Origin of the sequence: Alcanivorax quisquiliarum, from assembly GCF_023051175.1 — a bacterium.
Lineage (GTDB): Bacteria > Pseudomonadota > Gammaproteobacteria > Pseudomonadales > Alcanivoracaceae > Isoalcanivorax > Isoalcanivorax quisquiliarum.
This window is the reverse complement of the sequence record NZ_JALKII010000007.1, coordinates 115,343-173,013: the sequence shown is the minus strand read 5'-3', so window position 1 is coordinate 173,013 and position 57,671 is coordinate 115,343. Positions and strand designations below refer to the sequence as shown.

Annotated in this window: 51 protein-coding genes (2 of these 51 running past the window's edge); 29 read left to right on the top strand and 22 right to left on the bottom strand. The window is 62.0% G+C overall.

The features are described from left to right. The 13 genes from MU846_RS11345 to MU846_RS11285 all read left to right on the top strand — a co-directional run. Positions 1-582, top strand: the 3' portion of a protein-coding gene (locus tag MU846_RS11345; RefSeq protein WP_246952804.1) for a DUF58 domain-containing protein. Its footprint begins 762 nt before the window's first position; only the last 582 of its 1,344 coding nucleotides appear in the window; the start codon falls outside the window, past its left edge; it ends in the stop codon at positions 580-582. 218 nt (positions 583-800) lie between these two features. Then, entirely contained in the window at positions 801-3,110 is a 2,310-nt protein-coding gene (locus tag MU846_RS11340; protein WP_246952802.1) for a putative monovalent cation/H+ antiporter subunit A, read from the top strand. Then, positions 3,107-3,529 (top strand): Na+/H+ antiporter subunit B, encoded by a 423-nt coding sequence (locus MU846_RS11335; RefSeq protein ID WP_246952800.1) that lies wholly within the window; start codon positions 3,107-3,109, stop codon positions 3,527-3,529. Before MU846_RS11340 ends, MU846_RS11335 begins: the two co-directional genes overlap by 4 nt. Then, positions 3,529-3,876, top strand: coding sequence for a Na+/H+ antiporter subunit C (locus tag MU846_RS11330; protein ID WP_246952798.1), 348 nt, complete (start codon positions 3,529-3,531; stop codon positions 3,874-3,876). Before MU846_RS11335 ends, MU846_RS11330 begins: the two co-directional genes overlap by 1 nt. An 8-nt stretch (positions 3,877-3,884) precedes the next feature. After that, positions 3,885-5,387: a Na+/H+ antiporter subunit D gene (locus MU846_RS11325; protein WP_246952880.1), complete on the top strand. Its 1,503-nt coding sequence runs from the start codon at positions 3,885-3,887 to the stop codon at positions 5,385-5,387. Next, the gene (locus MU846_RS11320; protein WP_246952796.1) at positions 5,384-5,857 is read left to right on the top strand and encodes a Na+/H+ antiporter subunit E; all 474 of its coding nucleotides are present in this window, start codon (positions 5,384-5,386) and stop codon (positions 5,855-5,857) included. Before MU846_RS11325 ends, MU846_RS11320 begins: the two co-directional genes overlap by 4 nt. 18 nt (positions 5,858-5,875) lie before the next feature. Beyond that, complete coding sequence (locus MU846_RS11315) at positions 5,876-6,151, top strand: cation:proton antiporter (RefSeq protein ID WP_246952794.1); 276 nt, start codon at positions 5,876-5,878, stop codon at positions 6,149-6,151. Then, positions 6,144-6,521 carry a monovalent cation/H(+) antiporter subunit G gene (gene mnhG, locus MU846_RS11310; RefSeq protein ID WP_371738916.1) on the top strand — a complete coding sequence of 126 codons (378 nt, stop codon included), beginning with the start codon at positions 6,144-6,146 and terminating at the stop codon, positions 6,519-6,521. The genes MU846_RS11315 and mnhG overlap by 8 nt, the downstream gene beginning before the upstream one ends. Positions 6,522-6,739: 218 nt before the next feature. Beyond that, on the top strand, positions 6,740-8,932 hold the full coding sequence (locus MU846_RS11305) for a TonB-dependent receptor domain-containing protein (protein WP_246952789.1): 2,193 nt from the start codon (positions 6,740-6,742) through the stop codon (positions 8,930-8,932). Positions 8,933-8,980: 48 nt separating this feature from the next. Beyond that, positions 8,981-9,598: a PepSY-associated TM helix domain-containing protein gene (locus tag MU846_RS11300; protein WP_246952787.1), complete on the top strand. Its 618-nt coding sequence runs from the start codon at positions 8,981-8,983 to the stop codon at positions 9,596-9,598. A gap of 10 nt (positions 9,599-9,608) precedes the next feature. After that, entirely contained in the window at positions 9,609-10,118 is a 510-nt protein-coding gene (locus MU846_RS11295; protein WP_246952786.1) for a DUF2271 domain-containing protein, read from the top strand. Between the two features lie 15 nt (positions 10,119-10,133). Further along, on the top strand, positions 10,134-10,958 hold the full coding sequence (locus tag MU846_RS11290) for a DUF4198 domain-containing protein (protein WP_246952783.1): 825 nt from the start codon (positions 10,134-10,136) through the stop codon (positions 10,956-10,958). Between the two features lie 202 nt (positions 10,959-11,160). Beyond that, entirely contained in the window at positions 11,161-12,705 is a 1,545-nt protein-coding gene (locus MU846_RS11285) for a sulfite reductase subunit alpha (protein ID WP_246952782.1), read from the top strand. 506 nt (positions 12,706-13,211) lie between these two features. Here MU846_RS11285 and MU846_RS11280 read toward each other — a convergent pair. Both MU846_RS11280 and MU846_RS11275 read right to left on the bottom strand, forming a co-directional pair. Further along, entirely contained in the window at positions 13,212-14,030 is an 819-nt protein-coding gene (locus MU846_RS11280) for a helix-turn-helix domain-containing protein (protein ID WP_246952779.1), read from the bottom strand. 52 nt (positions 14,031-14,082) lie between these two features. Beyond that, on the bottom strand, positions 14,083-15,096 hold the full coding sequence (locus tag MU846_RS11275; RefSeq protein WP_246952777.1) for an AraC family transcriptional regulator: 1,014 nt from the start codon (positions 15,094-15,096) through the stop codon (positions 14,083-14,085). Positions 15,097-15,340: 244 nt separating this feature from the next. Here MU846_RS11275 and MU846_RS11270 point away from each other — a divergent pair, with 244 nt between their 5' ends. Continuing rightward, complete coding sequence (locus tag MU846_RS11270; protein ID WP_246952776.1) at positions 15,341-15,772, top strand: SRPBCC family protein; 432 nt, start codon at positions 15,341-15,343, stop codon at positions 15,770-15,772. Between the two features lie 29 nt (positions 15,773-15,801). Then, a complete protein-coding gene (locus MU846_RS11265) occupies positions 15,802-18,393 on the top strand; it encodes an efflux RND transporter permease subunit (protein ID WP_246952774.1) in 2,592 nt (863 codons plus the stop codon). A 71-nt stretch (positions 18,394-18,464) separates the two neighbouring features. Here MU846_RS11265 and MU846_RS11260 read toward each other — a convergent pair whose 3' ends face one another. From MU846_RS11260 to MU846_RS11245, 4 genes are all read right to left on the bottom strand, one after another. Then, positions 18,465-18,608 carry a hypothetical protein gene (locus MU846_RS11260; RefSeq protein WP_246952772.1) on the bottom strand — a complete coding sequence of 48 codons (144 nt, stop codon included), beginning with the start codon at positions 18,606-18,608 and terminating at the stop codon, positions 18,465-18,467. Positions 18,609-19,218: 610 nt separating this feature from the next. Then, the gene (locus MU846_RS11255; protein ID WP_246952770.1) at positions 19,219-19,821 is read right to left on the bottom strand and encodes a peroxiredoxin; all 603 of its coding nucleotides are present in this window, start codon (positions 19,819-19,821) and stop codon (positions 19,219-19,221) included. 104 nt (positions 19,822-19,925) lie between these two features. Continuing rightward, the gene (gene grxD, locus MU846_RS11250) at positions 19,926-20,243 is read right to left on the bottom strand and encodes a Grx4 family monothiol glutaredoxin (protein ID WP_246952768.1); all 318 of its coding nucleotides are present in this window, start codon (positions 20,241-20,243) and stop codon (positions 19,926-19,928) included. Between the two features lie 148 nt (positions 20,244-20,391). Next, on the bottom strand, positions 20,392-21,939 hold the full coding sequence (locus MU846_RS11245) for a hydantoinase B/oxoprolinase family protein (RefSeq protein ID WP_246952766.1): 1,548 nt from the start codon (positions 21,937-21,939) through the stop codon (positions 20,392-20,394). 252 nt (positions 21,940-22,191) lie between these two features. Here MU846_RS11245 and MU846_RS11240 point away from each other — a divergent pair, with 252 nt between their 5' ends. The 3 genes from MU846_RS11240 (at position 22,192) to MU846_RS11230 (ending at position 25,456) form a co-directional block, all read left to right on the top strand. Continuing rightward, positions 22,192-23,379, top strand: coding sequence for an aspartate aminotransferase family protein (locus MU846_RS11240; protein WP_246952764.1), 1,188 nt, complete (start codon positions 22,192-22,194; stop codon positions 23,377-23,379). After that, positions 23,376-24,290: an ornithine carbamoyltransferase gene (argF, locus tag MU846_RS11235; RefSeq protein ID WP_246952762.1), complete on the top strand. Its 915-nt coding sequence runs from the start codon at positions 23,376-23,378 to the stop codon at positions 24,288-24,290. Before MU846_RS11240 ends, argF begins: the two co-directional genes overlap by 4 nt. Positions 24,291-24,400: 110 nt before the next feature. Further along, entirely contained in the window at positions 24,401-25,456 is a 1,056-nt protein-coding gene (locus MU846_RS11230; RefSeq protein ID WP_246952760.1) for an ABC transporter ATP-binding protein, read from the top strand. Positions 25,457-25,746: 290 nt separating this feature from the next. Here the strand turns inward: MU846_RS11230 and hmpA are convergent, their stop codons facing one another. Then, the gene (gene hmpA / locus MU846_RS11225; RefSeq protein ID WP_246952758.1) at positions 25,747-26,934 is read right to left on the bottom strand and encodes an NO-inducible flavohemoprotein; all 1,188 of its coding nucleotides are present in this window, start codon (positions 26,932-26,934) and stop codon (positions 25,747-25,749) included. A gap of 145 nt (positions 26,935-27,079) precedes the next feature. Between hmpA and norR the strand changes: the two genes are divergently transcribed. Next, entirely contained in the window at positions 27,080-28,663 is a 1,584-nt protein-coding gene (norR, locus tag MU846_RS11220; RefSeq protein ID WP_246952756.1) for a nitric oxide reductase transcriptional regulator NorR, read from the top strand. Between the two features lie 53 nt (positions 28,664-28,716). Here the strand turns inward: norR and MU846_RS11215 are convergent, their stop codons facing one another. The 5 genes from MU846_RS11215 to MU846_RS11195 form a co-directional block, all read right to left on the bottom strand. Beyond that, positions 28,717-29,895 carry a GGDEF domain-containing protein gene (locus MU846_RS11215; RefSeq protein ID WP_246952754.1) on the bottom strand — a complete coding sequence of 393 codons (1,179 nt, stop codon included), beginning with the start codon at positions 29,893-29,895 and terminating at the stop codon, positions 28,717-28,719. Further along, positions 29,892-31,025, bottom strand: coding sequence for a GGDEF domain-containing protein (locus MU846_RS11210; protein ID WP_246952751.1), 1,134 nt, complete (start codon positions 31,023-31,025; stop codon positions 29,892-29,894). Before MU846_RS11210 ends, MU846_RS11215 begins: the two co-directional genes overlap by 4 nt. Positions 31,026-31,268: 243 nt before the next feature. Then, entirely contained in the window at positions 31,269-32,753 is a 1,485-nt protein-coding gene (gene glpK / locus MU846_RS11205) for a glycerol kinase GlpK (RefSeq protein ID WP_246952749.1), read from the bottom strand. Positions 32,754-32,882: 129 nt separating this feature from the next. Then, positions 32,883-34,535 carry an ATP-binding protein gene (locus MU846_RS11200; RefSeq protein ID WP_246952747.1) on the bottom strand — a complete coding sequence of 551 codons (1,653 nt, stop codon included), beginning with the start codon at positions 34,533-34,535 and terminating at the stop codon, positions 32,883-32,885. Positions 34,536-34,617: 82 nt separating this feature from the next. Further along, positions 34,618-35,340, bottom strand: coding sequence for a response regulator (locus tag MU846_RS11195; protein ID WP_246952745.1), 723 nt, complete (start codon positions 35,338-35,340; stop codon positions 34,618-34,620). Positions 35,341-35,836: 496 nt separating this feature from the next. Between MU846_RS11195 and MU846_RS11190 the strand changes: the two genes are divergently transcribed. The 7 genes from MU846_RS11190 to MU846_RS11160 all read left to right on the top strand — a co-directional run bounded on the left by MU846_RS11190 (position 35,837) and on the right by MU846_RS11160 (position 45,786). Next, positions 35,837-35,977, top strand: coding sequence for a hypothetical protein (locus MU846_RS11190; protein WP_246952743.1), 141 nt, complete (start codon positions 35,837-35,839; stop codon positions 35,975-35,977). A 95-nt stretch (positions 35,978-36,072) separates the two neighbouring features. Beyond that, a complete protein-coding gene (locus MU846_RS11185; RefSeq protein ID WP_246952741.1) occupies positions 36,073-38,967 on the top strand; it encodes a ribonucleoside-diphosphate reductase subunit alpha in 2,895 nt (964 codons plus the stop codon). 92 nt (positions 38,968-39,059) lie between these two features. Further along, positions 39,060-40,343 carry a ribonucleotide-diphosphate reductase subunit beta gene (locus tag MU846_RS11180; protein ID WP_246952739.1) on the top strand — a complete coding sequence of 428 codons (1,284 nt, stop codon included), beginning with the start codon at positions 39,060-39,062 and terminating at the stop codon, positions 40,341-40,343. Between the two features lie 202 nt (positions 40,344-40,545). Then, positions 40,546-40,746, top strand: a complete 201-nt coding sequence (locus tag MU846_RS11175; protein WP_246952737.1) for a hypothetical protein — start codon at positions 40,546-40,548, stop codon at positions 40,744-40,746. Between the two features lie 500 nt (positions 40,747-41,246). Then, entirely contained in the window at positions 41,247-42,887 is a 1,641-nt protein-coding gene (locus tag MU846_RS11170; RefSeq protein WP_246952735.1) for an acetolactate synthase large subunit, read from the top strand. Between the two features lie 72 nt (positions 42,888-42,959). After that, positions 42,960-44,219: a calcium:cation antiporter gene (locus tag MU846_RS11165; RefSeq protein ID WP_246952733.1), complete on the top strand. Its 1,260-nt coding sequence runs from the start codon at positions 42,960-42,962 to the stop codon at positions 44,217-44,219. Positions 44,220-44,358: 139 nt separating this feature from the next. Beyond that, complete coding sequence (locus MU846_RS11160) at positions 44,359-45,786, top strand: aldehyde dehydrogenase family protein (protein ID WP_246952731.1); 1,428 nt, start codon at positions 44,359-44,361, stop codon at positions 45,784-45,786. Positions 45,787-45,920: 134 nt separating this feature from the next. On the opposite strand, the gene MU846_RS11155 is transcribed toward MU846_RS11160, so the two are convergent. Continuing rightward, complete coding sequence (locus MU846_RS11155) at positions 45,921-46,898, bottom strand: NAD(P)H-dependent flavin oxidoreductase (protein WP_246952729.1); 978 nt, start codon at positions 46,896-46,898, stop codon at positions 45,921-45,923. A 349-nt stretch (positions 46,899-47,247) separates the two neighbouring features. Here MU846_RS11155 and acnA point away from each other — a divergent pair, with 349 nt between their 5' ends. After that, entirely contained in the window at positions 47,248-49,989 is a 2,742-nt protein-coding gene (gene acnA / locus MU846_RS11150) for an aconitate hydratase AcnA (protein WP_246952727.1), read from the top strand. 96 nt (positions 49,990-50,085) lie between these two features. Here the strand turns inward: acnA and MU846_RS11145 are convergent, their stop codons facing one another. Continuing rightward, positions 50,086-50,478: a CBS domain-containing protein gene (locus MU846_RS11145; protein WP_246952725.1), complete on the bottom strand. Its 393-nt coding sequence runs from the start codon at positions 50,476-50,478 to the stop codon at positions 50,086-50,088. A gap of 153 nt (positions 50,479-50,631) precedes the next feature. Here MU846_RS11145 and MU846_RS11140 point away from each other — a divergent pair, with 153 nt between their 5' ends. Then, complete coding sequence (locus MU846_RS11140) at positions 50,632-50,940, top strand: hypothetical protein (RefSeq protein WP_246952723.1); 309 nt, start codon at positions 50,632-50,634, stop codon at positions 50,938-50,940. A gap of 23 nt (positions 50,941-50,963) precedes the next feature. After that, positions 50,964-51,512 (top strand): GNAT family N-acetyltransferase, encoded by a 549-nt coding sequence (locus MU846_RS11135; protein WP_246952721.1) that lies wholly within the window; start codon positions 50,964-50,966, stop codon positions 51,510-51,512. A 77-nt stretch (positions 51,513-51,589) separates the two neighbouring features. On the opposite strand, the gene MU846_RS11130 is transcribed toward MU846_RS11135, so the two are convergent. The 8 genes from MU846_RS11130 to MU846_RS11095 form a co-directional block, all read right to left on the bottom strand. After that, the gene (locus MU846_RS11130; protein WP_246952719.1) at positions 51,590-52,006 is read right to left on the bottom strand and encodes a helix-turn-helix domain-containing protein; all 417 of its coding nucleotides are present in this window, start codon (positions 52,004-52,006) and stop codon (positions 51,590-51,592) included. Position 52,007: 1 nt separating this feature from the next. Then, positions 52,008-52,319, bottom strand: a complete 312-nt coding sequence (locus tag MU846_RS11125) for a type II toxin-antitoxin system HigB family toxin (protein WP_246952717.1) — start codon at positions 52,317-52,319, stop codon at positions 52,008-52,010. A 123-nt stretch (positions 52,320-52,442) separates the two neighbouring features. Then, positions 52,443-53,732: a TRAP transporter large permease gene (locus tag MU846_RS11120; RefSeq protein ID WP_246952715.1), complete on the bottom strand. Its 1,290-nt coding sequence runs from the start codon at positions 53,730-53,732 to the stop codon at positions 52,443-52,445. Further along, positions 53,729-54,214, bottom strand: a complete 486-nt coding sequence (locus MU846_RS11115) for a TRAP transporter small permease (RefSeq protein ID WP_246952713.1) — start codon at positions 54,212-54,214, stop codon at positions 53,729-53,731. Before MU846_RS11115 ends, MU846_RS11120 begins: the two co-directional genes overlap by 4 nt. Before the next feature lie 2 nt (positions 54,215-54,216). Beyond that, on the bottom strand, positions 54,217-55,215 hold the full coding sequence (locus MU846_RS11110) for a TRAP transporter substrate-binding protein (protein WP_246952711.1): 999 nt from the start codon (positions 55,213-55,215) through the stop codon (positions 54,217-54,219). A 128-nt stretch (positions 55,216-55,343) separates the two neighbouring features. Beyond that, positions 55,344-56,183, bottom strand: a complete 840-nt coding sequence (locus tag MU846_RS11105) for a TRAP transporter TatT component family protein (RefSeq protein ID WP_246952710.1) — start codon at positions 56,181-56,183, stop codon at positions 55,344-55,346. Positions 56,184-56,349: 166 nt separating this feature from the next. Beyond that, positions 56,350-57,195, bottom strand: a complete 846-nt coding sequence (locus tag MU846_RS11100) for a rhomboid family intramembrane serine protease (protein WP_246952707.1) — start codon at positions 57,193-57,195, stop codon at positions 56,350-56,352. Continuing rightward, positions 57,192-57,671: the 3' end of an aminopeptidase gene (locus tag MU846_RS11095; RefSeq protein WP_246952706.1), read on the bottom strand. Its footprint extends 561 nt past the window's final position; 480 of the gene's 1,041 nt are visible here — the last part of the coding sequence; its start codon lies off the right edge, out of view; it ends in the stop codon at positions 57,192-57,194. The genes MU846_RS11100 and MU846_RS11095 overlap by 4 nt, the downstream gene beginning before the upstream one ends.

The following is a 57,671-nucleotide window of genomic DNA, read 5'->3' as shown; positions in this document are numbered from 1 at the left end:
CTGGCGCCGCTGATCGGCACCCGCAGTGTGTTCGATCACGCTCTGGATGCGGCATTGCTGATGGCCTCGACCGCGCTTGATCAGGGCGACCGGCCGGGCCTGCTGCTGTGCGCCGCCGAGCAGCCGTTGTGGGTGCCGCCACTGGCCAGCCGCACGGCATTGAGCCGCCTGCTGGGGCAGGTGTATCCGTTGCAGCCGGCAGATACCAACAGCGATTACAGCACTGCCGCCAGCGAGCTGATGCGGCGCTGGCGGCGGCAAGCGCTGGTGGTACTCATCACGCGCCTGCAACCGGATGATGAAGACGACTTGCTGCTGGCCGTGCGGCTGCTGGCGGGCCGTTACCGGCTGATGATCGGCGATATGCAATTGCCGGCACAACAGGCGCTGGCGCGGGCGCCGGTCAACGTTGCGGAGCATGCCTTGCAGATCGCCACCGATGCGGGTTATCAGCAGGCGCGGCAAGCCTTGTACGGGCGCCTGCGCCACGCGGGCGTGCAGGTGATCGATGGCACGCCGGACACCTTGCCCACGCGCCTCAACCAGTTGTATGTGAGCTTGCGGCAAGCCGGCCGACTGTGAGGAGCAGCCGCGTACTCCTTCCCGCTAAAACCTCCGATTTTCCTTGTACTTATATATAGATAGCGATCAGGGCGCGGTTTGCAGGCGGCTGCAAACGACCGTTAGAATCGAGCTGTTGTGCCCCTCATTTCAGTGCCGCCAGGCCCGTGCCGGCGCGGCCCGATGCCCGGCGAGCCACGAGGCCGGACATTCGGTGCGCGCCGGGAAAACGGAGACTTATGCTGCTAACTGTGCTCTCAGGTTTCTTTGTCGCCGCTCTGGCCCCGCTGGTACATCGCCATATCCCCCCCCGCCACAGCGGTTTACTGTTTGCGCTCTTCCCCGCTTGCCTGTTTTTCTATTTTGCACAGCAACTACCCGCCATCAGCGCCGGGGCGATGCTCCTTGAAAGCCAGCCCTGGGTTGCCGGGCTGGATATCCGGCTGAGCTTCATGCTCGATGGCCTGTCGTTGCTGTTTGCCCTGCTGATTACCGGTATCGGTACTTTCATTCTGATATATACCGGCCGCTACCTGGGCGATCATCCGGCACTTGGCCGGCTGTACGCGCTGCTGCTGTGCTTCATGGCGTCGATGTTGGGCCTTGTGCTTTCCGACAACCTGATCGGCCTGTTTGTGTTCTGGGAGCTGACCAGCATCACCTCCTACCTGCTGATCGGCTTCAATCACGAAGATGCGAAGACGCGCGCGGCGGCACTACAGGGGTTCTTCATCACCGCTGGCGGCGGGCTGGCACTGATGACTGGCCTGATTCTCCTCGGGCTGGCCGGGGGGAGTTTCGAGCTGTCACAGTTGCTCAGCGAGCGCGAGGCGCTGCAAGCCCACCCGCTGTTCTTGCCCATGTTGTTACTGATTCTTGTCGGCGCTTTCACCAAATCGGCTCAATACCCGTTTCACTTCTGGCTGCCCAACGCCATGGCGGCGCCTACGCCCGTTTCGGCCTACCTGCACTCGGCCACCATGGTGAAAGCAGGCGTTTATCTGCTGGCCCGGCTGCAGCCGGCGCTGGGCGGCAACGACGCTTGGCTGTGGCTGCTCGGCCTGACCGGCGCCATCACTATGCTGATGGGGGTTTATCTCGCATCACGGACGACCGGCATCAAGCAGATGTTGGCCTACTCCACCGTGATGGCACTGGGCACGCTGACAATGCTGATCGGTATCGGCACCGAGCAGGCGTTGATCGCAGCGATGGCGTTTTTGCTGGCCCATGCGCTCTACAAAGGGGCACTGTTCATGATCGCGGGCGTCATTGATTTCAGTACCGGCGCGAAGGATTTTCTGCAAACGGGCGGCCTCGCGCGGCAGCTGCCGATCACCGCCGCTGCCGCCGTTGGTACCGCGTTGTCGCTGGCCGGCCTGGCACCGATGTTCGGCTTTATCGCCAAGGAAACGATGCTTGAATCCGTCATGGGGGCGCCGGCGCTCGCTGTGGTGTTCTCTGTAGCTGCCTTTCTGAGCGCCACGTTAGGCATCACCATCGCGCTGGTGGTCGGCATCTGGCCGTGGTTCATCCGCCGGGACATGCCGGAGCTGCCCACTGCTTTCCGCTCGCCCGGGCCTGCGCTGCTCGCCGGGCCGGTGGTGCTGGCGCTGCTGGGCCTCGGCTTCGGCCTGTTGCCGGCATTACCGGAGCAAGCACTCAGCGCTGCCGCGTCGGCAGCGGCCGGCCATGCTGTCGTGGCGGAGCTTGCGCTATGGCACGGCGTCAACACGGCCCTGGTAATGAGTATCGCAGCGCTGCTGCTGGGTACGCTTCTGTTTTGCAACTGGGGCCGCTGGCGCAGCATGACTGACGCTGGCGAGCGGTTCGCCCGGCGGCTCGGCCCGGAACGGCTGTACGCCATGGGCATGGAGGCGCTGGTACGTTTTTCGGCCTGGCAGACCCGTGTGCTGCAAAACGGTTATCTGCGTTACTACCTGATGACTACGCTGGGCACCATGGTGGTGCTGGTCATGGCGGCGCTGAGCATGAACCTGTCTGGCATTCGTATCGCCATGGATTTCAGCGGTGTCGCGTTCTACGAGTATGTGATCGCAGCCGTTCTTGCTGCCTCCAGTATTGCTGCGGTGCTCACCAATGAGCGCCTGGGCGCGGTTGCCGCGCTGGGCGCACTCGGCTTCACTGTTGCACTGACTTACGTGATGTTCAGCGCCCCGGATCTGGCCATCACTCAGGTGCTGGTGGAAACCCTGACAGTTATTCTGCTGGTGCTGGTGCTGTTTCGGCTGCCGGGCTTTCTGAAGCTGTCCTCGCGCCCGCTGCGTCTGTTGGACGCACTGACCGCTGTGATCGTCGGCGGCACCTTTACCGTGTTGATCCTCGCGGTAACCGCCACGCGCTACTTCCCGAGCATCTCGCAGTATTTTGTCGAGCACGCTGTGTCTGATGGCTTTGGGCGAAATATTGTCAATGTCATCCTGGTGGATTTCCGCGGCCTGGATACACTCGGTGAGATTGCCGTGCTGTCGCTGGCCGCGATCGGCATCTTTGCCATGCTCAAGCTTCGCTCGGGAGGCCAGGAATGAATCAGCAATCGCTCATTCTGCGCACTACCGGGCGCTTCCTGCTGCCGCTGTTGTTGCTGTTTTCTCTTTTCCTGCTGCTGCGCGGCCACAACGAACCCGGCGGCGGTTTCATCGGCGGGCTGGTGGCTGCGGCCGCTGTGTCGCTGCATCTTTTTGTAATGGGCACCAATGCGGCACGGCGGGTGCTGCGGCTCACACCGCGTGATCTGATCGGCTGGGGGCTGACTACCGGTGTGCTTTCTGCGGTGCCCTCCACACTGCTCGGTGAAGCATTTTTCACCGCTCTCTGGTTCGAAATCACATTGCCACTGTTGGGTGAACTGAAACTCGGCACACCGCTGTTCTTCGACCTCGGCGTCTATATGGTGGTGGTCGGCTCGGTGCTCACTATTGTGCTCAACCTGGCGGAGGAAAGCTGATGGAAACCCTGATGGCGTTTGTCATCGGCGTGCTCTACGCCACCGCGACGTACATGATGTTGCGCCGCTCGATCGTGAAGCTGGTGATCGGTCTGGTTCTGCTTTCCAACGCCGCCAACCTGTTGTTATTCACCACCGCCGGCATGATGCGCGGCGCGCCCCCTCTGGTACCGGAGGGGGCGCTACAACCAGAAGGCCCGGTCGCCGACCCGCTGGCGCAGGCGCTGATTCTGACAGCCATTGTAATCGGTTTCGGCGTACTGGCCTTTGCCGTGGTGCTGATTCGCCGGGCCTATGACGTCGTGCGCGCGGATGACATAAACCGGATGAAGGGTACGGATACTTGAGCTTCCCGCTGACGCTTGCAATCGCCCTGCCAATACTGATCCCGCTGTTCAGCGGCGCACTGTCCGTCACCGGGTGGCGCTCGCGCAGAGTCCAGCGGGCGCTGGCGGTCATCGGTACCGGGCTGCTGCTACTGGCTTCCATCCTGCTGCTGCATGCTGTCTGGCAGGATGGTTTTGTGGTCATGGAGATGGGCAGCTGGCCGGCCCCGTTCGGCATCGTGCTGGTGGCCGATCTGCTCGCCGCCATCATGGTGCTGCTCGCTGCAATAACGGGTTTCGCCACCGCGATCTATTCGTTGAGCACGATCAGCGAAAGGCATGAACGCTTCGGCTATTACCCGCTACTGCATCTGTTGCTGGCTGGGGTCAACGGCGCGTTCCTGACCGGGGATATCTTCAATCTATATGTCTGGTTCGAGGTGATGCTGGTGGCCTCGTTTGCGTTGCTCATCCTGGGCGGCGAACGTGCGCAAATGGAAGGTGCCATCAAGTATGTGACGCTGAATCTGGTGTCCTCCGCGATCTTCCTGTCCGCCATCGGCTTGTTATATGGGCTGGTAGGCACGTTGAACATGGCCGATATCGCCGCCAAGCTCGCGACCGTCGACGACACCGGGCTGGTGAACGTCGTGGCAATGCTCTTTTTCGTGGCGTTCGGCATCAAGGCGGCCGCATTCCCGTTTTTCTTCTGGTTACCTGCCTCCTATCACACGCCGCAAGTGGCCGTCTCGGCACTGTTCGCCGGCTTGCTGACAAAGGTCGGAGTGTATGCGCTATTCCGTGTCTTCACGCTGATATTCAATATCAGCGACAGCCTCACTCATGCGATGCTGGTCTGGATGGCCGGCCTGACCATGCTGACCGGGGTGCTCGGCGCGGCCGCTCAGTTCGAATTCCGGCGTATTCTTTCGTTCCACATTATCAGCCAGATCGGCTACATGATCATGGGCCTGGCGTTGGCGCCATTATCCCCGCTCGCGCTGACGGGCGGCATCTTTTATATCGTGCATCATATTATTGTGAAGGCTAACCTGTTCCTCATCAGCGGTCTGGTCTATTGCTTGCGAGGCAGTTATGAGCTGAAACATCTTGGCGGGCTCTATCGCGACAAGCCATGGCTGGGCATCCTGTTTCTGGTCTCGGCATTCTCGCTGGCGGGCATGCCGCCGCTATCAGGATTCTTTGCCAAGTTTATCGTCATCCGTGCCGGCATCGAAGCGAACGCCTGGTGGCTGGTGGCCACTGCGCTCGTTGTCGGCCTGCTGACACTTTATTCGATGACCAAGATCTGGGCCGAAGTGTTTTGGAAAGCGGCACCCACGGAGGATAACGCCACCCGGCCCGCCAGCGGCGACCTGCGAGCGCTTTACGCCACTATCGCGGCCTTGGCACTGATGACACTGTGCATCGGCCTCGGCGCGCAACCGGTATTCGAACTTGCGCAGCGCTCTGCCGAGCAACTGCTAGACCCGTCGCGCTACATTGAGGCCGTACTGGGAGAGCGCCTATGAACGCCCTGACCTGGAATATCATCCTGGCGCTGATCTGGGTCGGTATCACTGGCGATTTCAATCTGGCCAACCTGCTGATCGGCCTGCTGCTGGGCTATGCCATTCTCGGCTTCGCCCTGCGCGATCAACCCCAGTTCGCCCGCTACGTCGGCAAATTACCAAAACTGGTGTGGTTTACCGGATTTTTCCTGCGTGAGCTGTTCACCTCGAACCTCCGTGTCGCCTACGACGTATTGACACCGACCCACCACATGCGCCCGGCGGTGATCGCCGTACCGTTGATCGCTCAGACCGACGTGGAAATTACCGTGCTCGCTAATCTGATCTCTCTGACGCCAGGCACACTCGGCCTGGATGTTTCCAGCGACCGCAAGGTGCTCTACCTCCACGTCATGTATCTGGATGATGAGCAAGACGTGCGCGACAGCATCCGCCGCCTGGAGCAGCGGGTACTGGACCTGCTACGTTGAACCAAGGAGGACGCTAAAATGCCTGCTACCGTCATCTGGGCCAGTTATGCACTACTCAGCCTCGCGTTGATCATGGCTTTTATCCGCCTGGTGCTCGGCCCGACGTTGCCGGATCGTGTCGTTGCGCTGGAGTTGATGGCATCCCTCACGGTGGGGTTCATCGGCATCTATGCGCTGACCACAGACCAGCCCGCGTTTCTGGACGTGGGCATGGTGCTGGCGCTGACCGCCTTTCTGGCGGCGGTCGGTTTCGCCCGTTATCTGGAACGTGGAGCCCATCGCGATGATCACTGACCTGATCGCTGGCTTGTTCATGATCGCCGGCACTTTCCTGATGTTCCTGGCCGGCCTCGGGCTGCTGCGAATGCCCGATCTGCTCATGCGCATGCATGCCACCACCAAGGCCGGCGCCATGGGTATCGGCCTGGTGATGATCGGTGTTGCCCTGCATTTTCTTGAGGCCGGGGTCACCGCCAGGGTGCTCATTATTGTGCTGTTCGTGATGCTGACGGCGCCGGTGGCGGCGCACACCATCGGCCGCGCCGGCTATTTTGTCGGCGTGCCGCTCTGGGAAGGAATGCTCAAGGACGAACTCAAGGGCCGCTACGACGCCGAAACACATACGCTGGCCTCGCCGCCGGAACACCAGAACAAGGAGCCGTAGCTCCGCCCGAACAGACCGCTGCCAGCGCACAAATCACCCGAAATCGGGCGACGCTTACACTCTTTACACTTTGGCAAAGCCGCTCCCTATGCAAAACAATCACTTATGATAACCATCTACGATTGAGAACGGTTATCGTTTGCTATAATATTCGCACTCATTGCTTGCCGACATTCGCGCAAATACCACTTACCTGTGAAATTCTTGAGGAGCACTTGATGCACGCCTACAGGCCCCGTCTGACTCGCTGCCTGCTGTCTCTTGCCGTGGCTACCGCTTCGCTGGGCGCTGCTGCGCAACAGGACCCGGTGCAATTGGACACTGTTCGTGTGGTATCCACCGCGGCGGGCTATGAACAGGACATCAAGGATGCGCCGGCCAGCATCAGCGTGGTGAGCCGCGACGATTTGCAGACCAAACAATATCGCGACCTGGCCGAAGCGCTGGCCGACGTGGAAGGCGTGGATGTGCGTGGCAGCACCGGCAAGACCGGCGGTCTGGATATCAGCATCCGTGGCATGCCCAGCGACTATACGCTGATCCTGATCGACGGCCGCCGCCAGAACGTGGCCGGCGATGTGACGCCGAACGGCTTTGGCGCGGCGCTGACCAGCTTTATGCCACCACTCTCTGCCATTGAGCGGATCGAGGTGGTGCGGGGGCCGATGTCCACTCTTTACGGCTCCGACGCCATGGGCGGCGTGGTCAATATCATCACCCGCAAGGTGGCCCAGGAATGGGGCGGCGCGGTGCGCCTGGAAGCCGGCCTGCCGCAAGACAACGACTGGGGCACCGAGCAAAAAACCGACATTTATGTGAACGGCCCGCTGATCGATGGCGTGCTCGGCCTGGCGGTGCGCGGCGGCACCTATCACCGAGAGGCGACCGACTACATCGTTGCGCCCGGCGCCACGCCCTCGGGCCGCAACCCTGCGCCAGCGGAGAGCCGCCAATACAATATCGGCGCGCGGCTGACCTACACCCCCGACAGCGATCACGAATTGTGGCTGGATCTGGAACGTGGTCTGACCTGGTACAACAACGATGACGGGCGGCTGGGCAGCCGGGATGCGGACGCAGTGGCGCCGACAGATGACCTGCCTGGTTACAAGGATTATATGCGCCTGAACCGCGATCAGATTGCCGTCGGCCACAGCAGTCGTGTGGGTATTGGCCAACTGGAATCCAGCGTGAGCTACGCCACAACCGAAACTCTGGGGCGCACCATTCCCGGTGAACTCGGCGATATCGGCACGCCCTTCTCCGGTTTCCCCAATATCATCATCGGCGACGATCGCGAACTGGAAACCACCAATACCGTATTCGATACCAAATATGTTGCGCCACTTGGTGACGCACATACGGTGACCGTGGGCGGCCAGTGGTGGAAAGCGGAGCTGGAAGATGGATTGCTGCCGGAGAAACACGACCAAACGTTGGCGGCGGTCTTTATCGAGGACGAGTGGCGTTTCACCGATAGTCTGGCGGCAACGTTCGGTGGCCGTTATGACGATCATGATGCTTTTGGCGGGCACTTCAGCCCGCGTGCGTATCTGGTGTGGAATACCACTGACCAGGTGACTGTCAAAGGTGGCGTGAGCCAGGGCTTCCGCGCACCACGACTGAATCAGTTGATCGACGGTATCAGCGGCATCAGTGGCCAAGGTACCAATATCAATATCGGCAACCCGAATCTGGAACCTGAAACCAGCACCAACACCGAACTGGCATTGCTGTTCGACAACTACGAAGGACTGGCCGGTTCGGTGACGCTGTTCCATAACGAAATTGAAGACCGTATTACCGGCGGCGAAGGGGATTGTGCTGTGAACCCGATCTCCAGCTGCGCCGCCAACCCCACCGCCACCTACGCGGTGAATATCGATGAAGCGAAAACCTGGGGCGCCGAGCTGAGTGGCCGGCTGCCACTGGCCGACGACTGGTCGCTGCAACTGAGCTATACCTGGACCGACAGCGAAGTGACCGAATCTGGCCAGGACAACGGCAAGCTCAGCAACACGCCCAAGCATCGCGGCAACGCAACATTGCGCTGGACGGCCAGCGAACGCCTGAACCTGTGGCTGCGCGGCGAATACCGTGGCGAGGCCAAGCGTTTCAGCGGCCGCACCGCGGACCTGACCGGCAACAATGCGCTGATCTACCAGGCGGTGGGTGATCTGAAAGCCTACTCACTGTTCCACCTTGGCGGTGCTTATCAGGTATCCGAGCGCGTGACGCTGAACGCCAATGTGTTCAACCTGCTGGACAAGGAATTCCGCAAATACACTACCTATACGGACACCGCCAGCAACCTTGCCTGGGCCAGTGAATACTTCCAGACAGGCCGCAGCGTGGATGGCGGTGTGCACCCGGGCCGCACTTTCTGGTTGTCGGTGAATATGGAGTTCTGATGGCCGTGTAGTCAGCATCGCTGACTCAACCAAGGAAGCGACCGCACCGTGTCCCATTCCCCTGTGTCAGGCCATCGAAATTTCTGGTTGCGTCATCTGCACCAGTGGCACTGGATCAGCTCTGCCCTGTGCCTGGTGGGCATGTTGCTGTTCGCCGTTACCGGCATCACGCTCAACCATGCGGCGCGCATTGAAGCGCGCCCGACCATCACCGAGCGCGAGGCCGTGGTGCCGGATGCACTGCTGCCGCCGCCTTCGCAACAGGCCGGCGCCCTGCCCACCGGCTTGCGGGCCTGGCTTTCAGATCAGCTGGGCATTGCGACCGGCGCGCATGAAGCCGAGTGGAGCACGGATGAAATCTACCTTGGCCTGCCGCGCCCCGGCGGCGATGCCTGGCTGAGCATTGATCGCGCCACCGGCGAACTGTTTTACGAGCGCACTGACCGGGGCTGGGTGGCCTGGCTCAACGATCTGCACAAGGGCCGCAACACCGGCACGGCGTGGCGCTGGTTTCTGGATATTTTTGCGGTGGCCTGCCTGGTGTTCTGTATCACCGGTTTGTTCCTGCTGCACCTGCACGGTCGCCAGCGGCCCGCCACCTGGCCGTTGGTCGGCCTGGGGCTGGTGGCGCCGCTGCTGCTGATCATTTTGTTTATTCACTCGTGAGGTTCTCTTGATGCGCTCGTTGATCGCACCCGCCCTGCTCGTGGCGCTGGTACTACCGGCCAGCGCCGCAGAACTGACCATCAGCGTGGAAATTCCACGCCTGAACGTGGCCGAATATCACCGCCCTTATGTGGCCTTCTGGCTGGAGCAGCAAGGCGGCAGCACTACCACGCTGGCCGTGTGGTACGACACCAAGCTCAAGGATCGTGAGGGCGAAAAGTGGCTCAAGGATATGCGCCAGTGGTGGCGCCGCAGCGGCCGCAGCCTGGAGATGCCGGTGGATGGCGTGTCCGGCGCCACGCGCCCGGTGGGCGCACACAGCTTCACCCTGCGCACCGGCCAGGCGCCATTGGCCGAGCTGGCGCCCGGCGATTACACCTTGCAGGTGGAAGCCGCCCGCGAAGTGGGTGGCCGTGAAGTAGTGAGCATTCCATTCAGCTGGCCGCTTGATGGCGCCTTCAGCAACAGCGCTGCCGGCAGCCAGGAGCTGGGCACCGTCCGCCTTGATATTACCCCCTGAATCTGGAGCACTGTCATGATTTCAGTACGCTTGCCGCGCCGCCTGACGCCTGCCCTGATGCTGGCTGCCGCTTTCAGCCTGCCACTGGCCGCCGAAGCTCACCGCGCCTGGATATTACCGGCCGCCACCAGTCTCTCCAGCGATGATGCCTGGGTGACGTTTGACGCGGCGATTTCCAACGATATCTTCCACCCCGATTACCACGCCATGTCGGCGGCGGGCATCACCGCCACAGCGCCGGACGGCAGTGAGGCGCCACTGGAAAATATTCATACCGGCAAACATCGCAGCAATTTCGACCTGAACCTGACCCAGCGCGGCACTTATCGCATCAGTTCTGCCGGCAAGTTTGTCATCGCTTCCTGGGAAGAAAACGGCGAACGCAAACGCTGGCGCGGCGACGCCAGCCAATGGCGTGCCGCAGTGCCGGCCGATGCGGCGGATCTGCGCATCACCGAATCCGCACGCCGGCTGGAAACCTATGTCACCGCAGGCGCGCCCACCGAGACGGTCTTCAAACCGGGGAACAACGGGTTGGAGCTGGTGCCCGTAACCCACCCGAACGATCTTTTCGCTGGTGAAGAGGCCACTTTCCAGTTGTTGATTGATGGCAAGCCTGCGGCGGCGCTGACAGTGGAAGTGATCGCCGGCGGTATGCGCTATCGCAACCAGCAGGACGAAATGACCACCACCACTGATCAGCAGGGGCGTTTCAGTGTTACCTGGCCCGCAGCAGGCATGTATTGGCTCAATGCCGAGCTGGAAGACGATCAGGCGTCGATTCCGAATGCCACCCGGCGCGCCAGCTTTACCGGCACTTTTGAAGTGCTGCCCCAATAATCATTGAACGGCGACGGAGCGGGCCGGCTCTTGCTGGCCCGGCTGATATGCCCATGCACCACGCCGTCTTCCCGCCGACGATAGCCCACCCGCTGCTCCACGGTGCGCGCTGGCGCGCTGCGTTCTGCGCCCCCCTGCGCGAGGGACGCTGCTGATGTGCCAACACGGAAGCAACATTGCCACAAAAGGCGTCCATGACATCATGAAAAGCCCACTGCTGTGGTGGGCTATCATCGCTGTATCCTTTGCAGCGCTGGCGCTGGGCGACTCCACCACGGGTGCTTTTTTGCGCCAGCCCGCGATAGCTGCGCCGGCCACCCTGCTGCTGTATTTACTCGCTTGCGGATATTGGCTCTGGTACCAGCCGGGCGCTCGAAAGAGGGCCTTGCAGCGACGAAAGAACAGCTTTCAGACACCGGGCATGCTGATCGCTTACGCAAGCCAGAGCGGCACCGCCGAACAACTGGCCTGGCAGACCGCCGAGCACCTGAGCGCCGCCGGCACAGACGCAGAGGTGGTACCGTTCAATCAGGTAAGCTCGCAGCGGCTGGCGAGCGTTGCGCAGGTGTTGGCCATTGCCAGCACTTACGGCGAGGGTGATGCGCCGGACAATGCCGCCGTGTTTGCCCGGCAAGTGATGCCGCAAACACCGGATCTGGCCCACCTGCGCTACGCAGTGCTGGCGCTGGGTGATCGGCATTACGATGCTTTCTGTGCCTTCGGCCGCCAGCTTGATGACTGGCTGCAACGGTGCCGTGCGCGCCCGTTGTTTCCCTTGCTCACGGCAGACCGTTGTGACGCACAAAGTCTGGGAGCCTGGCAGCAACAGCTGCGCCACCTGGGTGTCGCACGGAGCGCGGCAGAAAGCGCCGGAGACAGAGCTGCCGAGAGCGATGGAGTTAGCGACGAAGAGGGCACAGAAGAGACAGCCGCAGAGATTACCCTGAGCACGACGCCTTGGCGGGCAGCGCGGCTGGTGAGCCGGCGGTGTCTCAATATCGGCAGCCCCGGCGCGCCCGTGTTTCATGTGCTGTTGCGTGCCGACGTGGCTTTGACCTGGCAGGCAGGCGATATTCTGGAGATACAGCCCGGGCCGGCGCACAACGAGGTACGCGCCTATTCGATTGCGGCCATTGCGGCACAAAGCACCCGCGCCAATGCAGCCACAGGCTCAGACGCAAATGCACCATGCTGCATGCTGGAACTGCTGGTGCGGCAAGTACCGCTGGATGATGGCCGCCTGGGTCTCGGTTCCGGCTGGCTCACTCACGCTGCTGCGGCCGGCGACCTTACGCCGGTGCGCATCCGCCGAAACCCTGCTTTTCACGGCCTCAACGGCCCGATGATTCTGATTGGTGCGGGCACCGGCCTGGCCGGGCTGCGCGCTCATCTGCAAGAGCGCGCACAACAGGGCCAGCACGAAAACTGGTTATTATTTGGCGAACGCAGCGCCGGGCACGACAGCCTGTTTCACGAAGAGCTGGCTGCCTGGCACGAGCGCGGCCATCTGCGGCGATGGGATCGTGTATTTTCTCGCGCTGGCGCGGCACATATTCATGTGCATGAACGCCTTGCGGCAGAACACACCCGGTTGCAGCAGTGGCTGGCACGCGGCGCTGCCATCTATGTGTGCGGCCGCCTTGCCGGCGTCGGCCGCAGCGTAGATGGCACGCTTCGCTCGCTGCTTGGTGATGACGCGGTGGACGTGCTGATCAAAGCCGGTCGTTACCGGCGAGATGTTTACTGATCGCGTTCGTTGCGCCTGCCTCCAGGCCGCCGCTGCGCTGTGCCGCTCTACCCTGAAAACCAGGAGCGCAGCTCTTCCGCTCCTCCCCGGCCGCCATCTGGGCGGTGAACAGCCCCGGCGCCGGTGCGAGCGATTGCCACCTGCTCTGATACCGTCGCAAAAAAAAGCGCCGGAAACCGGCGCTTCAAAGTTATTACGTTAAGGAGACTTTCACTAAACAAACCCAATCACAGAATCAGCTAAAGCTGGCGTAGCGTGTGGAGGAGAGGCCACGTTCGCTACTGCAAGTTATGACCGCGTTGCTGACGATTAAGTTCAAATAAAGAGAAAAAATTTCCTGACCGGTCGTCGGAAGGTAGCTTCGAGGGGCTGTCGGGCACAGCCAGAGATGGCATTTTGATATCATTTCCGGCGCCTTCGGGCACCCGAGGCGCCGCCCTTGCCACCCTGCCCTGACGCTTCTCGGTGCGCCTGTGTGCGCCGCAGCCTTGATGCCGCGGGCTCTTTCAGCCCGGCTCGTTGCAGCCGCCAGCGCTGGCGCTCGAGAGAATTTCCACTCGCACCTGGTTGTGCTGCTTCAGCACAGACGACGGCGGCAAGCCGAACATACGTCGAAAGGTACGGCTGAAATGGGCGGAGTCTGCAAAACCGGCAGCCAGAGCAGCCTCCGTCAGTGAGCTGCCGTATTGTGCTCGCCGCACGGTGTCTCTGACACGCAGCCACAACAAATAGTGCCCGAGAGGCAAGCCCAGCTCTGCCTTGACCAGATGCTGCAAGCGCGACACGGACAATGACACTGCCTCGGCCAGTACCGCCAGGGAGGGCGGCTGTTCCAGTTGCTCGGCAAGCATCCTGCACACGCTCACCACCCTTGGATCCCGCGCTCCGGGGTGCGGTGCATTACGCCCCAGCACGGTTACGGCGTGACAGAAAAAAGCCGCGGCTGCGCGCCCCTGCCACGGGCCCGCAGGAAGGCCGGCAAGTATCTCGGCGCGCTCGGCTGCGCTCAGCTCGATCACTGGACTCGCCACAAAGCGGCCACCAAAATGCTGAAACGCTCGGCCGTCCGGATCGACCTGCATGATCAGCACACCGGCATCGCGGGTCCGTAGTTGTTGCTCCACGCACGGTGCGACGCACAGGCCGCTGCTTTCTTGCCAGGCGCCATCGCCGTGACGAAATAAAAAAGGCGCGCCGCTGGCCAACAGCACTGAGGCGTTGTAATGGGAGTGCGGCGGATTGTCGACCGCACATCCCACCATCAGTGCGTGGCCGCCGTGCACATACAAGGCGCCTTGCCGGTCGACTGGTTCCCTGTCGCCCATCGCTGCCCTCTCTCGAAAATGCGGTGGCGAGCCGGAGCGGCTGCCGTATTTGTCAGCGCTGCCGACGCCGGTACTCGCCCGGTGCACAGCCTTCCCAGCGTTTGAAGGCGTGATAAAAGTTCGCGATGTCCGAGAAACCCAGTTCCGCGGCCAGTTGCTCCATATCGCATATTTCTGCTCGCAAGGCGGCGCGAGCGTAGCCATGCCGCACTTTGTCCCGCAGCTCGGCAAAACTGGTTTGATCCTGCCGCAGACGACGTTGCAGCGTGCGCACGCTGAGGTTGAGCGCCTGCGCGACATCGACAATGGCGACATCTCCCTGACCAAGACGCTGACGCAGCACTTGCTGTACTTGTTCGGCCGTGCCCTGGGCGCGGCTCAAGCCAGCCAGCAACCGATCCGCTTGCCGGCGCAGGCGTTCATTGTAGAGCGGATAAGCGCCGGAGAAAGGCCGCACCAGAGTTTCCTCGGCAAACACGATGGCATTGTGTGGCTGCTCGAAATACTGCGGCACCTGAAAATAGGCATCATACGGCCGGGTGTCGGCCGGTGCTGCGTGCCGCATCTCCACTGCCTCAAGGCCGAGCTGCTGGCTGGTCAATGAACGGCCGATGGATACCATGGTGGCCACCACGGCCTCGTTGTGGGCGCGCAGGCTGGTGAACCGCAGCGAGGGATCGGAGCTGGCCGCCAGCCGGACACTGCCCTGGCTACGCTGCAACGACAACTCCATATACGGCACCATCAGATTCTTGTAGCGCAGCAGCGATTGCAGGGCCGCATCAAGATTGCTGGAGGACGCCATCAGGTTGCCGAGCAGATCCATGGCGCCGTAATGGGTTTCGCTGCCGACACGCAAACCGAAGAAGGCATCGTCGTCGGCGCTGATGAAGGCTGCTGTCAGCAACGCATCCAGCTGCGCCAGCGTGATGAACTGATCGCGCCGGCCGACGGCGTCCGGATCAATGCCGATACGCTGGAACATAGCCTGGATATTGAGCCGGCTTTTCATGGCCAGCTCCAGCAAACCCGGCAAGATAGACGCCGGTATCAGGCTGTTCGACATACTGCCCTCCCGGTGCACGTGATGCCGTTGACGCTATGCCACACGGCGGAACCGGTCAACCAGCGCATCCGTGCGAGCCAATAGCTCGCCCACGATGCCCGCCTGGCGCCAGTTTGCTGGCCGTGCTGAAGCGGGTTCGGTAATCTTGTTCACCAATTGCGCCCGGCTTCCCTGTTGGCCTCTCTCATGATGTTCTTCTGAGCGAACGCCCGCCGAGCCATAAACTCACTGCACGAGACGTTCTATGCTACGACGTTACTACGCTGACATGGTCACCGAGGCGGCCGTGCCACCGGCACAGGCTTTTCGCTTTTTCTGCAATGTGCCAGCCTGGGCTGAATGGTCAAGTGTGATTGCGCACGCACGGCTGCTCAATGGCAACTGGCGGCGCGGTGCGCTGCTGATGTTTGCGCCACGGCTGCCCGGCTTGCCGCCTGCACCACTGATCGTGCCGATCCTGGAATACGAACAGGATTACCGCATCACCTGGGGCGTGAATCTGCCCATGGCGCGCATGCTGCATCGCTTCACCTTCACGCCCGCCGAAGATGGCAGCTGCCGCATCCATCATGAAGAGTGGTCGGAAGGCGTCATCAGCCTGCTGGCCTGGCCTGTGACTCGCCGCCTGCGGCAGTTCAACGAGCGTTTCGCCCGCGAACTCGCGGCTATGTTCTGACCCCGGCTCACCGCTAAAAAGGACGCCCTGTGACCCGATTTTTCTTCTCCCTTTACCAGCGTGTGGTGCTTGACCATCCGCGCTTATGGCTCATTCTGATTACTTTGATCACTGTTCTGGCCGCCATTCAGGCGCGGGATTTCCGTCTGGATGCGTCGGCCGAGTCACTGGTGCTGGAGAACGACGAATCGCTGGCGTTCTACCGTGAGATGGCCAAGCGCTACGGCGGCAGTGAATTTCTGGTGATCACTTATGAGCCGGAACAGCCGCTGTTCAGCCGCCCGGTCATTGACCGGCTGGCGCAACTGCACGACGAGCTGGCAGCGCTTGAGCGGGTGGAATCGGTTTACAGCATGCTGGATGTGCCGCTGCTGCTCAGCCCGCAAGTGGAATTCCGCGATCTCGCCAGTGGTTACCGCACGGTGGCCGATGACGAGGTCGATCTGGCGCTGGCCAAAAAGGAGTTTACCGGCGCCAACCCCGTTTACCGTGATCTGCTGGTGAACCGGGAAGGCAAGATCACCGCGCTGCTGATCAACTTCAAGCGTGATGAAGAATATTATCGCCTGCTCAATGAACGCGCCGACTTGCGTGAGAAACGCCGCACCGACGGGCTGACGGCAGCAGAAGCGCAGCGCCTGGAAGAGGTGACGCGGGAATTCAGTGACTACAGCACCGCGCAACAGGGCCGGCTGGCGGATGAAATAGCGGCCATTCGCAACATCATGGATGGCTACCGCGACGATGCCCGGCTGTTCCTCGGCGGGGCGCCGATGATCGCCTCCGATGTGATCGATTTTGTGCGCAATGATCTGAGCATCTTCGGCATCGGCGTGACGCTGTTTCTGATTCTGACGCTGATCATTCTGTTCCGCCGCCTGCGCTGGGTGCTGGTGCCGATGCTGTGTTGCAGCATTACCGTGATCTGGATGCTCGGCTGGCTGGCGCTGGTGGACTGGAAAGTCACCGTGATCAGCTCGAACTTCGTGTCGCTGCTGCTCATCATCACCATGTCGATCGCCATTCACCTGACGGTGCGTTATCGCGAAGCCCATGCGCGCCAGCCCGATGCCACCTCGGCCGAGCTGGTGCATCAGACTGTTTCGTTCATGGGCCGCCCGGTGTTCTACACCACCATTACCACCATGGTGGCGTTTGCCTCGCTGGTGTTCAGCGGCATTCGCCCGGTGATCGATTTTGGCTGGATGATGACCATCGGTATCGGTGTGGCCATGTTGCTGTGCTTCACCCTGTATCCTGCCCTGCTCAGCCCTTTACCGGCCGGCAAACCGCAAAAGCTGCGTGATTTCACCCGCCGCAGCACGCTCGCCATTGCCACCTTTACGGCGCGGTTTGGCAAGCCGCTGATTATCGGCAGCGTATTGCTGACGCTGGTGGCCCTGTATGGAGTAACGCGGCTGACGGTGGAAAACCGCTTTATCGATTACTTTCAGGAAGACACCGAAATCTTTCAGGGCATGCTGGAAATCGACCGTAATCTCGGCGGCACCACTCCGCTGGATATTATTATCAACGCCCCGAAAAGCAGCCCCCGTGGCGTCATAGAAGATGACGGCTTTGCCGATTGGGACAGTGTGCCTGACCCTGCCGCTGACGCGCTCGACGGCTCTTCTGATGACTTTTCTGACGGCTTTTCTGACGATCCGTTTGCTGATCCGTTTGCTGATCCGTTTGCGGAAGGCGGCGCGCCTGATCCGCTGGAAAACAGCTACTGGTTTACCCCGGAGCGGCTGGCACTGTTGCTGGAGATTCAGCATTACCTCGAATCGCTGCCCGAAACAGGCAAGGTGTTATCCATCGCCTCCACTTACGAGATTGCGACGATTCTCAATGACGGCCCGCTGAGCTATGTGGAGCTGATGCTGCTGGCCAGTTTTGTGCCGCCTGAATTGCGTGCGCAACTTGTCAGCCCGTTTTTGTCGGAGGATGGCAATCAGGTGCGCATCAGCGTGCGCGTGATTGATTCCGACCGTAATCTGGAGCGTAACGCGCTGCTGGAAAAGATCACCACGGATCTCACCACCCGGTTTGATCTCGCGCCGGAACAGATTCAGCTCACTGGCGCCATGGTGCTTTACAACAACATGCTGCAAAGCCTGTTCAAGTCACAGGCGAACACACTGGGCTTCGTATTTCTGGCGATCATGCTGATGTTTTTATTACTGTTCCGCTCGTTTTCCTTGGCCGTTATCGCCATGCTGCCGAACCTGTTCAGTGCCGGCCTGGTGCTGGGCCTGATGGGCTGGATGGGGCTGCCGCTGGATCTGATGACGATCACTATTGCCGCCATCACTATCGGTATCGCGGTGGATGATTCGATCCATTATATCCATCGTTTCCGTGAGGAATTCCCCGAGGATCAGGATTATATCGCCACCATGCGCCGCTGCCACGGCTCCATCGGCACGGCCATGTATTACACATCGATCGTTATTATCGCCGGCTTCTCCATACTGGCGATCTCGAATTTCAACCCGACTGTCTATTTCGGCTTGCTGGCAAGCCTTGCCATGCTGGTCGCGCTGCTATCGAACCTGACGCTGCTGCCGGCCATGCTGGCGTGGATCAAACCGCGCATTCCGCCATTGGCGCAGAGCTGACAGCCCACCCGTCGCCCCGGAGCTGACTCGGGGCGGCGGCGCCTATGGCGTTCATTTTCCCGGAGCTATCGTCACTTGGGCTGTCGAGGCAGCGCCTTCGCACCTTTGGCCAGTTTTCTTTCTTCCGCTTTAACGCGACGCTCAAGCTTTTTCAGATATTCCTCGGCAGCTAGACGTTCGGGCTGAATTCCCCTTTTCCCCAGCATGTCACGCACACTCCGGTTGTTCTGTACATGCTCGCTCGTGATGGCCTGCTCGCCCTGAAGATCAGCCTGCTCAACATTGAGGTTTGCGCGGATCGCCGTTCTGAGCGATCAGATAACAGGCGTAGCGGGTGAGCATAAAATCATCAACTTCGCGCTTGGAGCCGCTACCGAGCTCGACCATTTTCGTGACGCCACGAAAATGGTCGGAAGCCGCATGACCACTGGCCTCGCAAGACGTCACCGCCCTCTTGATGGCAGTCTGAAAGTTCTCCCAGCGGGCGTATCCCAGAGGCGCCTACAAATCGCGAGCGAACCAGAACTCGATACCTTCGGCATCGGCCCGCTGTGCGGCAGCCTCGAGGCTGTGTTGCAGGGCTTGCAAGTGCTCATCCATGGTCAATTCCTTTTGCTGGCATTGCCGGTATTACGCCTCCTGCGCTGGCGGCAAGAGGCGGCACACTCCAGATTAACAAGGAAGGCAATGAAGGTAACCGTCTCTTCCAGAGTACTGATCCGGGCCCAGAAGTTGTCGAACGCGGCCTCGGCTGATTGCACTCTCTCAATATAGCTGTTTCAGCAGAGCGACGAAGCCAACAGACATAATGTCGAGCGCGGCTCCTCAGAGCTTGCCCGCATTCTTCTTCAGATAATCCACCGCGCCCTGTGGCGAGGGCGTCATGCCGGCCTCACCCTGTTGCCAGCCGGCAGGGCAAACCTCGCCACGCCGCTCGTGAAACTGAAGTGCATCCACCAACCGCAAGAGTTCGTCGATATTGCGCCCCACCGGCAGATCGTTGATCAGCTGACTACGCACCACGCCGTCGCGATCAATAATGAAAGCAGCGCGCAACGCCATGCCGCCTTCGGCCTGCACATCGTAGGCGCGGGTGATTTCGCGGGTGATATCTGCTGCCAGGGTGAAGCGCACGGGGCCGATGCCGCCCTGCTCTACCGGCGTGCGGCGCCAGGCGTTATGGCTGAAATGGCTGTCGATGGAGATGCCGATCACTTCCACATCGCGCTCTCGAAAGGCATCGATGCGATGCTCCAGCGCGATCAGCTCCGAAGGGCAGACAAAGGTGAAATCCAGCGGGTAGAAAAACAGCAGGCCGTATTTGCCGGCCAGCGTCTCGGCCAGATTGAATGCCTCGTCGATACGGCCATCGGCCAGTACCGCCGGCACGGTAAAATCAGGAGCAGGTTTGCCTACCAGAACGGCCATGACGTGGGTACCACCAAGAAGTGTGCGTGGGTCGTGCTGTTATATGAAATGGGCCTGCGCCCTGCTGGCGGCGGCCCCAGCCACCGCACAGCAAGTGCATCTGCTCAGGCGGCTGCCTGCTCTACCAATGTCGCCAGCTCACCGGTGCGGTGCATTTCCAGCAGGATATCGCTGCCACCGACCAGCTCGCCTTTTACCCACAGCTGCGGGAAGGTCGGCCAGTTGCCGTATTTGGGCAGGTTGGCGCGGATTTCCGGCGCCTCCAGAATATTCACATAGGCAAACGGCTTGCCGATCGCGGTCATGACTTCGATGGCGCGGGCAGAAAAACCGCACTGCGGAAACTGTGGTGTACCTTTCATGTACAGGATCACCGCGTTGCTCTCGATCTGCTCGCGGATGACTTGCATGATGTCGTCCATAAATTCTTTACCCTGAAAAGTCGCGTGAAAGAGCGCCGGGCGTCATCCGTAAATCCCGTCGGTGTGTTGGCCATATTGTCTTTGGTCGTGCTGCCGCTGGCAACTAGCGCCCCCGCGTGCGTGCGCAGGGCGCCGCTATAGCGGCGAATTAGCCGTAGCCACCACCCCCTGCTGACGCCACCGTCAGACGATCACCGGGCCGGGCCTGGAAGGTGGTCTTGCCGGGCACCGGCGCGCCATTGAGGCGATTCTCGCCCGGTTTGCCGCTGGCGCCACCGGCCAGCCCCCAGGGTGCGTGGCGGCGGCGCTCGGTCAGTAATGTCACCTGCGCTGGCGCCAGAAACTCAAGCTCGCGCTCCAGCCCGTCACCGCCCTTGAACTGGCCGCTGCCGCCGCTGGCGCGGCGCAGCGCATAGCGCCACACCCGCAGGGGATAATGCCGCTCCAGGCTCTCGATCGGTGTATTGAGGGTATTGGTCATGTGTGTCTGCACGCCGCTGAGGCCATCGCGGCCCGGCGCTGCGCCCATGCCGCCGCCCATGGTTTCGTAATAATCCCAACCGGGGCTGCCGGGTGTGGCGTGGGCGCCCATGGCGAGGTTGTTCATGCTGCCCTGGCTGGCTGCGGGGATCCGATCGGGCATGGCCTGGGCAAGCGCGCCGAGCATCGCATCGACAATCCGCGAGCTGGTTTCCACGTTGCCGGCGGCCACTGCGGCCGGGCGCCGGGCGTTCACCAGCGAGCCGGCTGGCGCCTGCAAGCTGATCGGACGGAACAACCCGGCACAAGCCGGCACGGTGCCGGGCAACAGGCAGCGAAAGCAGTAGTAAACGGCGGCGGCCGCCACCGACAGCGGGCAGTTGATATTGCCCGGCACCTGCGGCGAGGTGCCGGTAAAATCCACCTCGGCGCGCTCGCCCTGGATCGTCAGTGTGACGCTCACGGCAATATCCAGCGTGCCCTGGCCATCGTCATCCAGATAATCGGTAAACCGATACACGCCATCCGGCATGGCGGCGATCATCTGCCCGGCCAGCCGCTCGCCGTAGGCGTTCAATGCAGCGACGCCGGCGTGAAACCACGCTTCGCCGCGCTCGCCAATCAATTGCCCCAGCCAGGCTGCGCCGGCATCACAAGCGCTGGCCTGGGCAACAAAATCGCCAAAGCGCGGCGAGGTCTGCGCATCCGCCGCATCGCTGCCGGCCAGCCGCTGCACCAGTGCCTGCTGCCAGGCGCCGTCGTAACGCAGCCATTGCGGCGCGATGATCTCGCCCTCTTCTTCAAGGCGCCGGGAAATCGGCATCGAGCCCGGCGCTGTGGCGCCGATGTTGGCGTGGTGAGCGCGTGTGACCACGAACGCCAGCGGCGCGGCGCCGCCGGCAAAGACAGGCGCCACCACGGTGACGTCGGGAAGGTGTGTGCCACCCAGGTAAGGATCGTTGACCACCAGCAAGGCGCCCTCGCGCCAGTCGCGGCCACTGACCAGATCGCGCATGGCATAAGCCATGCTGCCCAGGTGCACCGGAATATGCGCCGCCTGGGCGCATAACTCGCCCTCGCCATCGAAAATGGCACAGGAGAAATCCAGCCGATCCTTGATGTTCGGCGAGAAGGCGCAACGGCGCAGTAGTGCGCCCATTTCTTCACAGATGCCTGCCAGGCGATTGGCGAAGATACTCAGCTGGACAGCGTCCATGTTGTGCTCCTGAAAATGATCGACGGGCAACGCGGCCCGCACGCCTTGAGTGTACGCCCGATCACGCTATCACCGCTGGGCTGGCCGGGTTGTGGATAATTGCACCATTCCGGCAGGGCCGCTATTATCGAGCGCTCGCGGCAGCTCAGGCTGCCGTTTTTGTTCTTGCTGGGTCGCGTGCTGCGCGACCGTCAGCGCCCAGGTTTCCCCATTACCCCAGACACGAAACGGCCGGAGAGGAAAGGCCCGAGGATGAGCGACAATTACCTGATGCCCACCTATGCGCGGCAACCGCTGACCTTCACCCGAGGTGAAGGCGTGTGGCTGTACGACACCGACGCCAACGCCTGGCTGGATGCGATATCCGGCATCGGCGTGTGCAACCTCGGCCATTGTCATCCCGAGGTCACCCGCACGCTGGCGCGACAGGCCGGCACTCTGGTGCATACCTCGAACCTTTACCACATCGAAGCCCAGCAACGGCTGGCCGCTGCATTGTGCCGCCTCGGCAACATGGAAAAGGCATTTTTCTGCAACTCCGGTGCCGAGGCCAACGAGGCCGCGATCAAGCTGGCGCGGCTGTACGGCAACAAGCGCGGCGTCGAGTCACCGGCCATCATCGTACTGGAAAACGCCTTCCATGGCCGCACTCTGGCGACCTTGACGGCAACCGCCAACAAAGCCGCCCAGGCCGGTTTCGAACCGCTGGTGCAGGGCTTCGTGCGGGCGCCGTGGAATGATCTGGCCGCGCTGCGAGCGCTGGCCGCCGAGCACAAGAATATTGTCGCGGTGCTGGTGGAGCCGATTCAGGGCGAAGGTGGCGTGCGCGTGCCTGCTGCGGATTATCTGCCCGGCCTGCGTGCCTTGTGCGATGAGCACGAGTGGCTGCTGATGCTGGATGAGGTGCAGACCGGCAACGGCCGCACCGGCGATTACTTTTTTTGCACCGGCGCAAATGTGCGCCCGGATGTGCTGACCACCGCCAAGGGGCTGGGCAACGGCTTTCCGATTGGCGCCTGCCTGGCCGCAGGCCGCGCTGCGGATATATTCAGCGCTGGCAGCCATGGCAGCACCTATGGCGGCAACCCGCTGGGCTGCGCCACGGCGCTGACGGTGGTGGAAACCATTTCCGAGCAGGTGCTGCCCACCGTGAAGCGCAAGGGCGAGCAGTTGCAGCAGCTGCTGCGCGAGGCGCTGGCGGATGTGCCGATGGTGACCGAGGTGCGTGGCCAGGGGCTGATGATCGGTATCCAGCTGGATCGAGACTGCGGCGAGATCGTCGCGCTGGCCCGCGAACAGAATGTGCTGCTGAACGTGACCGCAGGCAGTGTGGTGCGGTTGCTGCCGCCTCTGGTGATCAGCGAGCAGGAAATCAATACGCTGGCGAGCCGGGTTGGCGCTGCCATTCGTGCTTTTGCCAAGCGGCAGGAGGCAGCATGACGGTACGGCATTTTCTGACGCTCAGTGATCTCAGCCGTGATGAGCTGGGCTACCTGATCCAGCGTGCCATCGAATTGAAAACCATGCTGCGCAACGGCCAGCGCCATGAAGTGTTGCAGGGCAAATCGCTGGGCATGATTTTTGAAAAAGCCTCGACGCGCACCCGCCTTTCTTTTGAAGTGGCGATGACGCAGTTTGGCGGCGCCAGTATTTTTCTGTCGCCACGTGATACACAACTTGGCCGAGGCGAACCGATCGAGGATTCTGCCAGGGTGATGTCGCGCATGGTGGATGCGGTAATGATCCGCACCTTTGCCCATGCCACGGTGGAAACCTTTGCCGCTCACTCCAGTGTGCCCGTGATCAACGCGCTCACGGACGAGTTTCATCCGTGCCAGTTGCTGGCCGATATCCAGACCTATGTGGAGCATCGCGGCAGTATTCAGGGCAAGCGCGTGGCCTGGGTCGGTGACGGCAACAACATGTGCAATTCCTATATCGAGGCGGCGCAGCAGTTTGATTTCGAGCTGGTGCTCAGTTGCCCCGAAGGCTTTGATCCTGACGCAGCATTGCTGGCCCGCCACAGTGATCGGGTACGCATCGAGCGCGATCCGCGCCAGGCAGTGGCCGGCGCGCATCTGGTGGTCACCGATGTGTGGGCGTCCATGGGCCAGGAAGAAGAACAGGCTGCACGCGTGGCGGCCTTCCGCGATTTTCAGGTGAGCCCGGCATTGATGGATCGCGCCGATCCGCAGGCGCTGTTCATGCATTGCCTGCCCGCCCACCGCGGCGAGGAAATCAGCCATGACATGCTGGACGATCCGCGTTCGGTGGTCTGGGACGAAGCTGAAAACCGGCTGCACGCGCAAAAAGCGCTGCTGGAATTCCTGCTCGTCGGCGACGGCGCCTGAGCACCCCGGCCGGCCTCCGCCCGGCCGTTTGCCCTGATATTCTGATACAATCGCGAGCGCACAGGCAGCGGCCCCGGCCGCTGCGTTACTTGCCACCACGAGCTTTCTGCATGCCCGACACCGCCCCGCTCCAGCTTGATGCCATCGCCTGCCAGTATGATGGCCACCCCGTTGTGCGCGGTGTCAGTTTTGCGCTGGAAAGCGGCCAGATTGCCTGCCTGCTGGGGCCGTCCGGTTGCGGCAAGACCACCACCTTGCGCGCCATCGCCGGGCTTGAGCCACTGACCGCCGGCCGCATTCTGATTCGCGGCGCCGTGGCCTCCCGTGCCGGCTTTACCCTGCCGCCGGAAAAGCGCGCCCTGGGCATGGTATTTCAGGATCACGCGCTGTTTCCGCATCTTTCGGTGGCCGATAACGTGGCCTTTGCGCTGCGCCGCCAGAGCCGCGAGGCGCGTGCGCGCCGGGTAGAAGAGTGCCTGGAGCTGGTGCGGCTGGAAGGAATGGGCGAGCGCTTTCCGCACGAGCTTTCCGGCGGCCAGCAGCAGCGTATCGCGCTGGCTCGGGCACTGGCACCCCGGCCAACGCTGATGCTGCTGGATGAGCCGTTCGCCAGCCTTGATCTGGATCTGCGGCGGCAATTGAATCAGGAGCTGCGCGCTATTTTGCTGCACGAAGGCACCACCGCCGTGATCGTGACGCACGATCAGGAGGAAGCCTTCGCCATTGCCAGCCATGTGGGCATCATGCGTGGCGGCGAGTTGTTGCAGTGGGATAATCCTTACACCATCTACCACGCACCTTCGACACGTTTTGTTGCCGAGTTTGCCGGCGCGGGCGCTTTTTTGCGCGGCGTGGTGCAGCAAGGCAATTGTGTGCACACGGCGGTGGGCGAGTTGCGCAGCCACCAACCGCTGGCGCGTACGCCCGGTACGGCGGTGCAGGTGCTGCTGCGGCCTGAAGATGTGATACCGGCCAGCAGTGGCGCGGTGAAAACCGTCGTTGAGCACCGCGTGTTCACCGGCCCGAATATTCTTTACCAGTTGAAACTGCCCCAGGGCGAGCGCCTCAGCTGCCTCACCGGCAGCCATGTGGATGTGGCGGTGGGCGAGCCGCTGACGGTGGATATTGCTGCCAAGCATCTGGTGCTGTTCAACGGCGACGCCTGAACCACACGCTGTATTTTCGCCCTGTGCTGCCACTCCGGCGCCGTGCCAGGCACCGGGGTCGGTTACACTTCCCTGTGCACATTTTGCCAACTCCCGGCTGACTATCTCCCTGCCTGCTATCTCCCTGTTCGATACGTTTTCCTGTTCGATCTCCTGTTATGCCAGACGCACCCCCGGCGCCGGTACGCCACCCTGCGCCGGACCCCGAATACGCAGTCCAGTGCTTCAGGCCAGCGCTTCACTCCAGCGCCTCATTCCAGCGCCTCATTCCAGCGCCTCATTCCAGCGCTTCAGTCCAGCGCTTCGGCCGGCCCGAAGAACTCGTAACGCGCCTGGTCATCCGGCACACCCAGCTCGCGCAGTGCGCGGCGAATAAACGCCATGAACGGTTTGGGGCCGAGAAAGTACGCCTGCACATCGCTGCTGCCGGGCAACCACTCGCGCAGGTGATCCAGCATCGGCCGCCCGATGGCATCCGGTTGCCGCGCCGCACCCTCACCCCCCTGCTCGTACACCACGCGAGCACGGAAGTTGGGGTAGCGATCAGCCCAGCTATCGAGCTGCGCACCGAACGCATGTGCCTGCGGGTTGCGTGCATAATGAATGAACACCACCGGCCGGGCGCTTTCCTCCAGCGCTGCTTCCGCCATCGCCAGCGTGGGCGTGATCCCGACGCCGCCGCTGATCAATACCAATGGTTTTTCGCACTCGCTCAGCACGAAATCACCCGCAGGCGGGAACAGCGACAACGTATCCCCCTGCTTGATCTGATCGTGCAGGAAACTGGAGGCCACGCCCTGCTTCTCCCGCTTCACGCTGATGCGGTAACTGCGGCCGTTCGGCGCAGCCGAAAGAGAATAGTTGCGGCGCAGCTCTTCCCCGTTGATGTGCAATTGCAGGCCGATGTATTGCCCCGGCCGGAACGTGACGACCGGCTGGCCATCCTCGGGCTCCAGATAAAACGACGTGACTTCTTCGCTCTCGGCAACCTTGCGCGCCACGCGGAAGGGGCGTGCGCCCCGCCAGCCGCCCGGCGCCTCGGCCAGCGCATCGTAAGTGCCGGCTTCGGCACCGATCAGAATATCCGCCAGCTGCTGATAGGCCGCGCCCCAGGCTTCGATCACCGCATCGGTGGCGATCTCTTCGCCCAGCACTTCGCGAATGGCGCGCAACAGGCAGGTGCCCACAATCGGGTAATGCTCCGGCTGCACTTGCAGGGCGACGTGTTTGTTGACGATGGTCGACACCAGCGGCCCAAGCGCCTCCAGACGGTCGATATGGCGCGCGTACATCAGCACGCCGTTGGCCAATGCGCGCTGCTGGGCGCCGCTGGCCTGATGGGCCTGGTTGAACAGGGGCCGTACTGACGGATATTCCGCCAGCATGATGCGGTAAAAGTGAGTGGTAAGCGCCTCACCGCCGCTTTCCAGCAACGGAACGGTGGACTGGATGATCTCGCGCTGTGAATCAGTAAGCATGTTTGCCTTCCGGGTTGATAAAGTCGGCCCGGGGGAAGCACAAAGCGTGCCAGTGGAAAAAGCCGTTATATCCGATACTTATTGACCCGAAAGGGTTAAAATAACACTATCTTTTAACTCTTTTTAATGCCTGGAGCATGTCCTTTTGACTCCATCCTCCACCATGCTTGCGGCGCTGTTGCCGTTGATTACCGACCTCACTCACGACCTTCCTGATGAATTGCGCTACCAGCGGCTGCTGGATACGTTGCGCCAATTGCTGCCCTGCGATGCGGTGGCGCTGCTGCGGCTGGATCAGGAGGCGCTGGTGCCGCTGGCGGTGCAGGGCCTGAGCGATGACACTCTGGGCCGCCGCTTTCTGGTGAGTGGCCAGCCGCGCCTGCGGGCCATTCTGGATGCGCCGCATGGCATTCGCTTTCCTGCGGATTGCGATCTGCCCGATCCTTATGATGGCCTGGTGCAGGCCGGCAGCGGGCAACTGGCGGTGCACGATTGCATGGGTTGTGCGCTGCGCATCGGCGAGCAGCCCTGGGGCGTGCTGACGCTGGATGCGTTACAGGCGGATCGGTTTTCCGATGACGATCTGCAACTGCTGCATACCTTCGCCAGCCTTGCGGCGGCCACGGTGGCGGCTTCCTCACGTCTGAAAGCGCTGTCGCGCTCGATCGAGGAGGAGCGCCGCCGCGCCGATGCTTACCGGCTGGCGGCGGCGCCGACATCTCAGCGACTGCTGGGATACAGCACGGCGTTTCGCGAGATGATGGCGGCGATTGATCTGGTCGCGGCCAGTGATCTGACGGTGCTGATCATGGGCGAAACCGGCGTTGGCAAGGAGCTGGTGGCGCGGCAGTTGCACGCGCAATCGCAGCGTGCCGATAAAGTGCTGGTGAGCGTGAACTGCGCAGCGCTGCCGGAAAATCTGGTAGAAAGCGAGCTGTTCGGGCATGTGCGCGGGGCGTTCTCGGGGGCAGTGAGTGATCGCTCAGGCAAATTTGCCATGGCCGATGGCGGCACACTGTTTCTGGACGAGATCGGTGAACTGCCGCTGACGATTCAGGCGAAACTGCTGCGAGTGCTACAGGGTGGCCAGTTGCAGCGCATCGGCTCGGATCGTGAACACCGCACCGACATTCGCCTGATTGCCGCCACCAACCGTGATCTGGCAGAAGAAGTTCGCGCCGGGCGTTTTCGTGCGGATCTGTATCACCGCCTGAGTGTGTTTCCGTTGCGGGTACCGCCCCTGCGCGAGCGCCAGCGCGATGTGCTGACACTGGCCGGCACCTTCATCGAGCAGAATCGCCGCCGCATGGGCCTGCGCGGGCTGCGCCTGTCAGCGGCAGCCGAGCAGGCGCTGCTGGCGCATTCCTGGCCCGGCAATGTGCGTGAGCTTGAGCATCTGGTTGCCCGCGCAGTGCTGCGGGCGATGGGCCGCTGTTCGCGGGCGGAGATCGTCACGCTGAGCAGCACCGATCTGGATATTGCCACCCCTGGCGTGCTGCCGGCGCACGCCGCCGGGCTGCCACCGGCACACCCTGCCCCGGCGGCGCCGATGCCGCTACGCACGGCGGTGGATCTATTTCAGAAGCAGCTGATTCAGGCCACGCTGCAACAGCAAGGCGGCAATCTGGCCGCCACGGCGCGTGCGCTGGGCATGGACAGGGCCAATCTGGCGCGGCTGGCGAATCGCCTGGGCATGACCGCTAAAGGGCAGCGAGACGCCGGCGAGTGACCACCGCACCCGCTACCCGACAGCGGCGGCAGGCGTGATCAGGTCTGCGGTACTCAGATTTGAGGCGCCAGGGTCAATGCTGCCTCAGGCGACACGGGCTCGGCCACCACGCGATCACGGCCCCGGCTTTTTGCCAGGTAAAGGCAATGATCGGCTCTGGCCAGGGTGTCTTTCAGGTTTTCCCCGGGGCGATATTCGGCGATGCCGATGGATACCGAGGCCGACAGCGCCGGGTCGAGCGGGCTGAAATCCTCGGCGGCCAGCGCTGCCCGCAAGCGCTCCGCCACCTGCGCCGCGCCTTGGGCATCACTTTGCGGTAACACCAGCACAAACTCTTCGCCGCCGAGGCGGCCGATGTAATCGGCTTCGCGCAGGGTTTCATGTGCAATCTGGGCGAAACGCCGCAATACCCTGTCGCCGGAGCCGTGCCCGAACCGATCATTGATGCGCTTGAAATGATCCAGATCGACAAAACAGACGGTGAATCGGTACTCGCCGGATTCCGCCAGCGCCCGCTGCTGCGCCAGCAATTCCATGATGTGGCGGCGGTTGAAAAGCCCGGTCAGCTCATCCCGGATCGCCATTTCCCGTGCCTGAGCCAACGCATCGTTGAGTTGCCTGTTCTTGGCAGTCAGGCTGCTGCGCAGTGCATTGATGCCCACGCCGGTAATCACGAAACTCACGGCGGTGATGCAGAACAACAGCCATTGCAGCATTTCCAGCGTCAGGTTCATTTGCAGGCCGCGCTGTTGCCACACCAGTATCAGCACCAGCAGGTAACCCGCCATCCCCGCACCGGAGACCAGCAACAGGCCCGGCAGTGCCTGGCGAAAGGAGGCCAGCAGCATGGCGGCAAAGAACAGCATCGCCATGCTCAGGCGAAACTCGTTCATGAAATACGCGGTCGTCAGCACACTGGCCGTCAGCCAGAGGTTCCATTGCAGTGATAATGTCGGATCCTGCCGGCCGAGTGTGCGCCGGCGCCAGACCAGCATGGCAAGCACCAGGTTGCCGGCCCAGGCGCCAGCCAACAGCACAGCCAGCGTCAGGGCGCCGCCGGTCATGTAACCGCCCTGAAAATAGACGATGGCAACCAGCGTGTGCAGCATGCTGATCAGCAGCGCGGTTCTGACATGTCCCAACGCCAGGCGGTGATCATCCAGCGCCAGCGCGGGTGCCTGCTGCAGATCGCCCATCATCGTTGCCCCGCTCTGCTCAATGCTTCGTGTCATCCGACAGGCCCTCCTTCCAGAGGCCTGCGTGGCGCTACCACGGTACGGTTGCGGCCTTGCCCCTTGGCGCGATAAAGCGCTTCATCGGCACGGGCCAGCCAGGCTTCCAGCGGCTCACCCTCGATGTATTCCGCCAGGCCCTGGGACACGGTCACGCGCAGCGCCGGGGCGTGCTCGAACTGCTCTTGTGCCAGTTCGCCGCGCAATTGCTCCAGCACGCTGCGGGCGCGCTCCATGTCGGTTTTGGCCAGCACCAGCAGGAATTCCTCGCCGCCGAACCGGGCGCAAAAATCCCGGCCGCTGAGCAGCGCGCTGGCACGTTCGGCAAAGCGGCGCAGCACCTCATCGCCGAGTGCATGGCCATAGGTGTCGTTGATCTGCTTGAAGTGATCCAGATCGGCGTAAGCGATCACCACGCCAAAGGCCCCCCGGCCGGCCATTTCACGGATCTTCGCCAGCCGCTCCATGGCATAGCGCCGGTTATAGAGGCCGGTCAGTTCATCGCGCACGGCCAGCCGCTGGATGCGCTCGACGATCTCGCCCAACTCCCGGTTGCGACGCGCCAGGGTGTTGCGGATGGTGCCGATCTCGCTGGCCAGCATCGCCACAGCCAGTGTCATCACGGCAAAGGTGCCCCACTGGATCAGCTCTGCCTGACGGTCCACCGCCTCCGGGTACCAGCGCGACACCAGCAGCAGGATGGCAAGATAGACCAGCACACAGTAAATGCCCACAAACACCAGATCGCGCCGCCGGCTGCGAAATACACCGGTCTGCAAGATGGCAAAAAACAGCAGCATCACACACAGGCGGGCCTGATCGATGTAAAACGCGGACACCAGCAAGGCCGTGGTAGACCACCAGATGACCGGCATGGTCATGGCGGGATCGCGCAGGCGCCGGTTCAGGCCAGCAAGGGTAAACAGGATCAGCGCAACGTGACCGCTCCAGATGGCCAGAAACAGGCCGAAAAAAACGGCGTTGCTGCCGCGAAAGAACCCCAGCTGCGCAGCGATCCAGCACACCAGTGTATGTGCCAGGCCGCCGGCCACCAGCGCAAACAATACGCGCCGGACGATGCGTGCTTGCTCGGAATCTTGTAACCCGGTGTTGAAGAACCATCCCTGCATTCGTGCTCGCCTGTCTTCGGAGGCCCCGCCTCCCGCCCGGCGCCCCGACCCGCTTCCTGCGTCGGGAGCCCCTTGGCCGCCTTGCCTGGCCGGCCACTCAAGTACCATTTTCGTACTAGCAATATGATATCACTTAGGGCAATAGTATTAGCTTATGTGATGTATATCACAATACTTCATCGCCGGGCTGCTACCGCTCGTCCAGAAGCGAGACGGCGATCCGCTGCCGGCCAACCTCCTCCGTCAACGTTTGCACACTCTGGCCACCGCCTCCCGCCAGCCGGCATGGCGTTGGCGCCGTTCGGGCTCGGCCAGACGCGGTGTGAAATCCCGATCACAGCGCCAGCGGCCAGCGATGCTCTCCAGCGAGTCGTACACGCCTACCTGCAAACCGGCCAGATAGGCGGCACCCAGCGCGGTGGTTTCAGTAATCACGGGGCGATCCACGCGCACGCCGAGAATGTCGGCCAGGCTCTGCGCCAGCCAGTTGTTGACGACCATGCCGCCATCCACGCGCAACGCGGTAGGCCGGGCGGCGCCGTCAGCCACCATGGCCTCCAGCAGATCCAGGGTCTGGTAACACACCGCCTCCAGGCCCGCTGTCACCACTTCGGCAATGCCGGTGTCGCGCGTCAGCCCCAGCAGTGCGCCGCGTGCGTGGGGATCCCACCAGGGCGCGCCCAGCCCGGTGAAAGCCGGCACCATATAGACCCCTTTGCTGTTGCCGACGCTGCGCGCCAGCGCCTCTGTTTCGCTGGCGTGGCTGATCAGCCGCAGGCCATCGCGCAGCCACTGAATGGCGGCGCCGGCAACAAATATCGACCCTTCCAGCGCATAAGTGGTGTGGCCGGCAAGCCGGTATCCCACTGTGGTCAGCAGGCGATTTTCCGATTGCACGGCCTTGTCGCCGGTATTGAGCACCATGAAGCAGCCGGTGCCGTAGGTGCTTTTCACCATGCCGGGCTGGAAGCACGCCTGGCCGACCAGCGCTGCCTGCTGATCGCCGGCGATGCCGGCCACCGGCACGGCGGTGCCCAGCAGGCCGGCATCGGTGTGGCCGAAATCGGCAGCGCTGTCGCGCACCTCGGGGAGCAGCGCCGAGGGAATGCGGAACAACCGCAGCAGTTCTTCATCCCAGCATTGCTGATGAATATTGAAAAGAAGTGTGCGCGAAGCGTTGGTGGCGTCGGTGGCGTGCACGCGCCCACCGGTGAGATGCCAGAGCAGCCAGCTGTCGATGGTGCCGAAGGCCAGCTCGCCACGTTCGGCGCGCTCGCGGGCGCCATCGACATTGTCCAGCAGCCAGGTCAGTTTGGTGGCAGAAAAGTAGGGATCAAGCAGCAGCCCGGTGCGGGCTTGTACCAGTGCCTCGTGGCCTTGCTCGCGCAAGGTCTGGCACAGGGCCGCAGTGCGGCGATCCTGCCAGACGATGGCGGGAGCCAGCGGTGTGCCGGTGGCGCGATCCCACAGCACGGTGGTTTCACGCTGGTTGGTAATGCCGATGGCGGCCAGTTGCGAGGCGTCGATGCGGGCGTTCTCCAGCGCCTTGTGGCACAGCGCCAGGCAATCGCTCCAGATTTCCCTGGCATCGTGCTCCACCCAGCCATCGGCGGGATAATGCTGGGTAAACTCCTTTTGCGCCTGGCCGAGTATGGTGCCGGCCGCATCGAAAACGATGGTGCGTGAGCTGGTGGTGCCCTGGTCGATGGCGAGCAAATAGCCGTTCATGTGTACTCCCTGTTCTGGCAACCCGTTGCCAGCCGCCTGGTCGGCGATTTGTTGTCATTATCGAGACCGGGCTGGTCTCTTCATCACGGCGCTGCGGCCTCCCGCGGCGCCTCTATGCCGCGCGGGCAGTCAGTTTTCTGCCCCACGGCTGCCCAGCACATGTTGGCCGCTGCGCTGCTCTCGCGGCCAACTCACGCGGAACAGGGCGCCGCCGCTGTCGCTGTCGGTGACGTCGATGCGGCCGCCGTGCCACTCGACGATGCGCTGCACGATCGACAGACCCAGGCCATAGCCCCCGCTGGCGCGGTGCCGGCTTTTATCAAGGCGGGCGAACGGCTTGAACACGCGCTCGCGCTCGTTGAACGGAATACCGGGGCCGTCGTCGGCTACTTCAATGACCGCCAACTCGCCCTGCACATAGTAACGCAGCACGATTTCGCTACGGGCGTAGCGCAGCGCGTTGGTGACCAGATTTTGCAGAATGCGATGCAAGTAGCGCTGCTCGCCGTCGGCATTGCGCTGGACCGGCCCCAGGCGCAGCCATTCGGTGGCGTCGCGCAATGTCAGATGTTCGCCGCTTATCGGTGCTATTTCGGCGCATATTTGCTCGAATAGCTGCTGGATGTCCACTTGTTTGAACTCGATGGCGGGGGTGCCTTCTTCCAGCCGGGCGAAGGTCAGGATTTCGTCGATCAGGCGATCCAGCTGCTCGATATCGCGATCCAGCGCATCGAGCTTGGCGCGGCGTTCGTCGCCATCATCGCAATCCGCCAGCATCTCCAGACCGAAGCGCAGGCGCGCCACCGGGGTGCGCAGCTCATGGGAAACGGCACGGGTCATCTCGCGTTGGGATTCGATCAGCCGGCGTATGTGTTCCGTCATGCCGTTGAAGGTGGCGCCAAGCTGGCCGATGGCATCCTGGCCGCGCACATCAGCGCGGGCATCCAGGTCGCCGCTGCCGAGCTGGCGCACGGCATTATCGAGCTTGCGCAGCCGCGCTTGCAGCGGCCGCACCAGAAAATAGGTGACAAAGCCCATCGCCAGCAGGCCCAGCACGCCGACCAGCACCGACATCTCCAGCGGCAGCCAGTCGAATAGCACCAGCGGGCCGAGCACCAGGGCATCGCCGGTATTGCCGATGGGGGCATAGACCATCACGGTGGAGCGGTTGCGGGCCGGGCTCTCATCCAGCGCCAGCACCACTTCGCGGCGGGCCAGCCGCTGGCGCTGTTCAGTATCCAACCGCAGCGCCGCCAGCGGCTGGCGGGCGATCGGATAGCCGAACTGCTTTTGCAGGTGCATGAACTGGGCATCCCATTCCGCCAGCGGGTACTGGGCCAGCTCGTCCAGCAGCAACAACGCGGTGGCACGCGCCTGCTGCTCGGAGACCTTGTCCATGCGGGTATAGATATAGCGGGATTCGCCAGGAAGCTGGAACATGATGTCGGCAAACGAGCGCGGATCGGCCACACGCATCACCACGCGGCCCTCTTCCAGCGCCATGCGTTCGCGGTAAGACAACTCCAGCGTGTGCTCGTCGCGCAGCTCGATCTCGGCGCCCATCAGCCGCGTCAGCAGCTCGCGGCGCGCTTCCTGTGCTTCGGGCTCGGCCTGCCGTTGCAAGCCTCGCGCCATCAGATAGAAAGTGCCGTGCGCCATCTGCTCCCGGTACAGATCGGAGCGATAGTCGTTGACCAGTTGCACCATGCCGTAGGCGAAAGCGCCGACCAGCAGCATGGCCAGGATCATGCCGGCATAGATGCGCAAGAAAATGCTGTTCACGACACTACCCCGTGGTGGCCCCCGCTGTCTGGCCTGCGGCTGCGCCAGTATCCGGCCACGCCGATGGGCGGGCGATACTGGCTCAGAGCGGCCCTAACTCCTTGACGAACAGGTAGCCCTTGGAGCGGACTGTCTTGATACGGCGCGGATTGTCAGGATCATCGCCCACCTTCGGGCGGATGCGGGAAATCCGCACATCGATGGAGCGATCCTGGCCGTCGTACTGGATGCCGCGCAGTTTCTCGAAGATGGTTTCCCGCGACAGCACGTTGCCGGCGTTGGAGGCCAGCAGCCACAGCAGATCGTATTCCGCGCTGGTGAGATCCACCGATTTGCCTTCCAGCACCACTTCGCGGGCAGAGTTGTCGATCACCAGATTGCCGAATTCCAGCCGCATTTGCGGCTGATCGCGCTCATGCTCGGTTTCCACCCGGCGCAGCAACGCCCGGATACGGGCCAGCAGCACGCGCGGCTTGACCGGCTTGGCGACGTAGTCGTCGGCGCCCATCTCCAGCCCCAACACCTGATCCATGTCATCGGTGCGTGCGGTGAGCATCAGGATCGGGTTGCGGAAGGCCGGCCGTACCTCGCGACAGACCGTCAGGCCATCGGCGCCCGGCAACATCAGATCCAGCACCACCAGGTCAGGCTGGTCGGCACGGATGCGCCGCACCGCCTCTTCGCCATCGTTCACCACTGTCACGTCCATACCGTTGCTTTCAAGGTATTCGCGCGTCAGGGTAGCCAACCGTTCGTCGTCTTCGACGATCAAAATACGGGGAGGGTTATCCTGCACTGAGCTCATTCCGTGCTGTTCCTGTTGTTATCGTTCCTGACTGAGACATCCCCCGACGGGATCCGAGCGGCCTGCAGCGGAGACCTGAGTGGGTCGCCTGTTGCGTGCTGCAAGACCAGGTAACGCAAGTTATACGCATCCACTACAGCGGCGGCAACAGTGTTACCGGACGACACCCCGCCGGCCCACTTTGCGGGCTATTTTGCCGACACACCACAGGGTATGCGCCGACACAATATATTGTGTTTGTGAAACAACCGCCATGTGTCAGGACAACCCACCGCTCACTCACACATTTCCCACAGGGTTATCCACAGGAGCGGGCTTGCAACCGTTGTACGATATCTATAACTTGTAGCGCACGGCAACCGCAGACCCCATATATTGGGGTTCGACCGTCCGGAACGACATACCTGGAAACTCCGCACAGAGCGCAGCAACGCTTGGCCCAGACGGCCCCGCAGCGTCCAGAGCGCACCGCGGCACGGCAAGTGCAGGAACGCACATGACACAATATCTTGTGTTGACCAACTTCCAGACCCCCAGCCCTGCCCCGGCCCCCGTGGTGCGGGCGGGCATTTGTCGCTCCGGGCGTAATGGTGCCGCAACCGAACACCCGGCCCGGCTTCAGGCGTTTGTCGTCTGAAGCCGGTGTGCGTTCTGGCGAGCCACCCCCGCCAGCCCGCACGGATTTTGATCAAGCGCCTTCATGGCCCACAACAAAATGGAGAGCAAGTCATCATGCACACCGACATCCAGAATTCGCCAACTGGCGGCAGCCAGGCAGCGCAGGACGTAGCACCCGACAACTCCCTGGCCGCTACGGCGCCGGGCCAGCTGCGCGTCATCAAGCGTAACGGCAAGGTTGTGCCCTATACCGATGACAAGATCGCCATCGCCATTACCAAGGCGTTTCTGGCGGTGGAAGGCGGCACTGCCGCGGCCTCCTCGCGCATTCACGAAAAAGTCGCGCAGCTGGCTGCGCAGGTCACTGCGACCTTCCAGCGCCGGCTGGCCTCCGGTGGCACCATTCATATCGAAGAGATCCAGGATCAGGTCGAGCTGGCGCTGATGCGCAACGGCGAGCACAAGGTAGCGCGCAGCTATGTGCTCTATCGCGAAGAGCAGGCCCGCAAGCGCGCCGAAAAAGCCAAGGCCGCGCCCGCCACCGAAGCCGCAACGCACCCCGGCGTGACCGTCACCATGGAAGACGGCAGCCGCGCGCCCTTGGACATGGCGCGGCTGGAAGGGCTGGTGGTCACGGCCTGTGAAGGCCTGGCCGATGTGCACCCGGACAAGATCATCAGCGAGACAGTGCGCAATCTGTACGACGGTGTATCCATTCGCGATGTGAACACCTCGATGGTGATGACAGCCCGCACCCTGATCGAGCAGGAGCCGAACTACTCCCAGGTCACCGCCCGCCTGCTGATGGACAGCCTGCGCGCCGAGGCGCTGCAATTCCTGGGCGTGGCCGAACGTGCCGACCAGCAGGAAATGCAGGCGCTGTACAAGGACACCTTGAAAGCCTATGTCATGCGTGGCATCGAACTCGAGCTGCTCGACCCGGCGCTGGGCAAGTTCGATCTGGATGTGCTGGGCGACGCCATCAAGGGCGAGCGCGACATGCAGTTCACTTATCTGGGCCTGCAAACCCTGTACGACCGCTACTTCCTGCACAGCAACGATGTGCGCTTCGAGCTGCCGCAGTGCTTCTTCATGCGCGTGGCAATGGGCCTGGCCATGCGCGAGGACAATCGCGAAGCACGGGCGATCGAGTTCTACAACCTGCTTTCGAGCTTCGACTACATGAGCTCGACGCCGACGCTGTTCAATGCCGGCACCCTGCGCCCACAGCTCTCCAGCTGCTACCTGACCACCGTGCCGGATGATCTGTACGGCATTTACGGCGCCATTCGTGACAACGCCATGCTGTCGAAATTTGCCGGCGGCCTGGGCAACGACTGGACACCCGTGCGAGCACTGGGTGCTTATATCAAAGGCACCAACGGCAAAAGCCAGGGCGTGGTGCCGTTCCTGAAAGTGGTCAACGATACCGCCGTGGCAGTGAACCAGGGCGGCAAGCGCAAAGGCGCAGTGTGTGCCTATCTGGAAACCTGGCACCTGGATATCGAGGAATTCGTCGAGCTGCGCAAGAACACCGGCGATGACCGCCGCCGCACGCACGACATGAACACCGCCAACTGGATTCCGGATCTGTTCATGAAGCGTGTCATCGAAGAAGGCGAATGGACACTGTTCTCACCCAACGATGTGCCGGATCTGCACGATCTTTATGGCCAGGCGTTCGAGCAGCGCTATCAGGAATACGAAGCCATGACCCGCGATGGCAGCCTGAAGCTGTTCAAGCGTATCCCGGCCGTCAATTTATGGCGCAAGATGCTTTCGATGCTGTTCGAGACCGGCCACCCGTGGTTCACCTTCAAGGATCCGTGCAACCTGCGCAGCCCGCAGCAGCACGCCGGTGTGGTGCACTCCTCCAACCTGTGCACCGAGATCACGCTGAACACCAGTGACGACGAGATCGCCGTGTGCAACCTGGGCTCGATCAACATGCCACACCATATCCTGCCCGAAGGTGGCCTGGACATGGCCAAGCTCGAGCAGACCGTGCGCACCGCCGTGCGTATGCTGGATAACGTGATCGACATCAATTACTACAGCGTGCCGCAGGCCGAGAATTCCAACATGAAGCACCGCCCGGTGGGCATGGGCATCATGGGCTTTCAGGATGCGCTGTACATGCAGAAGATCGCGTACGCTTCGCCGGAAGCGGTGGAGTTTGCCGACCGCTCCATGGAGGCGGTGAGCTACTTTGCCATCAGCGCCTCCAGCGCGCTGGCCGCCGAGCGTGGCAGTTACCAGACGTTCGAAGGCTCGTTGTGGAGCCAGGGCATCCTGCCGATCGATTCGGTGGAGATTCTGGCGCGCGAGCGTGGCGAGAAATATCTGAATGTGGATCGTACCCAGCGGCTGGATTGGGACAGCCTGCGCGAAACAGTACGCACCCAGGGCATGCGCAACTCCAACGTGATGGCCATTGCCCCGACCGCCACCATCGCCAACATCACCGGCGTGTCGCAGTCGATCGAGCCGACGTACCAGAACCTGTATGTGAAATCGAACCTGTCCGGCGAGTTCACCGTGGTGAACCCGTTCCTGGTCAACGACCTCAAGGCGCGTGGCCTGTGGGACAACGTGATGGTCAACGATCTCAAATACTACGATGGCTCGGTGCAACCGATTGATCGCATTCCGCAGGATCTCAAGGAGATCTACCGGACCGCTTTCGAAGTGGAGCCGCGCTGGTTGGTGGAAGCCGCCAGCCGCCGCCAGAAGTGGATCGATCAGGCGCAGTCGCTGAACCTGTATATCGCGCAGGCGAACGGCAAGAAGCTGGATATCACTTACAAGATGGCCTGGCTGCTGGGCCTGAAGACCACTTATTACCTGCGTGCCATTGGTGCAACCACGTCGGAAAAATCGACCATCAACGACAGCCGCCTCAACAGTGTCTCGGCTGCACCGGCCGCGGCCGAAGCGAGCTTCCAACAGGCCGCCGAAGTGCCACAGGCATGCTCGCTGGACGACCCCGATTGCGAGGCGTGCCAGTAACAAAACCGAAGCACGCGCCTGCCACTGCGTCAGGCGCGTGACAAGCCAGCACACGGCCATACAAGACGACCCAAGGATTCGAGGAGTATCACATGCTTAGCTGGGATGATTTCAATGCCGAAGAGAAGCCGGTCAGCCGCCCCGCTCCGCCCCAGGCACCACAATCTGCAACGGCGCCAACTGAAGCGCCAGCGCCTGCTGCGGCACCGGTTGCGCGAGCAGAATCTGATGCAGCAGCAACCACAGGAGCAGCCGGAGCCGGAGCCGACAGCGCCCCCGTCTCCGACGCCGTAGCCAGGGCACGGGCCACATTGGCCGCCATGGATGTCAGCGAAGGCGTGGCCGAGCTTGAAGGCTCGGCGGGCCGTGTGCAGGTAGACGACAAGCGCATGATCAACTGCCGCGCCGACCTGAACCAGCTGGTGCCGTTCAAGTACGACTGGGCCTGGCAGAAATACCTCGACGGCTGCTCCAACCACTGGATGCCGCAAGAAGTGAACATGGCCGCCGACGTGGCGCTGTGGAAGAACCCGGAAGGGCTGACCGACGACGAGCGCCGTATCGTCAAGCGCTCGCTGGGTTTCTTTGCCACCGCCGACTCGCTGGTAGCGAACAACCTGGTGCTGGCGATCTATCGCCTGATCACCAACCCGGAGTGCCGCCAGTACATCCTGCGGCAGTCTTTTGAAGAAGCGATCCACACCCACGCCTACCAGTACTGCATCGAATCACTGGGCATGGACGAAGGTGAAATCTTCAATATGTATCGCGAGATTCCGTCGGTGGCGAAGAAGGCCCAGTGGGGGATCCAGTACACCCGCGAGCTGTCCGATCCGGAATTCACCACCGGCACCGTGGAAACCGACAAGAAACTGCTGGAAAACCTGATCGCATTCTACTGCGTGCTGGAAGGCATTTTCTTCTACTGCGGCTTCACCCAGATTCTTTCCATGGGCCGCCGCAACAAGATGACCGGCGTGGCCGAGCAGTTCCAGTACATCCTGCGCGATGAATCCATGCATGTGAACTTCGGTGTGGACGTCATCAACCAGATCAAGATCGAAAACCCGCACCTGTGGGATGCAGAGATGCGCGACAAGGCCACCCAGATGATTCTGGAAGGCACCGAGCTTGAAACCCAGTACGCCCGCGACAGCATGCCCCGTGGTGTGCTTGGCATGAATGCCAACATGATGGAGGAATATCTCCAGTTCATTGCCAACCGCCGCTTGGCTCAGCTGGGCCTGCCGGAGCAGTTCAAGGGCGTGACCAACCCGTTCCCGTGGATGAGCGAGATCATGGATTTGCGCAAGGAGAAAAACTTCTTCGAAACCCGTGTGATCGAGTATCAGACCGGCGGCTCGCTGAGCTGGTAATCACGATGGCTTCGCTGCCGCCTGGCCGCTACCGCAGACCACTGGGCCCGGCGGCGCGACCGTACATCGTGACACGGGAAAACAGGAGCGCCTTGCGGCGCTCTTGTTGTAAGATCAACCAGGATGCCAGAGTGAATGTACCGGCATTGGCTCTGTGAAGGCGACACCGGCATTTGACACCAAGCCACTACAGGAGCACACGATGAGTGATCACCTGGAACTGGATGCGGAAGATCTGCTCGCCACGCTGGAGCAAGTGGAGGAAACACTCTCCGTCATGAGCGGCGTAGTCGGCCACCTGAAAGAACAGGTGCTGGCGCAGCTTGACGACGACGCCGTGCTGGAATTAAGTGCCGAAGAGTTTCTGGAGCGCTGCAACAACACCAGCGGCACCTGGCACTGATCTACCCGGCAGCGCCCTGGCGCAGCCGCACACCCGAGCCACGACGATCCGGCCCGGTGCCCGCCGGATCTCCGCCTCCCGGCCGGAGGGCAGGCCGCCTCGCCTGCAACCCCCGCCCTGCCATGCCTTTCGGATCGCGCGCGCAAGCGAAGCAAAAAAACCAGAAATTCCGATGGAAGCCTTACGCATCCGGCATAGCTGCCGTGCTCCGACATGGCGCAGCGGCGCTGCCCTGCTTCCGCTTGGTGCCGACAAAAAAACATTTCACGCCCGGCGAATGTAAACAGTGCCGCCAAACAGGCCAGCCGGGCTGTTCGGCAGCGCCATCGCACTATAGTGTATGGCTGTACATGAGGGGATAAGCCTGTTCATGGCTACATGTGACATAAGAGGATAACCCCCCACATGAACACATGAGCAAAAGCCTGTGCGCCCCACCACGGCGGCGCCCGGGCTGAATTCGCCGCGGCCGTTGGCCGCGCCTGCTTGCGGAGCCATGCATGAAAGCCTCGGATCTGTTCGTCAAGGCACTGGAAACCGAAGGGGTGGAATATCTGTTCGCCATCCCTGGCGAAGAAAACCTCGATCTGATCGAATCACTGCGGCAATCCCGCATTCGCCTGATCATTACCCGCCACGAGCAAGGCGCGGGCTTCATGGCCGCTACCTACGGGCGCCTGACCGGTCGTGCCGGTGTGTGCCTCGCCACACTGGGGCCGGGCGCCACCAATCTTGTCACCGCAGCGGCCTACGCCCAGCTCGGCGGCATGCCTATGGTGATGATAACCGGGCAAAAGCCGATCAAGAGTAGCAAGCAGGGGCAGTTCCAGATCATCGACGTGATCGACATGATGCAGCCGCTGACCAAATTCACCCGGCAGATTGTCAATGGCGACAGCATCCCTTCGCGTATTCGCGAAGCCTTCCGGCTGGCGCAAGAGGAGCGCCCCGGTGCCACACATCTGGAGCTGCCGGAAGATATCGCCACCGAACACAGCACCATGGTGCCGCTATTGCCCAGCTTCGGCCGTCGCCCCACCGCTGAAGACAAAGCCCTGCGCGCCGCCGCCGATGCCATCCGCGATGCTCGCCGCCCGCTGCTGCTGGCCGGCGCTGGCGCCAACCGCAAGCTGACCTGCAAGATGCTGCGCGAGCTGATCGACAAGCTCGGCATTCCGGTGGTCGCCACGCAAATGGGCAAGGGCGTGATCGATGAAACCGACCCGCGCTTTATCGGCAATACGGCGCTGTCCGATGGCGACTTTGTGCACCGGGCCATCCACACGGCGGATCTGATCATCAATATCGGCCACGATGTGGTGGAGAAACCACCGTTCTTCATGCACGAAGGCGGGCCGAAGGTGGTGCATATCAATTTCAATTCGGCACAAGTCGACCCGGTTTATTTTCCGCAGATCGAAGTGATCGGCGACATTGCGCACAGCCTGTGGCAACTGAAAGAGCAGATCGAGCCGCAACCGCAATGGGATTTTTCCGAGTTTCAGCGCATTCGTGCGGCACTCAAGATGCATATCAGCGAAGGCGCGGACAGCGATGCCTTTCCGATCATCTCGCAACGGCTGGTGCGCGATGTGCGCAAGGTGATGCCGCAGGATGGCATCATCGCGCTGGACAATGGCATGTACAAACTCTGGTTCGCGCGCAATTATCCGGCTTACCTGCCCAATACCGTGCTGCTCGACAATGCGCTGGCCACCATGGGCGCCGGCCTTCCTTCGGCGATGGCTGCCAAGCTGGTCTACCCCGAGCGGCGCGTGATGGCCATCTGTGGCGATGGCGGTTTCATGATGAATTCGCAAGAAATGGAAACCGCCGTACGGCTGGGCCTGGATCTGGTGGTGCTGGTGCTGCGGGACGACGGCTACGGCATGATCAAATGGAAGCAGGCGCAGATGAAATTCGAGGATTACGGGCTGGATTTTGGTAACCCGGATTTCGTTGCCTATGCACGCGCCTATGGCGCGCATGGCCATCGTGTGGAGAAAGCCGCCGATCTCATCACGCAGATAGAAGAATGCTTCGGCGCGGGTGGCGTGCATCTGATCGACGTGCCCGTGGATTACAGCGATGACGACCGCATTCTCAACAACGAGATTCGCGAATTGAGCCAGGCGCTGTAACGCGTACCCGCCGCCGCTTTTTTTGCGTTGCCAGATGGCAGCGGCGGGCACTCCCGGTTACCATGGCGCCAGATGGGACGACCCATCGGTGTTACCCGCAAGGAGACGACTCCGCTGACAAGACGCCTGGCAATGTCCTCTGGTAACTCCCCTGCCGCTTCTTTCCCTGAAAAAACCTCGTGGCGTGCGCTGCTATCCCCCAGCACGGTGATACGCCTGCTGATCAGCTGGGGCGTGGTGCTGCTGTTCCTGCTGTTCGGCCCTGCATGGCTGGCGGAGCCCGTGTCATCGCTGGCGGCAATCAGCTGCTTCGTGGTGCTGTTCTCGACCATTTTGTATGCCGCGTTTGGCGTCGTGCACGAAGCCGATTGCCTTGCCGACGCGCTCGGCGAACCCTACGGCACGCTTATCCTGACGATTGCCATTGTCGGCATCGAAGTGATCCTGATCACGGCGGTGATGCTCGGCCCCGGCGAATCGGCCACCATCGCCCGCGACTCCATCTTTGCGGTGATGATGATCATCCTCAATCTCGTCACCGGCCTGTGCCTGCTGCTTGGCGGGCTGCGCTACGGAGAGCAGGAATACAACTCCCAGGGCGCTGCGGCCTATTTGTCGATGATCGTCTTGCTGACCGGCACGGCATTGATCATTCCCAATACACTGAGCACCGGGGACGGCACCTTGCTGGCGGCGCAGGCGTTCGGGCTGGCGCTGATCACTGGGGTGCTTTACGTCGCTTTTCTGATGCTGCAAATGCGCGGCTACCGGCGTTTCTTCGTGCAGCCGCGCCAGGGCGCCCTGACCATCCCGCTGCTGACCGCACAGCAGGCACAGCGTGCCGAGCGCCACGATACCGCCCGGCCAGCCGTGAACCGGCGCGCCACGCTGCTGCGCTCTACCATCCTGCTCGCGCTGATCCTGCCCATTGTACTGCTGGCGCAGGATATGGCCGTGCTCATTGATCTGGGCGTCAATCAGACTGGCGCGCCGGTGGCGGTGGGCGGCCTGATCATTGCCATTATCGTGTTCACACCGGAATCGCTCACTGCCATCAGGGCGGCGCTGGCTGACCAGATGCAGCGCGCCGTGAATCTTTGCCTGGGTGCGTTCGTCTCTACTGTCGGGCTGACGGTGCCGGTGGTGTTGCTGATCGGCCTGGCCACGCAGCAGACCGTGATCATGGGGCTGAGCCTGCTGGATACGGTGTCGCTGGCGATCACCCTGTTGCTCAGCGGGCTGACGTTTCTCGGCCTGCGTACCTCGCCTGTGCAGGGCATGATGCACCTCGCGCTGTTCGCCATTTATACCCTGTTATTGTTTGTGCCCTGACAATCAAAACAGCCAACGACGGCAGAGGCGGCCATTACCGGCCGCAGCAAACCGGATATGATGATCCCCATCATGCGCCGCAAGCAGCCCGGCCGAATGCCGGCAGTCCCGTGCCGCAGCCCTGTGAAGGAGAGCAATCATGCTGAAGGATGCCTACCCCTATTACCTGGCCAACGACGCCGTGTATGCCAACAAGGATCTCGACGTCACCGACAAGTATTCCGGCGACATCGCCACCCGCGTGGCAATCGCAGATGTGAAAGCCATCGATCAGGCGATTGCCGCTGCGGTGGAGGCGGCGCCGCAGATGGCCGCCCTGGCACCATTTGAGCGGCAGGCGATCCTGAATCATTGCGTGGCCCGCTTTCAGGAACGTGCCGAAGAACTGGCCATGGCGCTGTGCATCGAAGCAGGCAAGCCGATCAAGGATTCCCGGGGCGAAGTGGCACGGCTGATCGATACTTTCCGGGTGGCCGCCGAGGAAGCGGTGCGCATCGAAGGCGAGGTGCTGAACCTGCAAATTTCGGCACGGGCCAAAGGCTATCGCGGCTTTACCAAACGTGTGCCGATCGGCCCCTGCTCGTTTATTTCGCCGTTCAATTTTCCACTCAATCTGACCGCGCATAAAGTGGCACCCGCGATTGCAGCGGGCTGCCCGTTTGTGCTCAAGCCGGCCAGCCGCACGCCGATCGGCGCACTGATCATTGGCGAAGTGCTGGCGGAAACCGATTTGCCCAAGGGCGCGTTTTCCATTCTCCCCTGCCACCGCGATGGTGCTGATCTGTTCACCGAAGATGAGCGGTTGAAGCTGCTGAGTTTTACTGGCTCGCCCGAAGTGGGCTGGGCCTTGAAAGCCCGCGCCGGCAAGAAGCCAGTGGTGCTGGAGCTGGGTGGCAACGCGGCCTGCGTAGTGGATGCAGATGCCGATCTGGAAGATGCGGTGGAGCGCATCGTGTTTGGCGCCTTCTATCAGTCCGGTCAGAGCTGCATCGGTGTGCAGCGCATTTACGGCCACACCACGCTTTACGACAAACTGAAGCAAAAGCTGGTGGAAAAAACCAGGGCGCTGCGCATGGGTGATCCCCGCGATGAAGACACCTTTATCGGCCCGATGATTGCAGCCAGTGAAGCGGAACGGCTGGAACAATGGATTACCGAAGCCACCGATCAGGGCGCCACGCTGCTGTGCGGCGGCGAACGCGACGGTGCCATGCTGGCGCCGACGCTGCTGGAGAATGTGCCCGCCGGTTGCCGGATTGCGGATGAGGAAGCGTTCGGCCCGGTGGCAATACTGGCGCCGTTCGAGGATTTCGACGAGGTACTGGCGCAGATCAACGACAGCCGTTTCGGTTTGCAGGCCGGCATTTTTACGCGCGATCTGTACAAGGCACAGCAAGCCTGGGACACACTGGATGTGGGGGGTGTGATCATCGGCGATGTGCCGTCATGGCGTGTCGACAACATGCCTTATGGCGGTGTGAAGGACTCCGGCCTGGGGCGCGAGGGTATTCGCTGGGCAATCCGCGACATGACCGAGGAACGCCTGCTGGTGATCCGCACCCCCTGAGGCAGACCGAGCGCGCCGTCATCGAGCAGCCGCTCTGGCATTGGTCGGCGAGCAGTCACGCTGAAATTGATCCGGCGATTAATCGCCTTGCAGGCTGGCAGGGCGCGCCATGAAAGCGCGCCCTGCCACACTGGTCAGAACGGATCGGTATAGCTCAGGAAGCGTTGACGGGCTTCGCCGAACTCTGCCTTGAGGCGCTCCACCAGCTCCGCCACCGGCGGTGCATCCTTGATGCCACCAAGGCCCTGGCCCGCACCGAGAATGTCCTTCCAGACTTTCTTGTCGGTGTTACCACCCGAACCGAAATTCATCTTCGACGGATCGGATTCCGGCAGGTTGTCGGGATCGTAGCCAGCCTCTGCCACCGAGGTCTTCAGGTAGTTGCCATGCACACCGGTAAACAGATTGGAATAGACGATATCTTCCGCTGTGCCTTCGATCAGCAGACGCCGGTAACGGGCGTCGGCATTGGCTTCTTCCGTGGCGATAAAACGCGTGCCCATGTAGGCAAAGTCGGCGCCCATGGCAATCGCGCCCGCCACGGCGTGGCCGTCGCTCATGGCGCCGGAGAGAATGACGGTGCCGTCGAACCATTCCTTCACTTCCCGCAGCAGCGCAAACGGGCTTTGTACACCGGCATGGCCACCCGCGCCTGCGGCCACCAGGATCAGGCCGTCCACGCCCTGCTCCGCTGCCTTGCGGGCGTGGCGCTGGTTGATCACATCGTGGAACACCAGGCCACCGTAAGAATGGGCTGCCTTCACCAGCTCTGACGGCGGGCGCAAGCTGGTGATGATGATCGGCACCTGCTCTTCCACACACACTTTCATGTCTTCCATCAGCCGGTCGTTACTGGCATGGCAAATCTGGTTCACCGCAAAAGGCGCCACCGGCTTGCCGGGGTTGGCCTCGGCGTATTCCGCCAGCTCGCGCTTGATGCGCTGAATCCACACCCGCAGCTCGGACTGGGGCCGCGCATTGAGCGCCGGAAACGAGCCGACAATGCCGGCCTTGCACTGAGCGATGACCAGCTCAGGCCCGGAGACGATAAACATCGGTGAACCGATCACCGGCAGCGACAACCGGCCTTTGAAGATTTCTGGCAGAGACATTCGCATTTCCTCGTACAGTGACGGCCATCCGATATAGTGGCCGGAACGATAACGCGAAGGGACATTAACAGCTTTGGCCCGGCACGAGCAGTGACCGGAACTGACAATATGATGAGCGTTGGCAGTACCTTTTTGCCTGTTGCGCCGCGCTGCGGCGTGATACAGCGCAAATCGCCACCACTCGCGGCTTGCACACAGCCTGCGTGCGGTCTCCGTGCACGGTTGTGCTGTTCCACTGTTGTAACACTGTTTCACACTGAGCCAGTGCGATGCCGGGCGCGCTATTCAGGTTGCAGACCCGGGAGCGTAGTATGGTGTGACCCCCGATTGGCCGACAAAGGACTTCGTCATGACACAAATTGGTCACGATAGCCTGAAGACCGCCACTGAGCTCCAGGTAGGCAGCCGCCGCTACCACTATTTCTCCCTCGATAAAATCGCCGACCAAGGCTGGGGCGACATTCGCCAACTTCCGTTCTCCCTGAAAGTGCTGCTGGAAAACCTGCTTCGCTTCGAGGATGGCGAAAGCGTCACCGTGGAGGATGTTCAGGCGCTGGTACGCTGGCCCGAACAGCGCACTTCTGACCGGGAGATTGCCTACCGTCCGGCGCGGGTGCTGATGCAGGATTTTACCGGTGTGCCCGGCATCGTGGATCTGGCCGCGATGCGGGATGCCATTGTTGCTGCAGGCGGCAACCCGGACCGCATCAACCCGCTGACACCAGTGGATCTGGTGATCGACCATTCGGTGATGGTGGATCGCTTCGGCAATCCGCAAGCGTTTACCGAAAATGTCGAGATCGAGTTCCAGCGTAACCGCGAGCGCTACGAATTCCTGCGCTGGGGGCAAAAAGCCTTCGACAATTTCCGCGTTGTGCCACCGGGCACCGGCATCTGCCATCAGGTGAACCTGGAATATCTGGCCAAGGGCGTCTGGTCATCGGAAGACAACGAGCAGCGCCTGTGGGCCTACCCGGATACCTTGGTGGGCACGGATTCGCACACCACCATGATCAACGGCCTGGGCGTGCTCGGCTGGGGCGTGGGCGGCATCGAGGCGGAAGCCGCCATGCTCGGCCAGCCGGTGTCGATGCTGATCCCCGAGGTAATCGGCTTCCGCCTGGAAGGCAAACTGCGCGACGGCGTCACCGCCACCGATCTGGTGCTGACGGTGACCGAGATGCTGCGCAAGAAAGGCGTGGTCGGCAAATTCGTGGAATTTTTCGGTGATGGCCTGGCCGATCTCAGCCTGGCGGATCGCGCCACCATCGGCAACATGGCACCCGAGTACGGTGCTACTTGCGGCTTCTTTCCCATCGACCACCGCACCACCGAATATCTGAAACTTTCCGGCCGCGACGACGACACCATCGCGCTGGTGGAAGCCTACTGCAAGGCACAAGGCCTGTGGCGCGAGAGCGGCCAGCCGGACCCGGTTTTCACCGACACCCTGACGCTGGACCTTGCCGACGTCGTGCCCAGCCTGGCCGGCCCCAAGCGGCCGCAGGATCGGGTGCCACTGACCGGCGTGCGCGCCGCGTTTCTGGATGTGCTGAGCAAGGAGCTGGGCCCGCAATCCAACGAAGAAGCGAAACTGGAAAGCGAAGGTGGCGGCCACACGGCCATCGGCTCCGAACCTTCCGGTGCCATGCCGGTGGAAATCGATGGCGAGCAGCATCTGTTGCGCCATGGCGACGTGGTGATCGCCGCCATTACCTCCTGCACCAACACCTCCAACCCCAGCGTCATGCTGGCCGCCGGCCTGCTGGCCCGCAACGCTGTGGCACGGGGGCTGCGCCGCAAGGCGTGGGTAAAAACATCGCTCGCACCGGGCTCGAAAGTGGTCACCGACTATCTGAGCAAAGCCGGGTTGCAGGACGATCTGGATCAACTCGGCTTCAACCTGGTCGGCTATGGCTGCACCACCTGCATCGGCAACTCCGGCCCGCTGCCGCCCTCGATCGACAAAGCGATCGCCCAGGGTGATCTGATCGTCGCCTCGGTGCTCTCGGGCAACCGCAATTTCGAGGGCCGCGTGCACCAGAGTGTGAAAACCAACTGGCTCGCCTCGCCGCCGCTGGTGGTGGCCTATGCGCTGGCCGGCACGGTGCGAATCGATTTCGATACCGAACCGCTCGGCCAGGATGCGCAAGGCCACGATGTGTTCCTGCGCGATCTGTGGCCCAGCAGCGCTGATATCCAGAAAGCGCTGCTCAGTGTCAGCGGCGATATGTTCCGCAAGCAATATGCCTCGGTGTTCGAGGGCGACGACATGTGGCGCTCGCTGCCGGTGGGTGATGCACAAACCTACGACTGGCGGGCCGACTCCACTTATATCCAGCACCCGCCGTATTTCGAAGGTCTCACCGCTGCGGTGCCACCGGTCCAGCCCGTGAAGAGCGCCCGCATCCTTGCGCTGCTGGGTGACTCCATCACCACCGACCACATCTCGCCAGCCGGCGCCATCAAGGCCGACAGCCCGGCCGGGCATTACCTGCAAGGGCACGGCGTCGAGCCGATCGACTTCAACTCCTACGGCTCGCGGCGCGGCAATCACGAAGTGATGATGCGCGGCACCTTTGCCAATATCCGCATTCGCAACGAGATGGTGCCCGATGTGGAAGGCGGCTTTACCCGCCATGTGCCCGAGGGTGAGGTGCTGCCGATTTATGGCGCTGCCATGCGCTATCGCAGCGACGGCGTGCCGACGGTGGTGATCGCCGGCAAGGAATACGGCACCGGCTCCAGCCGCGACTGGGCGGCCAAGGGCACTGTGCTGCTCGGTGTGCGTGCGGTGATCGCAGAGAGCTTCGAGCGCATCCACCGCTCCAACCTTATCGGCATGGGGGTGCTGCCGCTGCAATTTCCGGCCGGCACCACGCGCCACACGCTCGGGCTCGATGGCACCGAGGAGGTGGATATTCCTACCCTGGACAACAGCATCAGCGCCGGGCAGAGCATTGAGGTGATCTTCCGCAAAGGCGACCAGGCGCAATCGGTGGCAATGCTGTGCCGGCTGGATACCGCCACAGAGGAAGAATACTACCGCCACGGTGGCATCCTGCATTATGTACTGCGCAAGATGATGTAGTGCCGTGCTCTGGCGGGCCAGCCGGCCCGCCAGAGCTTTCCAGAGTTTTCCCGGCTTTTTCAGGCTGCCGCAGTTTTCTTCGCCGGGCCAGCCCGCTCAGTGGCTGCCGGCGGGGCGGGACGGCTCGCGCAGGTGCATGGCAAAGGCGCGGCAGGCGTCCGTCCAGGTGAAGATGCCGGCCAGGCGTCCGTGATGGCTGAGCACCACCACATCCTGATGCGCCTCGGCCATCATCTCCAGCACTTCATCTGCTCTGGTATGCACATCAAGGCGCGGCACACTGATGAGCCACTCGGCCACCGGCTCGGCGGTATCCGGTATCGCATTCAGGTTCACCAGGCCGAGCACACGATGCTCCGGGTCGGTAATCGGCAGATGGTGAATGCCCTGCCGCAGCATCAGCGCACGCGCCATCTGTACCGTAGCACCGACCTCCAGATACCACGGGAACGGTGTCATCAGGGTGCCTATCGAGGGGATACGTTTCATGTCGCCTCCTGGGCGCTGGCTGTGCATTCATCATGCCATGGCCCGCTCAGGCAGAGCACGGCCACGCAACTCTGCTATCATCGCTCTCCCGCCCGCCTCGCCCTCCCGGCCTGCGGTGTCGGTATCGGCCACCAGGCGCCCCCGGAGCTTGCCATGCATAAAGCCGTGCTATTCGTTTTTACCAGCCTGCTGGCCCTGCCGGCACTGGCGAGCAACGCCACCGAAGCCGCGCTGGCCGAGCAGCGCGATGCCGCCCGCCGCGAGCAACAGGAATTACAGGAACGTGCCGCCGCACTGGCCGCGCAGCTGCAAGAAACCCGCCGCCTGCTGACACTGCAAGACGCCTATCTGGAGCGGCTGACCGACGAGGTCGAGCGCCATGGAAATCACGCAGGCCAGCCCGCCGCGAAGGCAGGCAGTACAGAGCACACCACAAGCAAAGGCCACGATGCGCACCCCTGATCAGCGGCCCGGAGCCCACGCCCATGCTTGACTGGCTGCTGCGCCGCAAGGCGGAGCCACAACCCTGCACCGAAGGGCTGCCGGAGATGGAGGGCGGCCCGTTTTTCATACGGCCCATGGAAGCGGCCGACGCCGATCTGCTGCCCAAGATATTTTGCGCCGCCATTCACGGACAGGCGGCCGCGTTTTACTCCCCGGCCCAACGCCGCGCCTGGGCGCGCGCCGCCGCCGATCAGGCCGGCTTTATTGCCTCGCTGAACCAGGGGCTGACCATTGTTGCCGATCTGGATGGCCGCGCCGGCGCCTTTGCCCAGCTGCACCCGGACAACACCCTGCGTAGGCTTTATGTCGCCCCCGCACTGGGCGGCTACGGCATAGCCACCTTGCTCTGCCAGTATCTTGAGGACGAGGCCCGCATCCTTGGCGTGGAAGCGCTGCACGCCGACGCCAGCCTGGCTGCACAGCGCTTCTTCGAACAGATGGGATTCACGGTGGAGGCAGCATACAGCACCCGCCGTGTCGGCGTGGCAATACCGCGCCTGAAAATGCAGAAGGTGCTGCGCAAGGGGTGAGAGCTCGGGCCGGATTCATTCTCGCTCAGGCCGCCTGGCAACCTGGCAGTAGCCCTTGGACGACCCTGAAATAGCCCTTAGAAGAACAGATCCGCCCCAATGCCGAAGCGCTGGCACAACGCCGCGATATGATTCCGCGTCAACTGGCGCTCACCGCGCAGAACGCGCGAAACAAGCGATTTCGAGCCGATCTCGGGCAAATCCGCCACGCCCAGACCATGCTGCTCCATCAACAGGCGCAAGGTGCTGGCGCCCCGATCCTGAGCGGCGACGGCGTCATTGAAACCCTGGAACTCCGGCGCACTGCTCTCCCAACGCTCGATAGCCACTGCCAATACTTCGATCAACGGCTTCTGAGCGTCGTAATCCTCGATCAGCTCATCCATCAGCGCCAGCGCCGCTGCATAATCCTGCTCGGTATGAATATGGCTGATGAACTGCGCCTGGTTGAACAGCGCTGCTGCCCTTTCCTTGATTACCGCATGTGATGACATGTCAGCCACCTCGCCTCGCATAGCGTCTGCACAGCGTGTCGTAATCGGGATGTGACACAATGTGCTTCACATATAACCGGCTGTCCTGGAACTCGATAAAGGCGATCAGCCGGAGGTTGTTACCGCCGATATCAATCACCCACCACCTGTCCTTGTAGCGGAAATTATCCAGCGACGGGAATACCGCCTTCAGCTCATCCGGTGATGTGAAAGTGCCTTGCCGCAGCACCCGATAAATGCGCTGGAGTGCGTCGGCATCGTTCGGATATAGCCGCGCCGCATCGTTGAACGGCTTCCTGGAAATAACGTGCATCTAACAATCCTTGTCAGTTGATTTGCTCATCCTGAGCAAAAGTTGCCAAAATGTCAACCCGAGCCATGAGACGCGGCAGACTACGCCAGCGACAGGGCCGGGCACTGCCCACCCGCCGCACTGTTACCGCACCAGAAACAGGCTCAGTTGCGGTATGTAGGTGATCAGCAGCAACGCCAGAATCAGCACGAACATGAACGGGAGCGTGGCGGAATAAAGCTCGGTAATGGATTTGCGGAAGCGGTAGCTGGCGATGAACAGATTCATGCCCACCGGCGGCGTGAAATAGCCGATCTGCATATTGGCCACGAAGATGATGCCCAGATGGACCGGATCAATGCCGTAACCGATCGCCACCGGCAGCAGCAGCGGCACCATGATCACCAGGGCGGCGAAGATATCCAGCACGGCCCCGAGCAGCAGCAGCACGATATTCAGCAGGATCAGGAACATCAGCTTGCTGGAAACATGCGCCTGGATGAAGCCGAACAATTGCTCGGGCACGCCGGCATACACCAGATAGCCGGTGAACGACATCGCCACGCCCAGAATCAGCAGGATGCCGCCTACCATCACCATGGATTCGCGCATGATCGCCGGCAATCTGCGTAACGCGATTTCGCGATAGACAAACACTTCGACGATCAGCACATACAGCGCCGTGATGGCCGCCGCCTCGCTGATCACCAGCCAGCCGGAAAAGATGCCGCCCAGCACCAGGAGCGGCAACGGCAATTCCCAACGCGCCTGCCACAGCGCGCCGCCCAGCTCGCGCCAGGCAAACGCCTGGCGTGGAATCGGCGCCTTGCGCATGGCCCACAGGCAATACAGATAAAGCAGCGCAATCATCAGCAGCGCCGGCACGATACCCGCCAGATACAGATCGACGATTTCCACCGAGGGCATATCCAGTTGCTGCGACATCTGCTGGGCAATGATGCCGTAGATCAGCAGTGGCACCGACGGCACCAGCAACAGGCCGAGGCTGCCGGAGGTGGTAATCAGCCCGGTGCTGAAACGCTCCGGATAACTGACCTTGCGCAGCGCCGGCAACAACAGCCCGCCCAGCGCAACGATAGTGACGCCGCTGCCACCTGTGAGCGCAGTGAACAGTGCACAGGCAATCAGCGCCACAAACGCCATGCCGCCCGGCATCCAGCCAAAGGTGGCCTGCGACAGCCGCAGCATACGGTCTGCGGTGCGCGATTCACTGAGCAGGAAACCGGCAAAGGTGAACAACGGCAGCGCCATCAGCACTACCGAATCACTGATCTGGTAGATATCAATGTGCAGCACGGCCAGATCAATGCTCAGGCCGTAGTAGCCCACCGCAGCAGCAGCGATGAGGATGGCAAACAGTGGTGCGCCGATCAGCGCCATCACCACCAGCAACAATACCAGCAACCAGATCATGTGCTCGCCAGCCCCGGCCGGCGGCCGATCAGATTCAATATAAACAATACCGCATAACGCAACGCGATCAGCGCAAAGCCGAGCGGAATGATGCCCTGCAACCACCAGGATGGCACCGAGCCGAACGCCTTCAGCCCCAGCATCGCCTCCTCGCGCACGGTGGCCAGGCTGAACCAGGCCACCACTGCGCACACGGCGCTGGTGAACAGATCCACCAGCACGGACAGCCCGCGCTGCCAGGCGGGCGACAGATAATGCGATGCAAGATCAATACGGATATGGCTGTCGTTGCGCGAGGCGATCATGGCGCCGAGCATGCCGATCCACAGCACGCCGTTTTGCAGCAAGGGATCTACCCACATCAGGCTGGTGCCACTCAGGTTACGCAACAGTATCTGCGTAACGGCCAGCACCACCATGCCCAGCAGCACAATGACGATCAATGCATCTTCCAGCCGGTGCAGCCAGCGCAGCAGCACCATGTTCAGTGCTCGCGCACGTCGGCCAGCAGGCTGTTCAGGCGCTCCAGCATGGCCGGGCTGATTTCGCCATTCTCCACCAGCTGTTCAATGGCGCGCTGGGAGCGGGCACGCCAGTCAGCGAGTTGCTCCTCGGTGGGTTGTACCGGAGCCAGGCCTTGTGCCTTGACCGCCTCGAAGGCTTGCAGATTACCGGCGCGCTCGTGGCGATCCATTTCTGCAAAAGCTGTCGTCAGCACTTCTCGCAGAATTTGCTGGTCAGCGTCACTGATGCGCGCCAGATGCTGCTTCGACAACGCCAGCACGCCATAGGTATAGAGCAGCGGCATTTCGGTCAGATAATTGACTCGGGAAAACCATTGCAAGGTCAGTGCCGCCACCGGCGGTGCAGCAAAGGCGTCGATCACGCCGGTTTGCAGCGACGTCAGCACGGCGCCGATATTGAGCACCACCGGCGACACGCCGAACTCCCGCACCGCCATGGCCGAGCCGGAATCATTTGCCGGCAGCCACACCTTCTGCTTTTGCAGATCTTCCACGCTGGCCACCGGGTTGGCTGTCATCAAATAAGCGAAGCCACCGTCCACGGGACCGAATATCAACCAGCCGTTTTCTTCAAAGCCGTCACGGATAATCGGATCAAGGGTTGCGCGCACGTGATCCACTTCCTCGTAGGAGCGGAACACCAGCGGCAGGTTCAGCACCTGGCTATCACGGTAGAAGCTGGCGAAGGCACCGCCCTGTGCCAGCATGCCGTGCAGCTGGCCGATACGGATGCGCCGCTGCACCGCACGGTCATCGCCCATCACCCCGCCCGCATACACACGCAAGGTAACGCGCCCTTCTGTGCGCTCGGCGATTTCTGCACCGGCTTCTTTCAGGCTATTCACCGACGCCGTGCCATCGGGATACAACGTGGAAATTTTCAGCTCCAGCGCCAGTGCCTGTGACAACGGCCACAGCAACGCCAGCAGAACGGCGATTCGGGCAATACGCGATACCATGATTACTCCACCCCCGCGCCGCCTGATCCACAAGGGCGCTGTGATTTTTCAATTCGGCTCGGAGACTGTGCTCGGCCGCCTGTTCAGAAACCGCCTGCTCAGAAGGCGCCTGTTCAGAAATCGTCTATTCAGAAATAGTCGCCGGACTCCGCCAGCAACCGCTTTGCCTCCTGCTGCGCAAAGGTATTCTGCAACGTCAGCCCGTGTTCTTCGGGATCAGCCGCCAGCACCTCTTCCAGTAACCGGTCGTGCAAAGGTTGCTCGAACGCCATGCGCGCATAGCGCTCCGCGTATAATACCTTGGCCATCAGGTTGCGGCCTTCGGAGAGCGCAATGGCCGTCTCGAAATGGCGCCGCGCCGAGGCGGGCTGGCCGCCAAGCGCTTCCGGCAGCAGGCTGTCGAGCACGGCCAGATACATATGTGCCTGGCCCCGTTCATAGCCGGCATCAAGCTCGATAACACGATTGAGCAATGCTTGCACCCGGGCAAGATCGGCCACTGCGTTCCAGTCTGCGCTGTGGATCTGGATATAGCCGGCCCAGACGGTGCCCAGCGTATACAACACCGGCACATCACGCCGCCCGGCCTTTGCCAGCCGTTGCTCCAGTGCCGGCACGCTCATGCCGCGCACCTGGCAATAATCACGATGGCGAACACAGGCGGCGCGCACGGCATAGGTCAATGCCTTGTCACTGAGTAACGAGGCGCGCTCGGGATCGCTGACAAACAGCCCCGCGTAGGCGCTGTAAAGGCCCGCACCGCCGCGCAGCATGTCTTCGCTTTCCGGCCAGTTGACGATCAGCCCGTCGATCGCCAGCAGATAAGTAGGTAGCCCTTCGCGCACCAGTTCTACGTCGTTGTTATTCAGCACGCCATACGGCAGGTTGTCACCGACACGCGCCACCGCGCAGCCGGCCAGTAAAGCAGCAAGACACAGAATCAGCGGCAACAGATATGATCGTGGCACCAGGTCATTCCTTCGCTGAAATATCAAACACACCGGCTTCCCCTTCCGGCAACGAGCCCACGTTATAACAGGGCTGCCAATGTGAAACAAACGCCGCCGGGCCGCCATGCCATGCGCCTCGGTATTGCCCGGCCTGCCGACACCGGCCTCAATATCACCGCCAATATCATCGATAGTAGCGCTGGCGCCGATAATAGCCTGTGGCGGCGCCCAGCACGCAGCCGCTGATCAAACCCGCCAGGTGCGCCTCATTGGCGACAATACCGGCCAGGCCCACATAACAGATCACCAGCCAGGCCAGCATGAAGAGCACTATTTCGCGGCGCAGTGCATAACCGGCCTGCGGGTTCACCCGCCCGTACAACCACAGATAACCCAGCAGCCCATAGACCACACCGGAGAGCCCACCGAAGGCCGGCCCGCTGGCAAGAAACTGTGCCAGTGCGGAAATCCCGGCAGTCACCAGCGTGACCCACAGCAGTTGCCCGCTGGATTGAAAATTCTCGATAGTGCGGCCCAGATCGGTCCACCAGAGCAAATTGAAGGCGATATGCAGCAGGCCGAAGTGCAACAGCATCGGCGTGAACAGCCGCCAGGGCTGGCTGGCAAGCCCGGCCAGCGAATCCGGGAACATCAGCGCCCGGTAGATGCCGGCGCCGAACAGCATCGGCGACACATATACCAGCACGGTAATAATCAACACCAGCCGGGTTACCGGCCCCAGGCTTGCCAGCCAGCGGCCGCTGAACAACGGCGGCATCGCGCTGCTACCGGCGCGTGGCGCGGCCGGCTCGCTGGCCAGCCAAGCAGCAGAGCGAAAGCGGGGGTCGTTCGGGTTTTGCACAAACGCATCCAGCAAGGTACGTGCCTCCTGAAAGCGTGCCGCGTCTTCCAGATACAGCACCGCCTGCTCGCCTTCTTCACGCAGCACGCTGGCAATGCCCTGCCCGCGCAGCGCCTGGGCAAACATCCGGGCCGGCTGGGCGTGCGGGAAACGGGCCAATTCGATCATGGTGTCATCCATTCTGTCAGTGCCGCATCACGTTGTGCCTGGGGCAAGGCGGCGAGTTCGGTGGTGGCGTGCCAGAAACAGGCCCAGCGCCCGCCACAGTGCAGCAGCACGGCGTCAAACGCCGGCACCCAGCCATTGTAATCGTTCAGCGTGGCGAGTTGGGCATTGTTCAACGGCCCGGCAAACCAGTGGCGGTAGCGCGCTACCTGCGGATCATCTTGCTGTGCCGCCTCGAATGCCTCACGCAGCTGCGCCTGAGCGGCAGCCTTGCCATCGCGCAGTTGCTGTTCATCGCCCTGCGCCGCTGCATATAACGTCGCCAGTTGCGCACGAGTCTGCGCCACCAGTGCCAGCACCCTGGCGCGGGCAATGTCTGCGGCGATCAGGCTTTGTACAGCCGCCGGATCACCGTGCTGCGCCAACCAGCGGCGTGCGCCTTCACGGCCCACGCTGGTAGCCAGGCTTTCGTTGAAGCG

Bases quoted from the DNA above. Each gene is read 5' to 3' on its own strand.
- MU846_RS11340 (WP_246952802.1), top strand. From the start codon at position 801: ATGCTGCTAACTGTGCTCTCAGGTTTCTTTGTCGCCGCTCTGGCCCCG.
- MU846_RS11335 (WP_246952800.1), top strand. From the start codon at position 3,107: ATGAATCAGCAATCGCTCATTCTGCGCACTACCGGGCGCTTCCTGCTG.
- MU846_RS11330 (WP_246952798.1), top strand. From the start codon at position 3,529: ATGGAAACCCTGATGGCGTTTGTCATCGGCGTGCTCTACGCCACCGCG.
- MU846_RS11320 (WP_246952796.1), top strand. From the start codon at position 5,384: ATGAACGCCCTGACCTGGAATATCATCCTGGCGCTGATCTGGGTCGGT.
- MU846_RS11315 (WP_246952794.1), top strand. From the start codon at position 5,876: ATGCCTGCTACCGTCATCTGGGCCAGTTATGCACTACTCAGCCTCGCG.
- MU846_RS11305 (WP_246952789.1), top strand. From the start codon at position 6,740: ATGCACGCCTACAGGCCCCGTCTGACTCGCTGCCTGCTGTCTCTTGCC.
- MU846_RS11295 (WP_246952786.1), top strand. From the start codon at position 9,609: ATGCGCTCGTTGATCGCACCCGCCCTGCTCGTGGCGCTGGTACTACCG.
- MU846_RS11290 (WP_246952783.1), top strand. From the start codon at position 10,134: ATGATTTCAGTACGCTTGCCGCGCCGCCTGACGCCTGCCCTGATGCTG.
- MU846_RS11285 (WP_246952782.1), top strand. From the start codon at position 11,161: ATGAAAAGCCCACTGCTGTGGTGGGCTATCATCGCTGTATCCTTTGCA.
- MU846_RS11280 (WP_246952779.1), bottom strand. From the start codon at position 14,030: ATGGGCGACAGGGAACCAGTCGACCGGCAAGGCGCCTTGTATGTGCAC.
- MU846_RS11275 (WP_246952777.1), bottom strand. From the start codon at position 15,096: ATGTCGAACAGCCTGATACCGGCGTCTATCTTGCCGGGTTTGCTGGAG.
- MU846_RS11270 (WP_246952776.1), top strand. From the start codon at position 15,341: ATGCTACGACGTTACTACGCTGACATGGTCACCGAGGCGGCCGTGCCA.
- MU846_RS11255 (WP_246952770.1), bottom strand. From the start codon at position 19,821: ATGGCCGTTCTGGTAGGCAAACCTGCTCCTGATTTTACCGTGCCGGCG.
- grxD (WP_246952768.1), bottom strand. From the start codon at position 20,243: ATGGACGACATCATGCAAGTCATCCGCGAGCAGATCGAGAGCAACGCG.
- MU846_RS11245 (WP_246952766.1), bottom strand. From the start codon at position 21,939: ATGGACGCTGTCCAGCTGAGTATCTTCGCCAATCGCCTGGCAGGCATC.
- MU846_RS11240 (WP_246952764.1), top strand. From the start codon at position 22,192: ATGAGCGACAATTACCTGATGCCCACCTATGCGCGGCAACCGCTGACC.
- argF (WP_246952762.1), top strand. From the start codon at position 23,376: ATGACGGTACGGCATTTTCTGACGCTCAGTGATCTCAGCCGTGATGAG.
- MU846_RS11230 (WP_246952760.1), top strand. From the start codon at position 24,401: ATGCCCGACACCGCCCCGCTCCAGCTTGATGCCATCGCCTGCCAGTAT.
- hmpA (WP_246952758.1), bottom strand. From the start codon at position 26,934: ATGCTTACTGATTCACAGCGCGAGATCATCCAGTCCACCGTTCCGTTG.
- MU846_RS11215 (WP_246952754.1), bottom strand. From the start codon at position 29,895: ATGACACGAAGCATTGAGCAGAGCGGGGCAACGATGATGGGCGATCTG.
- MU846_RS11210 (WP_246952751.1), bottom strand. From the start codon at position 31,025: ATGCAGGGATGGTTCTTCAACACCGGGTTACAAGATTCCGAGCAAGCA.
- glpK (WP_246952749.1), bottom strand. From the start codon at position 32,753: ATGAACGGCTATTTGCTCGCCATCGACCAGGGCACCACCAGCTCACGC.
- MU846_RS11195 (WP_246952745.1), bottom strand. From the start codon at position 35,340: ATGAGCTCAGTGCAGGATAACCCTCCCCGTATTTTGATCGTCGAAGAC.
- MU846_RS11190 (WP_246952743.1), top strand. From the start codon at position 35,837: ATGACACAATATCTTGTGTTGACCAACTTCCAGACCCCCAGCCCTGCC.
- MU846_RS11185 (WP_246952741.1), top strand. From the start codon at position 36,073: ATGCACACCGACATCCAGAATTCGCCAACTGGCGGCAGCCAGGCAGCG.
- MU846_RS11180 (WP_246952739.1), top strand. From the start codon at position 39,060: ATGCTTAGCTGGGATGATTTCAATGCCGAAGAGAAGCCGGTCAGCCGC.
- MU846_RS11175 (WP_246952737.1), top strand. From the start codon at position 40,546: ATGAGTGATCACCTGGAACTGGATGCGGAAGATCTGCTCGCCACGCTG.
- MU846_RS11170 (WP_246952735.1), top strand. From the start codon at position 41,247: ATGAAAGCCTCGGATCTGTTCGTCAAGGCACTGGAAACCGAAGGGGTG.
- MU846_RS11165 (WP_246952733.1), top strand. From the start codon at position 42,960: ATGGGACGACCCATCGGTGTTACCCGCAAGGAGACGACTCCGCTGACA.
- MU846_RS11160 (WP_246952731.1), top strand. From the start codon at position 44,359: ATGCTGAAGGATGCCTACCCCTATTACCTGGCCAACGACGCCGTGTAT.
- MU846_RS11155 (WP_246952729.1), bottom strand. From the start codon at position 46,898: ATGTCTCTGCCAGAAATCTTCAAAGGCCGGTTGTCGCTGCCGGTGATC.
- acnA (WP_246952727.1), top strand. From the start codon at position 47,248: ATGACACAAATTGGTCACGATAGCCTGAAGACCGCCACTGAGCTCCAG.
- MU846_RS11145 (WP_246952725.1), bottom strand. From the start codon at position 50,478: ATGAAACGTATCCCCTCGATAGGCACCCTGATGACACCGTTCCCGTGG.
- MU846_RS11140 (WP_246952723.1), top strand. From the start codon at position 50,632: ATGCATAAAGCCGTGCTATTCGTTTTTACCAGCCTGCTGGCCCTGCCG.
- MU846_RS11135 (WP_246952721.1), top strand. From the start codon at position 50,964: ATGCTTGACTGGCTGCTGCGCCGCAAGGCGGAGCCACAACCCTGCACC.
- MU846_RS11130 (WP_246952719.1), bottom strand. From the start codon at position 52,006: ATGTCATCACATGCGGTAATCAAGGAAAGGGCAGCAGCGCTGTTCAAC.
- MU846_RS11125 (WP_246952717.1), bottom strand. From the start codon at position 52,319: ATGCACGTTATTTCCAGGAAGCCGTTCAACGATGCGGCGCGGCTATAT.
- MU846_RS11120 (WP_246952715.1), bottom strand. From the start codon at position 53,732: ATGATCTGGTTGCTGGTATTGTTGCTGGTGGTGATGGCGCTGATCGGC.
- MU846_RS11115 (WP_246952713.1), bottom strand. From the start codon at position 54,214: ATGGTGCTGCTGCGCTGGCTGCACCGGCTGGAAGATGCATTGATCGTC.
- MU846_RS11110 (WP_246952711.1), bottom strand. From the start codon at position 55,215: ATGGTATCGCGTATTGCCCGAATCGCCGTTCTGCTGGCGTTGCTGTGG.
- MU846_RS11100 (WP_246952707.1), bottom strand. From the start codon at position 57,195: ATGATCGAATTGGCCCGTTTCCCGCACGCCCAGCCGGCCCGGATGTTT.